The organism is Prodigiosinella aquatilis, from assembly GCA_030388725.1.
GTDB lineage: Bacteria > Pseudomonadota > Gammaproteobacteria > Enterobacterales > Enterobacteriaceae > Prodigiosinella > Prodigiosinella aquatilis.
The window spans coordinates 862,335-920,005 of sequence record CP128857.1 but is presented as its reverse complement, the minus strand read 5'-3'; the positions used below and the strand labels follow the sequence as shown (position 1 = coordinate 920,005).

Here is a 57,671-nt window from a genome sequence, read left to right as displayed (position 1 = left end):
GAATCTCTACCGAAGTGGATGCCCGTTTGTCATTTGACCGTGGGATGTGTGTTGCCAAAGCCCGCAAGCTCATTGGCATGTATGAAGAAAAAGATATTCACCGCTCGCGTATTTTGATCAAACTGGCGGCGACCTGGGAAGGGATTCGTGCCGCCGAAGAGCTGGAGAAGGAAGGTATTAACTGTAATCTGACTCTGCTTTTTTCCTTTGCCCAGGCTCGCGCCTGTGCTGAAGCTGGCGTTTACCTGATTTCTCCCTTTGTCGGACGTATCTATGACTGGTATCAAACCAGACAACCCGTTGCCGAATACGATGCCGAACAGGACCCAGGCGTACTGTCGGTACGTAAAATCTATACGTATTACAAGCAATACCGCTACCCGACTATCATCATGGGCGCCAGCTTCCGCAAGATAGAACAGATTCTGGCGCTGGCGGGCTGCGATCGTCTGACCATTTCCCCTGCACTACTGGAACAGTTGAAAAATAACGACGCACCGGTAGAACGCAAACTCAGGCCATCCACCGAGGGTTTCCATCACCCATTATCACTATCGGAAGCTGAATTCCGCTGGGAGCACAATCAGGATCCGATGGCGGTAGAGAAACTGTCTGAAGGTATACGCCTGTTTGCCGCCGATCAGCAGAAACTGGAAACGTTGCTGGCTGCAAAACTGTAATATCGGATGGCTCACCGCACACAGTAAGGGACACAAAAAAGGGGCGCCATCGCCCCTTATCGATGACTGAACTCTCAGCCTATCGTTCAGTAAACCAGCCTTGAATCTGGGCGTACTGTAATAACATAATAGTCTTACCATCTCTGATATGACCATCTTTGAGCAGAGCCATGGCCTCGGTAAAAAGTAGCTCAACAACTTCAATATCTTCATCATCCACGCCACCACCCCGCATTTCTCGCAGCGATTCATCGTATTCCGCTGCAAAAAAATGAATCAGTTCAGTCACCCCTCCGGGCGACATATACGCTTCAAACAACTTTTCCACTTTTCCTATCGCGTATCCAGTTTCTTCAATCGCTTCATTACGGATACAGGCCTCCGGCGACTGGTCATCCAGCAATCCGGCACAGACTTCCAGTAACATCCCGCTGTCGTTACCGTTAACATATGTCGGCATCCTGAATTGCCGTGTCAGCACAACAGTTCCTTTATCCCGGTTATACAACAGAATCGCCGCGCCATTCCCCCGGTCGTAAACTTCCCGCATCTGGCGAACTATCCCGCCATTTTTTCTTTTCAGATCAAATATATATTTATTCAGAACAAACCAGTGGTCGGATAAAATCTTCTTTTCAATAATTGTGATGGGTGACGACATAATTGAGCCCCGGCATACAAAGAATCCGCGAAAAATAATAAGCGTAGTAAAACAGGAATGCACGCGATACTACCAGGAATACAGGCGCGATTAACGCGCCAGCAGCGTATCGACAATCAGATAGAGGTTCAGTGAAACAACGATAAATACAATCAGTTTCCCCGTGTTTTGTATCAACCGACTGTTGACCAGATTACCCATTAATTCCCGGTTTCCGGTAAATACCAACAGTGGAATTAATGCCAAGGCGATCCCGAAACTCAGCAGAACCTGACTCAATACCAGCACTCGGGTGGGATCCATACCAGACAAAATCACAATAAATGACGGCAACATAGTAACAGAGCGGCGTAACCACAGCGGTATATGAAAATGCACAAAACCTTGCATCACCACCTGACCCGCCAGCGTTCCCACAACCGTTGATGACAGCCCTGCCATCACCAGACTCAAGCCGAATATGGTCGCGGCAGCATGCCCCAGCAATGGTTGCAACGTCAGGTAAGCCTGATCGAGATCGCTAATCCCAGTATTACCACTAAAATGAAATGCCGCAGCCGCCGTCGCCATCATCGCCAGATTCACAAATCCCGCAATGGTCATCGCTATGGAAACATCAACTTTAGTCGCGGTATAACGCTCTGCAGATGTATATTTCCCTTCCCGTTGAGTCAGGGATGAGTGCAGATAAATCACATGCGGCATGATAGTCGCACCCAATACCCCGGCAGCCAGCAATACCGCATCCGAGGTCGGAAAACTGGGAATAACCATTCCTTTGGTCAATGCCACTAACTCTGGACGTGAGAAAATCAATTCCACAATGTACGCTGCCGCAACAAACAGCAGCAGACCACCAATCACCATTTCCAGTGGTTTTTGTCCACGCTGTTGCAGCATGAGGATTAAGAAAGTCGCAATACCGGTGAGTACGGCCCCTTCCAGCAGGGACACGCCAAACAGCAATTTAAAGCCGATGGCTGCCCCGATAAATTCAGCCAGATCGGTTGCCATGGCAATGATCTCAGCCTGAACCCAATAAGCCCATACGGCAGGACGCGGGAAACGGTCACGGATATGCTCCGCCAGATTTTTCCCAGTGGCAATGCCCAACTTGGCTGAAAGTAATTGGATCAGCATCGCCATCAGGTTGGCCCAAACCACGACCCACAGCAATTGATAACCGTAAGAAGCACCCGACTGAATATTGGTGGCGAAGTTACCAGGGTCGATATAACCGATCGCTGCGATGAAAGCCGGCCCCATCAAAGAAAGTTTAACCTTTCTCGATTTGCGGCTGACTGATTCGACTACACGACTTCCCGGCATATGAGTGACCCTTCTAAAGCTGTTGTTTTACTACTTTTACATTAATGATAATGATTATCAAGTGCATTTAGAACAGCAATAATTATTACTCTAATAGGTAAAGATAATGATGCATTTACCCTATGAAAAACACCGGATTTAGCAAACGAATATTAACAAATTATAAACAAGAAAACGCAATTATTTAGAATTCAAGAATACTTATTATTTCATGCGAAAAACACCACATGAACACAATAAAAAACAGAAGGATTACAGGATGAAAGACAGGAAAATTTGAATGGAAATCTTCGAAGGGAGTGTTAGAAATTCCGTGTCATTCCAGTAATATATCATCAAAAAGGAATGACAAATGTCCCAGCCCTTTGATTTTGACAAAGCCCTGAAAGCGCTACAGTCCGGTCAGTCCCTGACCGGCAAAGATGGCATCTTAACCCCGTTAATCAAACAGTTAACTGAAGCAGCCCTGTCTGCGGAACTTGACTCCCATTTGGCTTCAGATGTGGAAGCCAACCGTAAAAACGGCTCTGGTAAAAAAACCATTAAAGCCCCGACCGGCAGCTTCGAACTGACGACTCCGCGCGATCGTAATGGCACTTTTGAGCCTCAACTGGTGAAAAAGCATCAGACCACACTGTCCGATGAGATCGAGCGCAAAATCATTCGTCTGTTTGCGCTGGGGATGAGTTACCAGGATATCAGCCGGGAGATTGAAGATTTATACGCATTCAGCGTGTCTACCGCCACCATCAGTGCCGTCACCGATAAAGTCATTCCTGAGTTAAAACAGTGGCAACAGCGCCCGCTGGAGAAAGTTTATCCTTTCGTCTGGCTGGACGCCATTCACTATAAAATCCGCGAGGATGGCCGTTACCAGAGCAAAGCCGTTTACACTGTGCTGGCGCTGAATCTGGAAGGCAAAAAAGAAGTTCTGGGTCTGTATCTGTCGGAAAGCGAAGGGGCAAACTTCTGGCTATCTGTATTAAGCGATCTGCAAAACCGTGGCGTTGAAGACATCCTGATAGCCTGCGTGGACGGACTGACTGGGTTCCCGGAGGCGATAAACAGCATTTATCCGCAGACAGAGGTGCAGTTGTGCGTTATTCACCAGATACGCAACTCGATTAAATACGTGGCCTCAAAGCACCATAAAGCCTTCATGGCCGACCTGAAGCCGGTGTATCGTGCGGTGTCAAAAGAAGCCGCAGAAACGGCACTGGATGAGCTGGAGGCCAAATGGGGTCAGCAATATCCGGTGGTGCTCCAGTCATGGCGGCGCAAGTGGGAAAACCTGTCAGCGTACTTCCGCTACCCGGCTAACATACGCAAAGTGATCTACACAACCAACGCGATAGAATCGGTGCACCGTCAGTTCAGGAAACTGACCAAAACCAAAGGCGCTTTTCCGAATGAAAACAGCCTGTTGAAACTGCTTTATCTGGGACTGATGAATGCACGGGAGAAATGGACAATGCCGATCCAGAACTGGAATTTGACATTGTCGCAGTTAGCCATTTATTTTGAAGGACGACTGAATAGTGTGATAACGCTATAGAGTTTTTAACGTGACACAGAATTCTGAACGCTCTCTCTTCGAAGACAACCGCCGCGAAGCCATTGTCTTCGGAGAAAAGGAAATATTATTCTTTGGCTTTAGACACAGCCACCATTGCCGGACGCAGTAGTCGACCATTCAACGTGTAACCTTTCTGCATCACCATCATGACGTGATTCGGCTGATGATCGGCAGATTCAAGCATAGTCATGGCCTGATGGATTTCCGGATTGAACGGTACATTGACCTCGTCAACCACATCAATACCAAACTTATGCACTGCCGCCAACAGAGATTTCAGCGTCAGTTCAACACCTTCAATCATGGCAGACAGTGCTTCATCAGACTTGTCGGCCATTTCCAGTGCGCGCTCCAGATTATCAATCACCGGTAACATTTCACCCGCAAACTTTTCCAATGCAAATTTGTGGGCCTTTTCAATGTCAATATCCGTACGGCGACGAATATTCTCAATCTCTGCGCGAGCACGCATCACGTTATCACGTTCACGCTGCTGCACATCGTTCAACTGTGCTTCCAGTTCGGCAATACGCTCATCACGCGGGTCAACCACTTCTGTCATCTCCGGCATGGCTTCCGCTTTCTGCCCTTCTGCCGTTTCCTTTTGATCCAAGACTTGCTCGTCAGGTGACTTCTGATCTTTACTACTCATGAAATTCTCCGCGGTTTTAGCATTGTTCTCGCTAGTTCGCTTATTATGGGGATCAAACGCGGGGTTTCAAGGGAACGATTCACATATTGCCTTAAAACACGGAGTGCCGGACACTTTGGTGAGGATAATCGATTCAATGAACAAACTATTTAACTGCATCGGCATTGTCGGTCATCCGCGCCATCCCACGGCACTGACCACTCATGACATGCTATATCACTGGTTGAGCGATAAAGGCTACTCCGTGCTGCTCGAACCACAGATTGCCCACGCCCTCAATCTGAAAGACGCCGTAACCGGTAATTTGGATGATATCGGGCGACAGGCAGATCTGGCCATCGTGATTGGGGGGGACGGCAATATGCTGGGAGCAGCACGAATACTTTCACGTTATGATGTTAGCGTGATCGGTGTTAACCGCGGTAACCTTGGTTTCCTCACTGATTTGGATCCCGACCATACTCAGCAACAGCTCAGTGATGTGCTGGCAGGTCATTATATTTGCGAAAGCCGCTTCATGCTGGAAGCACAGGTATGCCGCACAAAGCAGGCCAACAGTATTAGCACAGCGATCAACGAAGTCGTTCTTCATCCGGGGAAAGTCGCTCATATGATCGAGTTTGAAGTCTATATCGATGATAGCTTTGCCTTTTCTCAACGTTCAGATGGTCTGATCATTTCCACCCCTACCGGTTCCACCGCTTATTCCCTTTCTGGAGGCGGCCCTATTCTTACCCCTACGCTGGATGCCATTGCACTGGTTCCCATGTTCCCGCACACACTGTCGGCACGTCCGCTGGTAATTAACAGCAGCAGTACTATTCGGCTGAAGTTCTCCAAAATCACTAACGATCTGGAAATCAGCTGTGACAGCCAGATCTCGCTGCCAATACAGGAGGGCGAAGAGGTTTTCATCCGCCGCAGCAAACATCACCTCAACCTCATTCATCCCAAAGATTACAGCTATTTCAATACATTAAGTAGCAAACTCGGATGGTCTAAAAAATTGTTCTAAAAATGACCGCAAGCCACTTTACTGTATAAAAAACCAGTTTATACTGTACGTAATCACACTTGTTGTTACATACAGGAAACTACCATGCTGGCGCAACTCACTATCAGTAACTTCGCCATCGTGCGCGAACTGGAAATTGATTTTCAAGCCGGGATGAGCGTCATTACCGGCGAAACCGGTGCAGGTAAATCCATTGCGATTGATGCTCTCGGTCTCTGCCTCGGGAACCGTTCTGATGCCAGCATGGTTCGTCCGGAAGCGGCACGTGCAGATATCTGCGCCCGTTTTTCACTGGCTGACACCCCGGCGGCATTGGTCTGGCTGGAGCAAAACCAGCTTGATGACAGCAATGAATGCCTGCTGCGACGAGTTATCGGTGCCGACGGACGTTCCCGTGGTTTTATTAACGGTACCGCTGTTCCGCTTTCCCAACTACGGGAACTGGGCCAACATCTGATCCAACTACACGGTCAACATGCACACCAACTGTTGCTTAAACCAGAACATCAGCGCCATCTGCTGGATGCCTACGCCGATGAACCTCAATTACTTTCTGCCATGCAGCAAGTCTGGCAACAGTGGCACCAAAGCTGTCGTGAACTGGCCCAACACCAGCAGGCAACCATTGAACGGGAAGCACGCCGGGAACTTCTGCAATACCAACTGAAAGAACTGAATGACTTCGCTCCACAGGCCGGAGAATATGAACAGATTGATGCCGAGTACAAGCGTCTGTCCAACAGCGGACAGCTGCTCGCTCTTAGCCAACAAGCGCTACAACTGCTTAGTGAAGGTGAAGAACAAAACTTGCTCAGTATGTTGCACACCGCAAAACATCAGCTTTCTGAACTGATCAGCATGGATGAAAAACTCGCTGGAACACTGACATTACTGGAAGAAGCCGACATCCAAATCAGCGAGGTCAGTGATGAGTTGCGTCATTACAGCGACCAGATGGACCTTGATCCAATCAGATTGTACGAACTGGAACAGCGCATTTCCCGACAATTAACACTGGCCAGAAAGCATCACATTGCACCGGAAGATCTACCCACTTTTTATCAACAAATGCTTAATGAGCAACAGCAACTGGATCAGCAGGAAAGCGATCATGAAATGCTGAGTCGCACAGTGAGTGAGTACCATCAACAAGCCCTGCATTTGGCTGAACAATTACATATTCGCCGTAGCCACCATGCTAGTGAGCTAGCACAGTTGATCACAACCAATATGCATGCCCTGGCTATGCCGCACGGGCATTTCAGCATAAACGTCGAGTTTGCACCGGAATCTCTCGGCATCAATGGTGCAGACCATATTGAATTCCGCGTGACGACTAACCCAGGCCAGCCCCACCAATCACTGGTGAAAGTAGCATCTGGTGGCGAGCTTTCTCGTATTGCTCTGATCATTCAGGTCATTACAGCACAGAAAATGGATACTCCGGCGCTGATTTTCGACGAAGTCGATGTCGGTATTAGTGGCCCAACGGCGGCTATTGTCGGTAAGATGTTGCGTCAGTTGGGGGAATCCACTCAGGTTATGTGTGTTACCCACCTGCCACAAGTCGCAGGCTGCGGCCATCACCACTTTTTTGTCAGCAAACAAACTGACGGTTCGGAAACAGAAACCCTGATGCAGCCGTTGGATAAGCGGGCACGATTACAGGAACTCGCTCGCCTGCTGGGTGGCAGTGCCGTAACGAAAAATACGCTGGCAAACGCAAAAGAGTTGTTAGCCGCATAAAAACATTGAATGTGTTTTTTAACAGTGCACTGTAACGACCTACGGGGTGGTTGTTGAGATGGATGCCATAAAAAAGCCCAACTTTTTTGACTTCCCGAGGTCTTACATGGGTCTTGCAGGTTTTCAAGTCAGGCAAGGTCTATTATCATCTGCAACCTATGCCCTTAAGGAATGTAATCACTATGCGCTGTAAAACGCTAACTATCGTCGCCACGGTGGTTGTTGTTATGCTGACTGCCGGATGTTCCACGCTAGAAAAAGTGGTTTATCGGCCGGACATCAACCAGGGAAACTATCTGGCACCGGCTGATGTCGCCAAAATTCACACCGGTATGACCAAACAACAGGTTGTCTATATCTTGGGTACACCGATGCTGAAAGATCCGTTTGGTAGCAATACCTGGTATTATGTCTTCCGCCAACAACCTGGTCACGAAGCAGTAAAACAGCAAACCTTGACATTGACGTTTAACAGTGACGGCGTACTCACAAACCTGAATAACAAGCCTGCACTGTAACAATGCCCAGATATTGTCGGCGATAGAAAGTTATTCACTTAGTGGTGAACTGCGCCGACAAATAGACAGATAATAAGGTACTTGCGTGCCTTATTTTTTTGCGCGTTCTGCACGTTGACGACGTAGTTCTTTCGGGTCGGCAATCAAAGGTCGGTATATTTCAACACGATCGCCTTCACTGAGTACATCAGTTAACCTGACAGGTCGGCTATAGATGCCGACTTTGTTAATGCTCAAATCAATATCTGGCCGTAATTCTAACAATCCAGAAGCAACAACGGCCTGTTCAACTGTAGAGCCGTCCGCCAGGGTTAATGACCTCAGGTACTGACGATCCGGTAAGGCATAAACGACCTCCACGTGAAGTTCAGGCACGGTAAACCTCTTTGGCACGTTGCGTGAATGCCTGAACCATATTGTTTGCCAGTTCTTTAAAAATTTTTCCGAAGGCCAGTTCAATCAATGCATTCTTGAATTCAAAATCCAGATGCAACTCGACTTTACAGGCATCTACACTAAGTGGCGTAAAGTGCCAACCTCCATTTAGCTGACGAAATGGACCATCAACCAGTTGCATGGCAATGTTTTGATTGCTGGTTAACCTATTACGGGTGGTAAACGTTTTGCTAATACCGGCTTTTGATACATCAACAGCCGCGGTCATCTCCTCCGGTGTAGAGGACAAAACCCGACTCCCCGTGCACCCTGGCAAAAAATCAGAGTAAGAAGGGATATCATTGACCAGTTTATACATCTGCTCCGCACTGAATGGGACCAATGCCGATCGATTTATCTTGGGCATACAATTTTCCGTGAGTCATAAAACGCGCAAAATAATAGCATTGATACGCGGTCAGATAAAAATTATGCGAACGTTATCGCAAGATATCATCAACATTGCTTTAGACGCACCGCAGGGATTTCATTCCCCTTTACATCCAGTATAATGACGACACTATGACAAAGAAAAAAGCGTACAAACCCGGTTCCGCCACCATTGCGCAAAATAAGCGCGCTCGCCATGAATACTTCATCGAAGAAGAATTTGAGGCAGGGCTTACGCTGCAAGGTTGGGAAGTAAAATCACTGCGTGCAGGCAAAGCCAATATCAGCGATAGCTATGTCACATTCATGAATGGTGAAGCCTACCTTTTTGGTGCGACGATTACGCCACTCAACGTCGCGTCTTCACATGTTGTTTGTGATCCGACCCGCTCGCGTAAATTATTACTGAACAAACGCGAGTTAGATTCGCTGATAGGACGAGTCAGCCGTGAAGGCTACACCGTTGTTGCGCTGTCGATGTATTGGAAAAATGCCTGGAGCAAAGTCAAAATCGGCGTAGCGAAAGGTAAAAGAGACCACGACAAGCGTGACGATATTAAAGAACGTGAATGGAAATTAGACAAAGCCCGTATCATGAAGAACGCTAACCGCTAATCAGTGGCTTAGTAGCGGTAGATTCTGGTATACTGGCGAAAGTCTCCTGGGGCTGATCCTGGATTCGACGGGATTTGCAAAGCCCAAGGTGCATGCCGAGGGGCGGTTGGCCTCGTAAAAAGCCGCAAAAAAATAGTCGCAAACGACGAAACGTACGCACTAGCAGCTTAATAACCTGCTTAGAGCCCTCTCTCCCTAGCCTCCGCTCTTAGGACGGGGATCAAGAGAGGTCAAACCTAAAAGAGATCGCGTGGATGCCCTGCCTGGGGTTGAAGCGTTAAATACAATCAGGCTAGTTTGTTAGTGGCGTGTCTATCCGCAGCTGGCAGGCGAATGTAAAGATTAGACTAAGCATGTAGTGCCGACGGTAGAGTAATTCCGGACGGGGGTTCGAATCCCCCCAGCTCCACCAATTTAGACATCGGGTATTACCAGATAAGTCCGATGAAGTACGAAAAGCCCGCATGGCACAAGCCCTGCGGGCTTTTTTGTGTCCTCGATTTGTCCTGCGAAGTCCGAAGAGAACTAATTAAATCCGAACCTTTTAGGCACCTCGTAAAGCTTTATTGTTTTTGAGGTGCCTAAAACTATGGAAACCCAGCAATGGCAAGACAAACCAAACCTCTATCCGTTAAAGAAAGCGAATCCACCAAGCCCAAGGAAGGGGACTACGTTCTCTATGATGGTGATGGCCTTGAGCTACTCATCAAATTCAGCGGGAGTAAAATCTGGCAATTTCGCTATATTCGCCCTGTCACCAAGAAGCTCGCGAAGAAGAGCATAGGCCCCTACCCGTCAGTTACCCTTGCCGATGCCAGAAACCACCGTGCAGAGTCCCGCTCTCTCCTGGCAAAACAAATCGATCCACAGGAACATCAGCAAGAACAACTTCGCAGTTCGCTGGAAGCCAAAACCAATATTTTTCAACTCGTGGCTGAACGTTGGTGGAATGTGAAGAAAGCCAGTGTGACAGAGGACGATGCTGAAGATATCTGGCGCTCTCTTGAGAGAGATATCTTTCCTGCGATTGGCGACGTTAGCGTTACAGATATTAAAGCTCATACACTGGTTCAGGCCGTTCAAACTGTTCAGGCCAGAGGCGCGCTGGAAACGGTAAGGCGGTTATGCCAGCGGATCAACGAGGTGATGGTCTATGCCATGAATGTTGGTTTGATCGATGCGGCTCCCAGCGTCAATATCAGCAAGGCATTCGAGAAACCACAGAAAAAACATATGCCCAGCATCCGCCCGGATCAACTGCCGCAACTGATGCAAACGATGCGGCTGGCAAATATTGAGTTACCGACCCGCTGTCTGTTCATGTGGCAGCTTCTCACCCTCACCCGCCCTGCCGAAGCCTCTGATACACGCTGGCAAGAGATCGATCTGGACGCTAAAGAATGGCGCATTCCAGCCGAACGCATGAAAATGAAGCGGGTACATATCGTTCCGCTGTCAGAACAGGCATTAGCTATTCTGGAACTTATGCAGCCTTTAAGCAGCAATCGGGAATATGTGTTCCCCAGCCGCATTAAACCGTTACAGCCAATGAATAGCCAGACGGTCAACGCCGCGCTAAAACGCGCCGGATTGGGCGGCATTCTGGTATCACATGGCATGCGTTCTATTGCCAGCATCGCGCTTAATGAGCAAGGTTTTCCACCGGATGTAATAGAAGCGGCGCTGGCTCACGTGGACAAAAATGAGGTACGTCGCGCCTACAACCGTAGTGATTACCTTGAACAACGGCGGCCGATGATGCAATGGTGGGCTGACTTCGTGAAAGCAGCGGATAAGGCAGTGTGCTGGAAGGCGGAATCCGAGGACTGAAGGCGATGGGGTAATAATATGAAGCCGTGTTTTTTCTCCGATTTCACACCATAAGCAAGTGATTGTGTGAAATCGGAGACGTGCTATTTTTCTTTGCGGCGGGCTCGATCAAGGTACAAATTCAGTACATCTTCCGCAAACTCATCGTCAACAATGTAAAAGTAGCACTCCGGTACATTGAGCACACGGGCAAATTCGCAGACTAGTTCAAACGTGGGTTTATGCGTGCCATTTTCATAATGAGACAGACGCGAATAGGCCGTCGCCTCTTCGATACCAGCCAGTACACCAAGCTTCTCCTGCGTGAGATTCGCTCTTAATCTGGCTGCCTTCAAACGCTTAGGAATCATTCAGTTATTACCAGCAGTTGATGTATTGCGGTAATCTTTAGCATTCCTCAATATGAATTTTCTTTAGAGTTTATAAAGATGGTTGCGAACTTCGTGCCCGTTTGCCCTTTATCTGCCATTTGGTGTGCGTTGCCACTGGACAGTATTACCGGCATACAGCTTCAGAAGCGCCTCGGCAAAGTCATCGTCCACCGTGTAGAAATAGCTCTCCGGCACGTTCAATGCATGCGCAAAAGCACAAACCGTTTTAAACGAGGGCGTATGCGTTCCACTCTCATACTGTGAGAGACGAGAATAGGCCGTCTCTTCGCCAATGCCAGCCAATACGCCAAGCTGCTCTTGCGTCAGATTAGCCCGTAGCCTCGCATTTTTAAGACGTTCAGGGATCATAGGGATCTGCCACTGATGACTAAGTTGACAGCATCTTTAGCATTCATTAAGATTCATTATCTTTAGAGTTCCTAAAGAAGAAGTAAGCACATGTCTGAACCAGAAAAGGATTCTTCTCTGGCTCTATCTATAAGTCATAACTGTGGGTAACTTCCGATGATTAAACAAGACTGGCATCCGGCAGATATCATCGCTGGTTTAAGGAAAAGAGGTACAACAATGGCTGCGGTTTCCAGAGAGGCGGGACTCGCATCGTCCACTCTGGCGAATGCGTTGACGCGACATTGGCCTAAAGGAGAACGTTTAATCGCCGAAGCCTTGCATAAACGCCCCGAAGAGATCTGGCCTTCACGTTATAACAATGGGCAGCACAGGCAATACCGAAATGGAATCTCAGATTAGCGGATAACAATCGAGAATATTACCCTGCCGTTATGTTGCATATAACACTACGGCAGGCTCTTTGTTATATGTAATGAAAGAACTCACCTCATAGTAAATACAATCACCCCTACACAGAAAAAACTACGCAGTATTTGGGCGGGTCCGGCACAGAACGTAACGAATTTAGGCTTTTTAATTCATGCGCCTAGCATGGATTAAAAAGTGGCGTGAGGCGAGTCAATTCAATTTCGCAGAAATTGTTAATTTGCGTCGCCCGAACCCACTGGCGAGCGTTCACCCCAAGTGAACCGAGCAAGCCGGGGGGGGAGCCGCAAAAATTTTGCCGCCCCAGCGAGCAAAAAGGCATTCCCCAGAATGCCGGTTTTTGTGGGGGGGCTTACCCCGCACACCGTCGCCGCTAAGTCTCCGGCCACAAGCCGATCGCGCGTAGCGCGTGACGGTGTGCCGCCGTTGACCCTGGGGGTTTTGGCGTGGCGTCCAGCCGCGACATTACCCCTATGAGCCAGGGAATAAGGGCGTCCAGCCCGCATGAACTGGCGCATGCCGTCCGGGCTGGAAGGTATACCTTCCGGCACATGGTCGTAAAGCAGCCACGCTCTTTCGCCCCATGTTCTCGCCTCATCCATTCACCCCATACCATGAAGCGAGAACATGGGGCGACGTGATGGGGCAAGTAGCAGCCAGATGAGGTAGCGTAATTTTAAGTGATATGGTCACTTCATTGGGGCTTCGATAATTAATGATCTATTGTTTGGATAATTACCGTTGGCGTTGGAAAGTGCAATTCCGGAGAATGGTCTTTACGCTACCTGTAGTTTTTAGATCTTCTTGGCGAATACTCCCGGCGCCCCCTTGTGCCAAAAGAATGCGCCAATTAAATGTGCCGAGAATACCCAACGAAGGTATGATGATTTAAATATCCCGACCTTTCCTCAATACGTTATTGAGATTGCCGGAGTCTGGCGAATTTACCGACATCGCTAAATGAAAATGCAACCGACAGCAACATTTCTCAAGCACGCTTTCTGTAATCTATAGATTCCCATGTTGCCACGACCGTTAAAGCAACGCACAGACCAACCGGTGTGGTCGACCTCCAGCCCATCGTGTTACCTATTCGTGTGTGAGCAACAAGGCGTTAGGTCTGAGTGGTATAATCCATGACGGCACGCGAAAACGATTACTCCGGAGCGCTATTAGGCGGTGCTGGAAATTCTGCAACAGAAAGATACCGAACTGGCATTGATTTGGGGAAAGAGATCAAAAACCCGGAAATATCAAAAAGTGCATGGAACTAAAACGGGTGTTCTTACAGAGGTATTGGCAACGGCGTGGGCTGAGATCGATATTGAGAGCAAGGAATGGCGAAAAGGATGAAAGCAAAGCGAGATCACATCGTTCAATTGTCTATATAGGCGCTAGAGACACTACACAGTCTATAAGTGGTAATCGTGAGCTTGTTTTCCCAAGCCGCAATAATCCGAAGAAACCGATGAGCAGCCAAACGGCTAACACTGCGTTAAAGCCCATCGGTTATGGCGGAAAATTGGTTGCGCATGGCTTGCGATCTATCGCCAGTACTGCTATGAATGAGGTTGAGTTTAATGCGTATGTGATTGCGGTTGTATTAGCACACAGTGGCAAAAATGAAGTTAGAGAAGCTTATAATAGTTCCATATATATCGAACAGAGAAGGATTTTAATGGAATGGTGGGGCGGACGAACAAAAGCATGCCTAATGAAATAATTAGACAATTAGTATATTTTAACGCATGGAGGTACTAAGTGTTTCAAAAATTAAGAATAAGAAACTTCAAAGCATGGAAAGATACAGGTAACATCCGAATGGCCCCGATTACTTTATTTTTTGGTGCTAACAGCTCAGGTAAATCCAGTATTGGCCAATTATTGATGATGTTAAAACAAACGGTTGAATCACCTGACCGCAAAACTGCACTTTATCCTGGCGGAAAATCCACAGCCGTGCAATTAGGCTCATATCATGAAATGGTTTTCCAAAGGGATATAAAAAATTGTATAGATTTCGAATATCAGTGGAATTTAACTGATATATTAAAAACAAAAGACCCCATCAGCGGAAGTATATTTAACGGAGATAATATTTGTTTTAAATCAAATATTATCTTTAATGAAGCCTCAAATACGTTAAATTTAAATAGTTTTGAATATAAAGTATATAATAAAGCTGACTTATCTTTTTCAATTGGTTTGAAAGTTAACGAAAATGGGAAAGGTGATTTTAAGGTTGAGACAGAAAATTATAACTTAGTAAGACAGAAGGGCCGAGTTTGGTCTATAAAAGCAGCAGTGCGCTTTTACGGATTTCCAGAAGAAGTTGTAGCTTATTATCAAAATGCAGATTTTGTACAAGAGTTAAATCTAAGACACGAAAAATTATTCCGCTCTCTTTGTTATTTAGGCCCTCTCCGTATAAAGCCTGAAAGGTTGTATTCTTGGGCAGGAATTGAGCCTGAAAGTGTTGGATATCAAGGCGAAAGTACAATAGCAGCTATTCTGGCTGCAAGAAAAAGAAAAATAAGTCTTGGCTATAAAAAAACGACAAAACCATTTGAGGAAATTATCGCATCAAAGCTTAAGCAAATGGGACTTATTGACGCATTCCGTGTAGAGCCCATATCTGAACACCGTCAAGAATATGAAGTAAAAGTTCGTACTCGGGGATCACAGTATTGGGTCGATCTACCTGACGTTGGATTCGGTATTTCACAAGTCTTACCTGTTTTAGTACAATGTTTTTATGCGCCTAAAGGTTCAATAATTTTAATGGAACAGCCTGAAATACATCTTCACCCTCTAGCACAATCAACTTTAGCAGATGTGATGATTGATGTTATAAAATCACGTGAAAATGGAGAAGATAGAGAAATACAAGTTATTATTGAAACACACTCTGAGCATTTTTTAAGAAGGTTACAACGAAGAATCGCTGAAGATGTTATTGATAGCCAGATGGTTTCAGCATATTTTGCCAATGTCTCCGTCACTCCTTCAAAATTAGAACCGCTACAAATAGATGTTTTTGGAAATATTAGTAATTGGCCTAATGATTTTTTTGGTGATGAAATGAGCGATATTACGGCTCAATCAAAGGCTGCGATAAAAAAACGTATTTCACAGGTTAAAAATAAATGAAAAAGCAATTACCAAAAAAATTCTTAGTTGATACGAACGTACCTAAAACTGCAAATCTTGCATCGTCACTTAGCACCACTCCAGAAGACTTACTTCAATGTGCCCTTAATTGCGTAGAATTAATAGAATCAATAGTTAAAGAGAAAAATGGATTAGTTCTTGATTATGCTGGCGAAATATTCAATGAATATCGAGGACAACTCAAAATGAAGGGGCAACCGGGTGTTGGCGATAAATTTATGAAATGGGTGCATGATAATCAATGGTCTTTCCCAAAAAAAGATCTGGTTACTATCACCAAGAATGGGGATTCATATACGGAATTTCCTGAGCATAAAGGCCTAAAAGACTTTGATATTTCTGACCGTAAGTTTATTGCTGTTTCAGTTACTCATGACGACACTCCCCCAATATATGAAGCAACTGATTGTAAATGGTGGGGGTGGAAAGAAGCATTAAATGAAGTTAGGGTAAGAGTAATATTCTTAGATGAAAAATACATACAAGAAACTTACGATAGAAAATTTGGTAATGAGTGATAATTTTATTAAATTCCCGCAAACCCTTCATTTAATTGCGGGGCATAATTTCAATTTCCGAAAAGATAAAGCATTTTCAAGCTTCGAGGTAAAAGAATTTTTGCAAAATGAAGTAGTACTCGAAGAAAAAATTGATGGTGCTAACCTTGGTATTTCTTTTGATAAGGATGGCAAATTGCTGCTACAAAATCGAGGAAATTATCTCAACAAGCCATTTTCAGGACAATGGATAGAATTAAACAATTGGCTTGACAAAAAACTTGATAGCATTTTTGATGTAATTGAAGACAAATATATTTTATTTGGCGAATGGTGTTATGCAAAACATTCCATCTTTTATACAAAGCTACCAGATTTTTATATCGCCTTTGATATTTATGATAAAATAAATAATGAATTCCTTTCAACAAAAAGAAGAAACACCTTATTAATATCAATGGGTATTTCCAGCGCACCATTTATTGATAAAGGTGTTTTCACAATAAATGAAATAATCAATAAGATACAAAAATCCAATTATTCGAGCAACACTTCAGAAGGTATATATATAAGATTAGAAAATGAAGACACTTTAATTCGTCGAGCTAAGCTTGTAAGACCTGACTTTACTCAAAATATTGAAGAGCATTGGGCATCAAAAAAAATAATTAAAAATATTATAGAAAATAATTAACGATTTAAAATTCATTCTGACTTTATAAAAATTAATCACCAAAATCATCATAGTTATGATTAATAACTTTCTGATCAACGAAAAATAAAAAACACGTCCCTCTTAGTAAATTTTATCATACCTAAACCCCGACTCACGCAGTGTCCCCTGACTGCCCACTGTGACTACGTAAACGCCGTTAAATCGTAAGCGTCCGGCGAACTCGTATTGTTAACAAAACTCTGCTGCCACATGCTTCCCTCATTCAATACAACGAATCGGAGGTGAAATATGGCAAAACGGTATTCTCACAGTGAGCGGCAACAGCATCTCGATGCCTGGCAACAGAGTGGATTAACCAAACAGCACTATTGTCAACAACACGATTTGAACCCCGCCACCTTTTATTATTGGCTCAAACATCATCTCAATGACGCTACCGTGACCGTTCCCGCCGCCTTCATTCCAGCTCGCCGGGTTCTGCCTGAGAATAATGACGCCGACACCGTGACGCTCAACCTCCCCAACGGCTGTTCGGTCAGGTGCCTTCCCGCTCAGTTGCGGGCCGTGATGCAGGCCTTGCCCCTATGCTAACGCCGCAGCATATCTGGCTGGCGCGCGAGCCCGTCGATATGCGTCAGGGGATTGATACCCTGACACAATATATTACCGACCACCTGCACTAACCCTGCCAGAGGGGCAGTTAGAAAACTCTAATCAGGAGTGCCTCAGATAACGGGGAATGGACAGTACCCAGCCGCTAGGTACCTAACTATCGGGTACCTAAATCATAGAGGCACCTATGGCTCGTCTGACAAAACCGCTCACCGATACAGAGATAAAAACCGCCAAGCCTAAAGAAGTAATTACACGCTACATAATGGTGATGGCCTGCAACTGCTGATCCAAACCAACGGTAAGAAAGTCTGGCAATACCGCTATTTTCGCCCTTTCATCCAAAAACGCGCAAAACTTACTTTTGGCCCTTATCCCGAAATCACTCTGGCCGATGCCCAGCGCAATTATTTGGCACCAAAACAGGCATTAAGCCCAGCCTGGGTATCTTTGCTTGGCAGACCAGGCATCGGTTTGTCAGCAATAAGCGTTACGCCGGTGTCAACATATCCAGAAGCTTTCTTGCCGTGTTTGGCATAAGCAACGGCTGCATCAACCCCCATCGCGGCCATAGTTAAGGGATATTGCTGCGCCGTGGCGGCAATCTTTCCTTCACGTACGTTATTTACGCCAGCACATCCGCCATCAACAGATAAAATCATGGCACTTTTTTCTTTACCAGCCTCCTGTAGTGCTTGATAAGCACCGGCTGCGGCCGGTTCATTAACAGTATAGACAAGATTAATATCAGGATGCGCTTTCAGACAGTCAGCCATGACATCATGTCCTTGTTTTTCCGCCCCCTGTGTATAACCTGAGCACAAGATCTCAGGTGCGCCAGACAATTCACTGGAGTCGGCTCCCGCTGCTTGTAATCCTAAACCCTTCATAAAGCCGTTGTGTCGCCTTGCCCCCACTAAATGCCCAGCCGATAAATCCAGCATGGCTATCTTTAATGGTTGACCAGGAAAGGTTAAGGGCATGGCCGCCTGAGCATATTGGCCAATCAATTCGCCAGCTTTATAGTTGTCTGTGGCAAATAGTGCATCAACAGCACTGGTGGGATCCGTCGGTGAATCGAGCGCAATGATCTGTACACCTTGTGCTCGCGCCTGCTCAAGGGCTGGCACAACAGCTTTAGCATCACTTGGGGTGATAAGCAGGGTGGTGGCCCCAGCAGCCACCATGGATTGAATCGCAATGATCTGCGAAGCGTAATCTTGATCTTCTTTACCCGCAGCGGTTAGCAGTTTCACACCGTGAACTGTCGCGCCAAGCATGGCTCCTTCTTTCATTTTCAAAAAGAATGGGTTGGTATCTGTTTTAGTAATTAAACCGATGGTGATATTAGCATTGCTGCTGGCAAATACTGATGGACTCAACATTGCCGCCGCCACGGCAAAAGCGCAGAAAATTTTCATTAAAATACCTTAGCGAATCGCAATTGTCGTGCCGTTGAGATTTCCTGCACGGGAGATATCAAACTCAGAAATCCCCTGCAATAATATATGCGCCTGCTGCTTTAAGCTTTCGGCGGCGGCGGCACTCTGTTCAACCAGAGCGGCATTTTGCTGCGTGGCCTCGTCCATCTGCACTACCGCTTTGTTAACTTGATCAATTCCGGTGTGCTGTTCGCTCGAAGCCAGGGTAATTTCAGCCATCAGGCTATTGACACCTTTAACCGCGTTAACCACTTCTTGCATGGTACTGCCAGCCTCATCAACCAGCTTGGAACCGATATTAACCCGGTCGACAGACTCGCCGATCAGATCTTTAATTTCTTTCGCGGCAGTAGCACTGCGTTGTGCCAGGGTACGCACTTCGCCAGCGACCACGGCAAAACCACGGCCTTGCTCACCGGCACGCGCTGCTTCAACGGCAGCGTTAAGCGCCAAAATGTTAGTTTGGAAGGCGATGCTTTCAATCACATTAATGATTTGAGTGACTTTGCCTGAACTGCTGGCAATCTCATGCATAGTGCTAACGACGCGCTCAACAACGTTGCCACCACGTTGCGCCACTTGTGAAGCGTCATTTGCCATTAGATTACCCTGGTGTGCATTGTCAGCATTGTGTTTAACGGTGGCAGTCAGTTGCTCCATGCTGGCAGAGGTCTGTTCTAGTGAGGAGGCCTGTGCTTCAGTACGACGGCTCAGATCCTCATTACCCATGGTAATTTCGGTTGAAGCGGTGACGATACTTTCCGCAGAAACAGCGACCTGGCTGACTAACTGATACAGTTTCTCCTGCATCTCTCCAATCGCTGCCAGCACGCTTCCCTGTGGCGCGGTTTTTGCCCCTTTAACCTGACTGAGATCGCCACTGGCAATACGCTGTACCACTTGACCTAAAACTGCCGGCTCTTCTCCCAGAGCGCGAACCAGAGCACGGATAATAATCCACCCTAAAATAACCGCCAGACTCAAAGCAACCAGGCTGATAATAATAAAAATCAAGCGGGTTTGCTGATAAGCACGTTGAGCGGTATCCAGGCTCTCTTTGGCTTGTTGTTTACTGTACTTCAGATATTGATCGGCAATATTCAGTAAGGTAATTAATTGAGGCCGTAGTTCACGGTTCATACGGTCAATCGCTTCGGCCTTTTTCTCATCAAGCGCCAGTTCTACAATGTGTTGAGCAATGGGCTGATAAGCCTCTTCAGCTTTGAATATCGCCGCCACAAAATTGCGATCTTTGTCTGTTACATCAGAGTGTTGTGCAATTGCTGCTTGTAGCTGGGCTATCGCTGCGGCTGTTCTCTCTTCAGCGGCTGTAACCTGTTTTTTACCCGCTTCGATATCAGCGGCCTCACTGACCAGCACCAGCCCATAAATATTCAGTGAACTGTCTTTGACGCCGCTAAGGATCAAATTGACCAAAGACTCACGCGCAGAGACTTGCTGGACATGGGTCTTGAATCTGTCGTTAGCTTTGCTCAGGGAATCCACCGAAAGGATGGCGACAACCAGGACAATGGCAACTAAAATCCCAAACCCCAGAGTAAGCTGGGTACGTACTGTTGCATTTTTAAATTGCATGAATTTCACTCCCAAGTATTGCGGTTTAAAAAGGTAAATCAATTACCGTAAAATGATTGTAATAAATCTTAAAAAATCAAATACTTGGTTTTATTTTGGCTAAAGTTCCCTGATTGAATAATCGGGGATGAAAATCGCTTAAAGGATAGCCAGGCTGACCGTCTCGGACGATGAAAGCTCTATAAGTGAATTAACGGCGCGCAGGAGAAAAACTTGATGGCTATAACCACAATGTATGGATAGCGAGTTAAACAATGTGATGAGGTCGAACTATTTGTAGTAATGCTGGGCGGAGGAACGTTTTTTAACTGTCTGTATCGACTGGACCACCGGCAAGACAGATAACATCAACACTTGCCATCAGAACCGATGCAAAAAAGTATTACTATCATCAATCAATAAGTTGGGAATCATTACCATACATGACGATGGGCAGTAACAAGTTCTGTTGGTAATATGCTTAATTCAGTGGATTTAATCCCGGTATCAGCAGGAAAGCGCTCAAACAGATGGGAGAAACATTACGTAGTATGAATATCACCCAGGCAATGGGTGATGGGTAATGTACTACGGAAAGTTTTATCCCGAGTCCGCACGAGCGTTGATCAGACGAGAGTTTCGTCTGGCAATGAGCCCGTAACAAATACAGTGAATATCACCTCAGTATTAGTGACACGCCTCATCTTCTAGTTAACCCCGATAGTTAAGCATGCAACGATAAACCCAGGCGGGAGGTATATTTTTTAAAACACGCGTGCGCTCCCAGATAAAGTAACGGGATAGGTCCTGCTGGGTCAGCGACGTGTATTGAAACTGAATAAAAACGCCATCAGGAGCAAGTGACTCCCGAACGGCGGTGAGAACAGCATCACGGACGCTCACCGGGAGCGACAGCAATGGCAGGCCGGAAAAAATCACGTCATATTTCCCAGCAAGATACTCAGCGGAACAAGGACGGACTTTCAAACGGGGATCATCAATCGTTCGCAACTTTACCAACAGAGAGGGACTGATTTCAAACGCATCCAGTCTGGCCTGTGGCTGCATACGAGACAGCAAAATGCGAGTCAAGACGCCATCTCCAGCACCTAATTCAGCGATAGCCATAGCAGAAGACCAGTTGGCGCCCTCAGCCATGGTATTACACAGAGTGACAGAAGATGGGGTCAAACTGCCCACGCTGCGAGGATGTTTAATGAACTGGTGAACAAAGTGTGCTTTAGAACGCATCAGGTTAAAAGTAGTCGCCAACATACATTTTCCTTTCCACGGTTTTTTGTCATACACCAAGCCTACTGCCAATTTCTTAACGTTTCCTTAAAGCTATATTTGATTTATATCCTGGTCAGGTAAAGAGCCAGTCACTGAAAGGGGAAACGTATTTGCACACAGAGTCCCTGACCTCCCACTCCTGAGCCGAGTAATACGCTTGCACGGTGACATTCAGCAATGCGCTTTACTATGGATAATCCCAGCCCACTTCCTGCGATGTCCTGATTATGAGCACGATAAAATCGCTCAAGCACTAGTGCTCGCTCATTTTTCGGAATACCCGGACCAGTATCGCAGACGGACAGCACAACCGCCCCCGCATCCCGATAAACAGCAAAGTCGACTTGACCATGCTGAGGCGTGTAACGGAGCGCATTGCTGACCAGATTACTGAGCAAAATATGCAAAGCCTCAGGATCCCCCGTTACGGTAATTTTCTCATCGGTAATTAGCCCAAGATCTATTGCCTTGGTTTCGGAACTCAGTAAGTTTTCAATAATTACAGTCCGGCACAGTGATAGCAAATCAACGGAACACTGCGATGCCAGAGCATCGGGTTCAAGCCTTGCCAGGGCCAATAACTGTTGTACAAGGTGAGAAAATCGCTCAACGCCATTCTGAAGTTCAGCCAAAGCCAGCTGGCGTTCCTGTTCGTTACCAGCTTGCTGCGCCAGTTGATTCTGAATACCTATTGCCATTGCCGGTGTCCGCAATTCATGAGCAGCATCGGCGATAAAATTTTTCTGCATAGTAAAGGCCTGGTCCAGCCGTTGTAACAGGTCATTAATCCTGTATACCAGTGGCTCAACCTCTTCCGGCAATGACTCGGGAACAATCGGTGTCAGGCTGTTGACATCGCGTCTACCCAGTTCCTCTCCGATTTTCCCCAAGGGTTTTAACCCATAGCTAATACCAAACCACAAAAACAGTGCTAATAATGGAAGCAATGAGAGAACCGGCCAGAACAGGTGAATCGACAAACCCGCCAAGGCTTCCCATCGTGCGTTCTGTGCCTGGGCTACGCGAATGACCTGGTTGCCTCGACGCTCAACAAAGGTATGCCATGTTTGTCCCAGAAAAACGATATTCTGCAACCCTTCACCCTTTGGGGCAGGAGGTGTCAATGAAGGGGCCGTTGAAAACACCATTTTGCCCTGGCTCCATACCTGTAGCAGGACTTTGTCTTCATCAACTTTTTTCTTATGTTTTACTTTGCTAAGGAAAGCAACTTGCGCATCTCCGGAGATGCTGGTGTGTTCTGCAATGTAGCGCATTTGATCATTCAGCAGATCATTTAGCTCGCTGGAAGCGCCCCAGTACGTACCAATACTAGCCAACACACCGGCAAAAAATGTTGCCGGGAGTAACCATAACAGCAACCGACGGCGAAGGGATTTCATGAACCACAGATGGAGCCGACGAATCCAGACTTTCATTTTCCTTCACCAATGCGATAACCCACTCCACGTATGGTGCGGATCACCTCAGGGCTGAGCCTTTTACGCAGATTGGAAATATGCACTTCGATCACATTGCTGCTTAACTCCTCCCCCCACCCATACAGGCGATCTTCCAACTGCTCGCGAGACAAGACCGCATAAGGTTCACGCATCAGTTCATGTAAGATCGCAAATTCTCTGACGGATAAACTGACTTGCTGATCATGAAACCATATCAGATGACGCACGGGATCAAGTCTTATCGCGCCTACAACCAGTTCGGTCTTTGCCCTGCCTGACTGGCGACGACATACCGCATTAATACGTGCTAGCAGCTCCTCCAGAGCGAACGGCTTCACAATGTAATCGTCAGCGCCGTTATTGAGCCCATTGACCCTGTCACTCAACGCATCTCGGGCGGTAATGATGATCGCAGGGAGCACTTCGTTATGAAGCCGTAGCGTTTTGAGCACTGACATTCCATCCTGCTTTGGCAGTCCAAGGTCAAGCAGCAAGAGTGCATAAGGGGTTGTTTCCAATGCCAGGACGGCTGCTCTGCCGTCTTGAACCCAGTCTACTGTGTAGCCACTCTTTTTCAGACCCTGTTGTAACCCTTTACCCACCATAGGATCATCTTCTACCAGAAGTAATCGCATACGTTGTCTATCCTTCTTTATTGAGCGAAACCGCTAATGCTCAACCAGATGCTCATCGCGAAAAGGGTCTGCTGCTATTGGTTCTCTCCTGACTATTTATTGATCTGCCTCCGTTTGCGCCAGACCAGAAGAGCAGCGGTAGCCACGCCGGCAACCAGAAAAACACCCGGTAAGATGATGAGTATTTCCATAATCAAATTACTGTGATGGGGTAGTTTCGGGATAGCGGTAATCATGCCCCCAAGTTTGGTCATGATATAAACCCATACCAGTGCACCTAGCCAATTATATAGCTGGAAACGAGAATGGCTTAATGTGGACATTCCGGCGAGTAGAGGGAGCAGCGTTCTGACAAATCCCAGAAATCGACCAAACAGCAATGCAGGTAATCCATATCGGCTGAACAAGGTATGTGCCCGCTGATGATATCGGGATGGACTATATGCTAACCACCCCTGTACCCGCGGCATACTGTGCAACCATTTTCCTTGCAGATAACTCAGCCAGTAACCCATTGCCGAGGCGATAACAAGTAACGGGAATGTCGGAAAGAAAGGAAGTACACCTCTGGATATCAGTGCACCAGAGAGTATTAAAAGAGTATCGCCGGGTAAAAATGACAATGGTAAAAAACCATTTTCCAGAAGTATGGCAATAAACAGTATGATACTGATACCCCACATCATCCCTGGATGGCTTAATGCTGTAACATCATTAGCCAGCAGGGCATGCAGAATATGATTCAGTGTCTCACTCATAAGATTCTCCCCGCGAGAAAAGTATCATTGCGGTGTAAATCTTTTTGGGAGCCAAAAGAAAAGTTTTGCGCTGATGGCCTCGCATAATGTTGTCAACACGTCTCCCCACCATTTCCACAATGTAAATGCAATCCCATACGCCAGTACCGAAACAACGGCAGCGCCGACCATATCCAGTGGGAAATGTACACCTAGAAATACCCGAGCCCAGGCAGCAAACAGCGCCAGAGTCATAACAATACTGCCGGTCATCCTTGCGCGAGACATGAATAATGATAAACCTGCACTGATAAGCAAGGTTGCATGATCACTGGGGAAGGAATTATCTGGTGTATGGTGAATCCAGGTATAGCCGAGTGAGATCATAAAAGGGCGAGGATGGAAATAAAATAATCCACTCAGGGCACCAAGACCTAAAGCAATCTCAATAGTCAATGCACAAAACAAAGCCTGCCGACGCCCTGTTTCCCCAGTAAAGAACCATAGCCAAAGTAGTAGCACTGGAATAAAAAAAATCGTACCGTTGGCGCAAAATCGTGCAAAGGTGATGATCCCTTCAGGGGTACCGGGTTGAGCATTAATAGACAAAAACCAGGTACGATTTAGTGTTTCAAGCATAGTGCAGTGCATATCCGTTCAGTTTACGTTGAACCGATTATCGCGACATTACCTTAAGATATGCTTAAACGAGATAAACCAATTGAACCCACAGTGTTACCCGTTCGCACTCGATGAAATTGCGTAGCGGGCCGGAAACCACCGGGAAGTGATCCTTATAGGCACAGACACTCGCCGCCAGATACACATGCAGGCTCATCAGGCCTCGCCGGATCAATTCCGATAGAAACGTGGACATCCTGTCAAAGTCGTCTCACTGCCCCACGTTGGGTAAGTCGCATCCGCAAAGAAACAGCAAACAGAGTGAGTAGATGTCTGCCGGACCATCATCTTCGCGTACTAACAGAAATGAATACGATGAGTGTAGCCGTCCCGGGTGATATGGCGCTGATAATCGCCGGGGGTGGCATTTATTAATTGTTTGAACTCGCGCAAAAAATGGGACTGATCGCTATAACCCAAATCCAGTGCCAACGTGGAAAATGATCCTTCTCTGGCACAATTGATGGCATTAATTGCTGACTGGAAACGCATGATGCGGCAGAAATATTTAGGGGTCATCCCGGTATCTTGTCGAAACAAGCGCTGAATACTACGGCTAGTATAACCAGTTGTTCTCTCTAGCTCATCAAGACGAATATTGCCTTTTTTCTGCTGAATGGACTGAATAATGAACTGGGTTACCAGGGATGGCCTGCGCATACAGTTTGGCGCGAATCGATCACGAAAGAGCGCGATCTGTTGCTCAAAATGAGTGCTTCCAATAATTTTTTCGAAGGTTTCCCTTGCATCCGGTGCCACATCAAGCAAGTTAAATTCCCGGTCAGGCAGATCTTTTGCTGTAAGATCAAGAGAATCCGGCATCACGCCTGGCATAAAACGCACACCAAAATAGTGGTGTCCACGTTTAAGCTCCACCGACTTTGCTTTAAGTGTCGTGCCGCAAACTCGCGCCAGAGGATGAGTATTGTGGCAATCAAACAGAATATCGGTACAACCATCCGGGACAGCCAGCGTCAAGGCGGCAGTTTCCGCCACCTGAAAGCTGTAGAAGTGTGACAGGCCCGTATTACTTATATTGCTCATATCTCGCGCATAGTAGCGCTGGCTGGCACTGACCACAAAATAGGGCTGCTCAGGGCGGACATCATGATCAGATACGCGATGAAATAAAGATAACATAATGGCTTCCTGATGTTCACAAACGTGACGCACATATTTTAGCCAAAGCAAACCGTATGCCATTTTATTTAAATGACATACCCTTTCCATGCATCCCATCACAAATCACCACAAACCATCACAAATTATTAACAATTTCCGTACCAAGAAGCGATGTCGCAAATATCCAATACATCCACCAGACGCTGGGTTACTAATGGCAGCGACAATTTACCTCAACCTGGAATGCTGCCATGCATATAGATGAAACCGCGACCTATTACACCGCCACAAAAAAGTACCACCTCAACTTCCCGCAAATAGAACAGGATGTTGATGTCGACGTAGTGATTATTGGCGGCGGATTTTCAGGTATCCATACCGCGTTAGAGCTGGCAGAACAAGGGGTCACCGACACAGTGGTGCTGGAAGCGCGCTACCTCGGTTTTGGCGGTAGCGGACGCAATGGTGGACAAGTGATGGCTGGTATCGGCCATGATCTCGATGCGATTAAAAAAGATGTTGGCGAAGAAGGGGTGAAAACCATTATCGAGCTCAGCGAACTGGGCCCGAAAATTATGCGCGAGCGTATTGAGCGCTACCAGATTGATGCCGACTTCCACAGCGGTTACGCCTACCTCGGTTTTAACCAACGCCAGGCAAAGACCCTGCGCGAATGGGAAAAATTATTTAAATCTCTCGGTAGTGGCGATGAAATCCGTTACGTCGAAGGCGATGGACTAAAAGATATTATCGGCTCCGACACCTATCATGCCGGACTTCTGCATATGGGCGGAGGTCACGTCCATTCTCTGAATTTGCTGCTGGGTGAAGCCAAAGCATTAAGCGAAATCTATGGCGTAAAGATTTTTGAGCACAGTCCGGTCGTTGAGGTCACTTACGGCAAAAAAATCCGTGTGCGCACCGCCAAAGGCACCGTTACAGCGAACAAACTGGTATGGGCCTGCGACAGTTTCCTTAATAAACTGGAGCCTGAATTACACCCCACCACCATAAACACTTATGCGTTTCAGTTAATGACTGAACCACTATCAGATGAATTGATTAACCGGATTAGCCCGATTCGCGGCGCTTACAGCGATATCCGGCCGGTAATTGACTATTACCGGGTGACCAAAGAGAACCGTTTGTTATTCGGCGCCGCCACGCCGCTTCTTGATTACATTCCGAAAGATCTAAAGGAGTGGAACCGTAAACGGATGCTGAATATTTTCCCTTATCTCGACCAGGTGAAAATCGATTTGGCCTGGGGCGGGCCGATGGCCAGCACTCGAAACCTGTTCCCGCAGATCGGCACCCTGCGCGATAAAGACAATGCGTTCTTTGTCCAGGGATATTGTGGGTTTGGTGTCACTCCCAGCCAGATTATTTGCAAAATCCTCGCCGAAGGCATTCTCGGTGGAAGTGAACGCTACCGATTAATCAGTTCGATACCACGCCAGACCATTTACGGCAAAGATAACTTCCGTTCATTGCTTTGTACCTTGGGAAAGGCTTTGCACCAGACCTCGGGGTACTGGAAGGGACGCCGCTAGGCTTCCGATCGTCGTATATTCTTACTTCACATGACATAAGGTAATGCTATGAGCCTGACAGCCATTAAACACGATCTCACCCTACAGGATTTAGATTCCTGGGGAAAATTCAGCGCCATCGGTGCCGAAGACCTCGGCGGTGATGTAGACGCTTTCGGTCGGATGACCCTGGGGGCACCCACCGATCCCGTAAGCGCCGGTTATTTCGGCACGCCGCATGGGACATATCGCCTGCGCTATCCTTTCACCGAGCAGGCTACCTTGCTGTCGGGTGAAATCATCATGACCAACGAAGACACTGGCGACGTTTTCCATTTTAAATCCGGCGATAGCTGGTTGATTACGCAAGGCACAACGACGAAATGGCAGGTGGTGAGTCAAAGCTTTGTGAAGCACTATCTGGCGATAGTGACTGACTGATTGTAACCTTCCACCCTCCTGACACCGCCGACACTTGTGCCAGCGGTGCTCATTTCCATCGTTTCTTTAATAGTGCGACGGCTTACGCTGGCAACAGCGTGATTTGTTACCAGAGATATACGCCACGTCACCAACAACACCAGATCAACAACACGAAGATAGCGCGTGATACTTAAGAGAGCATCAATTGCACCATTAACAGGCATTCCCCCACCAGACATTTCACCTACAACACGCTTTTTCGCTCCGGTTGCCACTCATCAAAACAGATTAGAGTGGCCAAGCCTGGTTCGGCATATCATGAATGCATATAGAGCGTCGTCACTAATTCGGTCCGGTTTGCTACCGAGGTTTTAGCAAAGATATTCCGCATATGGGTCTTTACCGTAGATAACGAGATTCCCAGACTTAACGCGATACGCTTATTGCTGGCCCCATCGCGCAACATTCCGACAATTTGACGTTCTTTTTCGGTTAACGGCAGTTGCGGCGGCAGCTCCTGAGAATAGAGATTCTCTGCGGCCAATTGAATTAGAGGCAATATGTCCTGTAACCGCCCCAGTTCCTTGTCGGTAAATAGGCTGTCGCGCAGAAGCGAAAAACCAGCCACAATACGCCCCTGCCGACGGATAAATACTTCGGTAATATCGCGAATCGCATTAGGCCGCATAAATCCCTGGTAATAATCCTGTGCCATCTTCTGGCTCAACTGATTGATACCTATCACGTTGACATCGGCATGGAGAAAATTGGCGGGGCGTAATGGGTCAATTTTTTGAAAACTTTCGACATATTGACGATGAATGCCGACTGACATGTTATGCAGGACGAATTGCTGTAGCATGAGCTGGTTATCAACCCGATAGAATGCGCTAGCCGTAACCGGCACTAATCTTGAGACGGTTTCCAGACAGGTCTGTATGACAGTATTGCTACTCATCAGCGCCGAAGACATTATTTTTACCTTAATACATTCCACCCACTTACCGTGGTTCAATGAACGCCATTACCTACAGAAAGTTCAGCCATATCCTGCATAGCAAACACATTTAGAATATGCAATGCAAAAAATATACCAGGTAGTTAATCCCCCCGCTGATCCCCATTAAACCTTACAACGATCGAATTAATCCCTCGGCTATCGATCCGGCCATCGTCCTTTAGAACGATAGCTGGACGGTTCAGTTTGTTTTTATATTGAAACAAGCACGAAACAAGGTGGCAACATGCTGCCGTCGCCTTATGTCGGACACATACCGACTTTTACATTTCACAGCAGGGGGAGTGATATATGCCTTTTTCAAGCAAACTCACCACCTATCTTGGACAGGGTGTAATCGGTTTTCCGACCACACTGGCCAGTTCGGTAGGCGTGATAATGGCAAGCCCGGTGATCCTCACGGTAACCAGTGGTTTTGGTATGGGCGGCAATATGTTCGCTCTGGCAATGGTGATCGGTTTTATCATGATGCAAGCACAGCTCACCACGTTTTCAGAAGCGGCGTCCATGCTGCCCACTTCAGGCTCGGTCTATGATTACATTTCCTGTGGTATGGGCCGTTTTTTTGCCATTACCGGCGCGCTTTCCGCCTACCTTATCGTGCATGTTTTCGCAGGTACGGCGGAAACAATACTTTCTGGCATTATGGCGTTGGTTAATTTTGAACACCTCAACACTCTGATGGAAAAAAACAACACGTCGTGGATGGTGGGTGTCGGGCTGGTGGTCATTTTCGGCGTGCTCAACGCCGTCGGTATCGAAGCCTTTGGCAAAGCGGAAGTCGTGCTCACTTTCGGCATGTGGTCCACGCTAATGGTATTCAGTATCGCCGGATTGGTTCAGACACATGCTGTGTCACTGGCCAGTTGGTTCGGCTCGCCGCTGACCTGGGGTGACCCAACGATGGTGTTCAGTCTGATTGGTATGGCGATGTTTATGTTTGTCGGTTGCGAACTGGTAACCCCCATGGCGCCGGATATTAAAAACTCCGCTAAAACCATCCCTCGCGCCATGTCCCTCGGGTTGTGCGGCGTCGCCTGCTGTATGTTCCTGTATGGTGCAGCGTTAAGTCATCAGGTGCGAAATATTCCGTTGGACGCCGCAGGCACTGTTCACCTCCTCGATACGCCAATGGCGATCCCCGCATTTGCCGATCAGGTGATGGGACAATTTGGCAAATACTGGATAGGTATCGGGCTACTGCTGGCTGGCGCGGCCACCATTAATACGCTGATTGCCGCCGTTCCGCGGATTCTATACGGGATGGCACTAGACGGCGCTTTACCACGTATCTTCGCGTATCTCCATCCGCGGTTTAAAACACCGGTGGTAGGGATTGTGGTCGCGGTACTGATTCCTTGTACTCATGCCTTCATGATAAAGGGCAATCTGGACAAGATCATGCCGTTAGTCCTGGCCGCTGTCTGTGCCTGGGGCTTCGCCTATTTGTTGGTAACGTTGTCGGTGGTGATGTTACGGATTAAACGTCCGGATTTCCCTCGCGCCTATCGGTCCCCCTGGTTCCCATTACCACAAATCGTTTCCAGCGTAGGTATTCTCCTTGCCATCGCCTATATCACCCCACCGGGAATGAACCCCCGGGATATTTACATACCTTTTGCCATCATGCTGGGACTGACAGCACTGTACGCCCTGTTTTGGACACTGGTGGTCCAGCGTGTGAATCCGTTTCAGCCGGTCCCGCTTGAAGAGGTGTTGTCCAAGGAATTCAGTAAGACAGACTTTATTGAGGATGAATTCGATGAATTTCGCTCCTTTTCGTGAGTATTGGGCGGGTGTTTGTGGGGCTGACCGCTTACCAGCCGGCTACCTCGCCGGTGCGACGTTGCGCCGGCTTCAGGACAACCTGGCACCTCATCAGATGGAACCTTCGCCACCAGCAAATTTGCAGCTTACGTTGCCCGATGGCGGTTTTGTGCATATCCGCGAACAAGTGCAACGACTTTTTATGGCCCACATCGTCAGCTGCCCCTTTAGCAGTAGCGGCACTTTCCCCCTCGACGGCGCATTTATACTGACGGTCATGCATACCGGAGTGGTGCGCCGGAATGCGGTGCGTTTCCAGACAAAATCCACCGCCGTCGAAGCCCATATGCTGGCAACCAGCCTGCAAGAGGATAAGCGGCTAACGGACCTCTTGCTGGGCCTTGATTTTCGACGTTGTGAAATATCGGTAGCTGAGCGGCGCTGGACATTGTCCATTGAACACTTCGCGGCATCGGAAGTCATCGGACGCCTGCCGGCAGGGAGGCGCTATCTCAAATTGATACCGGCACAACGTAAAACATTATTGATGGCAATCATGTTGTTCAGACGACATCTATCGACGTTCCAACCGCAGAAATAGGATCACATTATGCCAGAACACAACTTGTCGCCGGTGACAATCATCACCGGCGGCGGTACAGGGATCGGTGCGGCCTGCGCACGTCGTCTGAGCGCCGAGGGTGCCCGCGTCATCCTGATCGGTCGCCGCATCGAGCCTATCGCATCATTGGCGCAAGAGATTGGCGCGATCGCGTTGGCTGGTGATGTATCGAATGCCGCCAGTTGGCAGTTATTGAGCAAGGAAATCGCCACCAATGGGCAGATCGTTGATCGCGTGATCTGCTGCGCGGGCGGGATGGGCATGGGGAAAATCACCGATATGTCCGATGCCGATTGGCAGCAGTCGTTAGAAAGCAACCTGACCAGCGCCTTCGCGACCGCCAGAGCCTGTCTGCCCGAGTTGATAAAAACCCGGGGCAACATTGTTTTTGTCGCGTCCATTGCTTCACTGGCGGCAGGACCGGATGTCTGCGGCTATGTAACAGCCAAACATGCATTACTGGGACTGATGCGCTCCGTAGCACGGGATTATGGTCCTCTGGGCGTTCGTGCCAATGCCGTATGCCCCGGATGGGTCAGAACACCAATGGCGGACGAGGAGATGCTTCCGTTGATGGACGCTCACCAATTGACGCTGGAGCAGGCATATCACTATGTCTGCCGTGACGTCCCATTACGGCGACCGGCTACAGCAGATGAAATTGCGGCTATCTGCCAGTTTGTCAGTTCGCCAGCCGCGTCTATTTTAACCGGCGCCACACTGGTGGCAGACGGCGGATCCACCATTGTCGATGTACCCACATTGGCTTTTAACTCATTATAAACAAAGGTATCTCCATGACGACGGAACCCGTTTTTATTCAAGTAGGCGATCTGGCAACCGGCTTCGCCCCTCACAGTAATGTTCTCGAAACTACCGATGCATTGGTCAATCAATGTTACCAGCTGCATTTCGACGCGCTGGAATCGGTGGAGTGTCGCTTCATCAGTGCTCAGGAATTAATCTGGGGTGGTCACAGTGCAATACAATACCGTGCTACCAATATCCGTAACGGTATATTTTTTATCGATTTTTTACATCCGGAAAAAGCTTCTACAACCGTCAGTCTGGTGCTTGATATCAACGGAGGAGGATTCACTCTGGTTGAGGGCCTGTTACCTGATGAGCAGCAAATTCATCTAGACCCGTTTACCCGGGTGGGAAAAGGGTTGGAATTGACGGCAGTGAAGGTGGACTACTATCACGGCACGTTAGATAAACCGTACCGTCAGGAGGATGTACCTCATACCGCTACCGATGAATTAATTGGTTTGCGCAACCTGTACGTGTATAGCGAGACCGAACGTTACGAACACATTTATCTCAATGGCTCATTTTATGCGTGGCAATGTCTGGATGGCGTGGAAAAAGGTCTGGCAGATGTAGATCGTTGTCATTATATCAAAATCGCCAAGCAGCTTTATCTGTTCATCTGGCGTGAAAAAATCATTCCTACGCTAGGGGTGTTGATGATTGATTTACAGCAGATGATCACCGACGGCAAGATCCTGGGTTATAGCGATGAACATTTCAGCACATTAAGCAATTTTCCGGTCGGGGCACATGCACAGATAATTAATCGCACGCATTACCCCGCCGCATAAGGATAACGAGATGTCTCATAACGTACTATTAGACAGACCTTTTCAGCCACGGCCTTTGCCGGACAGGTCTTGTTGGTGACCGGAGGCACCCAGGGGATCGGCTTGTCAATCAGCCAGGCTTTTGCCCGGCTGGGGGCACAAGTGGTGATTGCCGATTTGCAAGCGGAGCGGGCCGAACCGAGCCGGGAAAGACCATCACGAACAGGTTACTTTATCCCTTAATCTGTTCGTAACTCACAATCCGGTTTTTTCATGCGGGCCGATGCGCTACAGTGCTATCACGTTGTTTCTTTCCAGGTTGTATGGATATCTGATGCGTCATCTGATAGCTATTTTGCCGTTTCTTGTTCTGTTGTCTGCCTGTAGCAGTAATAAATCGACTTCCCCCTCTTCCGCCGAGATGTCCGAACACCCGCCAGCGAATACATCGGGTGGTTTTTTGCTCGACCCATCACATACTGGCAATTTATCGACAGGCGATTTTGCTTTCAATCCGGATATGGATCGCTTTGTCGATAAAATGGTACGAGAGCATGGTTTCGACCGCCAGCAATTGCACGATGTGCTGGCGCAGACTCGACGCCTGGACTGGGTAATCCGGCTGATGGATAGGCAGGCGCCACGGCCATCGACAGAACCGCCATTGAATATTCCGAATGGTGCCTGGCTCCGCTACAGCAAACAGTTCCTTACGCCGAAGAATGTGCAGAATGGCGTCATATTCTGGAACCAATATCAAGATGCGCTGAACCGCGCCTGGCAAATATATGGTGTGCCGCCCGAAATCATCGTCGGCATTATCGGAGTGGAAACCCGTTGGGGTCGTGTGATGGGGAAAACCCGCATCATCGACGCATTGGCCACCCTGACCTTCGCTTACCCGCGCCGTGCCGACTACTTTAGAACCGAACTGGAGTATTTTCTGCTGATGGCCCGGGAAGACGGATTTGACCCGCTATCCTTGCGCGGTTCCTTTGCTGGTGCCATGGGCTATGGGCAGTTTATGCCTTCAGCTTTCAGAAAGTATGCGGTGGATTTCAATGGCGATGGTATTGCGAATCTGTGGGATCCCATCGATGCGATTGGCAGCGTCGCCAATTACTTCCATGCCCATGGCTGGATCAAAGGTGGCAACGTGGCCGTACCGGCGAATGGTCAGGCATTGGCGCTTGATACCGGCTTCGATACCCACTATCCGGTTTCTGCACTGCTGAACGCGGGGTTAAGGCCGATAAGGCCACTGGGGAATGTGCAGGAAGTCAGTCTACTGCGTCTGGATATGGGCAACCGTTATCAATACTGGTACGGATTGCCCAACTTCTACACCATCACGCGTTATAACCATAGTATCCACTACGCGATGGCGGTATGGCAGCTTGGGGAAGAAGTGAAAAAAATGCAATGAGAAACCAGCTTCTCTTTTCCACGTTCAGGTGTTTGCCTGTCTGACTCGTCGTTTCTGTCTTCCGAACATATAATCCCCGTGAAAACGGGGATCTCCGCTAAAGCCGACACATTGACGTCAAAACCGACAGGAATGGCGCGCTGAAGATAGCGTTAGCCGCTGGCCGTAACATGGTCACGCCGTCCCGCTATGCTTGGCCGCATATTCCGGACTGTTAATCCACTGGTGGTCAGACTCCCAACTAAAACGCCATTGCCGTGTCGGACCCGCCATGACATTCAGATAGTAGCTGTCATAACCAGCAATGGTCGCTACCGGGTGATACCCTTTCGGCACCATCACGACATCTTTATCGTAAACCGCCATGCTTTCATCCAGTGAGCGATCATCGGTGTACACCCGTTGCAGGCAAAATCCCTGAGGTGGATTGAGCCGATGGTAATAGGTTTCTTCCAGATAGGTTTCATGGGGAGGATCATCACGATCGTGTTTGTGGCTGGGATACGAGCTGGTGCAACCTTCGTCGGTATAGACTTCCACTACCAGCAGACTGTCTGCGGCTTTATTCTCCGGCAGAATGTTGTGCACGTAACGGCGGTTGTTGCCATAGCCACGCGGTTCGGCGTCAATATCCTGTGGAGCGATCAAGCGCGTGGGATAAGTACCCTGTCCCGGCGCCGAACACACCGCGAGTTCCAGCGATGTGTGTGCCACAACCGTGATGGCTTCACCGGATGAGACATACACGGCATACGGTTTTTTACGCTCAAACGGGCCCATCCGTTCACCGATATGCTCAAAGCTCGCTTTCGGTGTCGTCACTGTGGCCTTGCCACCCAGTAACACCAGGCAGCGTTCATTATCAGATGCCGCCAGCGACAACATTATACCGGCTTCCAGTTGGTAGACTTCAAAACCCACATATTCCCAACCGGCCTTCTCCGGGGTGATACGCTGTATGCAACCCTGTTCGTCCGGAATATGGTAGCGGGATAACAGCTGAGACATGGCAATCCTCCTTGACTGAGAGCATCCACGCGGTGTGAATGCTTCAGTAAGACACGATGATTAAATCAGCCCGGCCTGTTGAGCCAGGCGTTGCAGATTGTTAAATCCCAGGGTGGCATAAGTCAGCGGATCAGCCACCGCCGGATCCTGCTCAGCTTCCACTACCAGCCACCCCTGATAGTGATGCGCCTCCAGGATACGGAATACCGCCGGGTAATCGACACAACCGTCCCCCGGCACGGTAAATACCCCACCAAGCACCGCATCCAGAAAGCTGGTTTTACGGTTTTTGACATCCCGTAGCACATCAGGGCGAATATCTTTGCAGTGAACGTGATTGATGCGCGTTGCCCAGCGTTCAGCAACTACCACGGGATCGTCTCCGGCAAACGTCAGGTGGCCGGTATCCAGCAACAAACCGACTTCCGGTCCGGTATATTCCATCAATTTGTCCACGTCATCTGCACTTTCAATCACGGTTCCCATATGGTGATGGTAGGCGATCTGCACACCTTGACGTTGGGTATAACGGGCAAACTCGCTCAGTTTGTCTCCATATTCCCGCCACCGCTCCACCGGGAAACGGGGACGCAGATGTACCGGCTTTTGCTGGTCGCCATGAATCGCCCCCGTCACTTCGGCAAACACCATGACGTCAGCGCCCAGAGAGCGCAACAGATTGAGATGATCCTGCACCGCTTCGATCTCCTCCTCCACCGTGTGGGTGAGCAGTTGCCCGGAATACCAACCGGAAACCAGAGCGAGATCGTGTTTTTCCAGAATCGGCCCCAATACACCGGGCTGGCGAGGGAATTTGTTCCCCAGTTCAAAACCAGCGAAACCCGCCTGCCTGCCTTCACTCAGACAGGTTTCCAGCGGCGTTTCCGCACCCAGTGAGGGCAGATCGTCATTGGTCCAGGTCAGTGGGTTAATACCAAGTTGAACGGCCATACTATTTTCCCTTAATTTACTGGTAAAGAGGTTTGGGTTACCCACGCTGGCGCCACAGGGCGATCAGTTGTAGATAGTTGTGTTTAATGTGCTGAACCAGCAGATCGTCGCCAATCTCACCTTTCAGCCAACTCTGCGCGGGCTGGGCGAATAAGGTGCGTCCGACGGCAAATCCTTTGACAATGGGGAAACCCACCGCCGCATTGAAGCCCTGCCGCAAGCTGTCCAGCGGCGCGTCCAACCCCAGAATGACCACGCCACGGCAGTGCGGATCACGCAGCTCAAGAAGGTGGGTCAGCTGTTCCCATCCGGTCGCTGACAACGGTGGCAACTTCCACCAGTCCGGCTGCACACCCAGGTTGTAGAAACGCTGAATAACCCGCAGATAGAGATCGTCGCTACGCGGCATATCCGCCGGTAAAATGACCTCCAGCAACAGTTCATGGCCGGACTGGCAGCAGGCCTGATACACTTCCATCACCTTCTGTTCCTGCTCCAGACGCAAATGGCAATCATCGTCCGGGTGGAAAAACACCAGGCACTTCACCACATGCTCCAACGGCCAGGTGATCAGCTGTGAGCCGATATTGCCGTGTTCCAGCACCAGCGGGCGTGAACCTGGCAGTTCAATCGGCCGTCCAATCCACCATCCTTTACCGGTAATGCTATTGAGCGCATCCTGCCCAAAGGTGCCGTCACACAGCAATCCGGCCTTCCCCTCCAGCCCGGCTTGCTGCGCGGCTGCGATACTGGCCTGCAAAATCAATTGCTTAAGTAACGAAATCCGCTGAATGTCGGCACCGCAGCCAAGCGCCACATCTTCCAGTTGGCTACGGTGATCAAAAGCGATAACACATAACTCTTCCCACACCTTGCGCCGGGTGGTGACACGATGCAGATGGTTCAGTTGAGGGTCGAGATCCGGACGCGGCACTGCGGCGGCGCGGGACAAATAGTTATCCAGCTCGATGCGGCTCGGCATGGCGGGCGCGCAACCGTGACGGGATACCACCAGTGCGCCGCAGGCATTGGCGTAAGTGCAGGCTTTTTCCCATCCTTCACCGCCAAGATAACCACGCAACAATCCGGACATAAAGGCATCACCCGCGCCGAGTACATTGAGCACCTCGACCCGCACCCCTTTTATCGTCAGGCCATTATCCAGATGATCCGGAATTGAGCCACTGAATACCGAACATCCCAGCGAGCCGCGTTTACACACCAGTTCGGCCTGCGTTACCACCCGTACCTGATGCAACGCCGCCAGTGTATCGGTGCTGCCACCGGCAATATGGAACTCCTCTTCCGTGCCAACAATCACGTCAAACAGATTCAGCACCTGTTGTAGCTGCGCCGTGACCGGTGTCGATTCAATAAACCGCGTTTCACCATCCCCCAGCGAGGTCAATCCCCACAGCACTGGGCGGTAGTCGATATCCAACACCGTTTTGACCCCATTGCGCCGCGCATAGCGTAGCGCCGTTAATACCGCTTCACGGGTACGGGGGTGAGAAAGGTGCGTGCCAGTCACCGCCAGACAACGGGAAGCGGCAATGTATTCCTCACTGAAATCCTCCGGTGTAATGGCCATGTCCGCACAGTTATCCCGATAGAAAATCAGCGGGAAGGTTTCACGATCTTTAATCCCCAACACCACCAGTGCGGTCAGTCGCTCTTTATCAGTAATCAAATGGCTGGTATCGCAGCCGACCTGTTGTAACTCCTCGCGCAGAAAGCGCCCCATATGCTCGTCGCCCACCCGTGCCAACATGGATGATCGTAATCCCTGCCGTGCCGTACCATAGGCGACATTGCCGGAGGAACCGCCCAGATATTTGGCAAAGCTACCCATATCTTCCAGACGGGCACCAATCTGTTGTCCGTAGAGATCGACGGCTACCCGCCCCATACAAATCACATCTAAGGTTTTTTCCATACTCATAGCGACGAGATCCTGTTAATAAAGAAGGAATGTAAATTCAGTTAGTTGCCGGAATATCAGCTCACCTCAACCCAGCGCGATACCTGATGTGATAAGACGATGGCATCCAGAATCCGCGACACTTTCCACCCTTCTTCAAAATCCGGCCATAGCGGCAAATCGGCGGCAATGCCGTCGACCAGATCACGAACTTCTACCGTTTTCTGATCATTGAAACCAATACCATGTCCGGCACTGGCACAGAATGCGGCGTAATCAGGATGCAGTGGCCCAGTCAGCAACGTGCGGAATCCCTGGCGATTGGCCGGATCATCCTGTCGGTACAGCTTCAGCTCCGCCATTCTCTCCTGAGTGAAGCTCAGCGCACCTTTTGTACCGGTGACGACGTAGGTCAACCCCATTTTGCGGCCACAGGCGACACGGGAGGTTTCAATTACGCCGTGCGCACCGTTGGCAAACCGCACCATCGCATGGGCCTGATCTTCGTTTTCCACCCGCACCGGTGTAGACGCCCCTGCCCCGGACGGACGCTGCGGTATCACGGTCTGCAAATCACCACACACACTGGCGATATCCCCCACCAGGTACTGCGCCATGTTGACAATGTGCGCCCCCAGGTCACCCAGCGCGCCGAGTCCAGCGGTTTCGTTGAAACAGTGCCAATCGGCGGGTGTCGACGGATCCGCCAGATAATCTTCGTTATGTGTCCCGTAGAAATGGGTAACCTCGCCTATCTCGCCATGAGTGATGATCTCTTTCGCCAGTTTGGCCGTGGGGTTTTTCATGTAGTTGAACCCCATCAGCGTTTTCACCCCGGCCAGATGCGCGGCATCTACCATATCCCGTGCATCTGCGGCATTCAGCGCCAGCGGTTTTTCGGCGTAGACATGCTTGCCATGCCGGATGGTAGCCATCGCCATCTCTTTATGTAAAAAGTTGGGAGAACAGATATCCACCACGTCGATATCCGGATCCGCCACTAATTCACACCAGTCGCCGGTTGAACGTAAAAAACCAAACTCCTGCGCCCGCCGGGCGGCCAGTTCAGGTGATATTTCCGCTACCATCGCTTTGACCAAACGGCCTTTGAGCGGAAATACTGTTGGTGCCTGCGTATAAGCAATCGCATGTGCACGTCCGATATAGCCCGTTCCGATTAATCCAATACGAACTTCTTTCATATCAACCTCGTTCGGAGCAATGCTGTTCACCCCAATTACATAGCGCCACGCCGACTTTTCGCGTAAGTATCAAAGGCCACCGCCAGTATGATGATCAGCCCGGTAATGATTTGCTGGTAGTAAGCCGAAACGTTCATCAGCACCAACCCGTTAATCAGGATGCCCATGATGATGGAACCAATGACGGTGCCGCTAATGCGTCCGTATCCGCCCATCAGTGAGGTTCCGCCAATGACCACCGAGGCAATCACGCGTAGTTCGAACGATATTCCTGCCACCGCTTCTGCGCTTCCCAACCGGGCGCTGAGAATAAACCCCGCCAGACCGGACAGGCAGCCAATCACCACATACACACTGACCAGTACCCGGCGCACATTCACACCAGCCAGACGCGCCGCTTCGGTATTACCGCCGATAGCGTAGACAAACCGTCCCCAGCGGGTTTTATGCAGCGCCAGATAACCGATAATGGCCACCAGGGCAAAAATCCAGATCGGAATAGAGATGCCCAGCAACTCTCCCCGCCCCCACCAGCGATATCCGGCATCAAAACCGGCCACCGGCGCACCGTTATTGATGACCAGCGTCAATCCGCGCCAGATGGTCATTCCTCCCAACGTGACAATAAACGGCGGTAAGCGCAGACGAGTTACGCCCAATCCTTGCAGAAATCCGATGACAGTTCCCATCCCCAGGCAAATACCCAGACCAATAAGCCAGCTCATGCCATACCAGGCATTGGGATCGACAGTGGTTAAGTTGTTACCTTTGATAAAGGTGGCGGCAGCCATGGCGCATACCGCCAGAATGGAACCAACCGACAGATCTATCCCGGCGGTCAGAATAACGAAGGTCATACCTACGGCCATGATGCCGTAGATAGAAACTTCGGTAAGAATATTGGTAATGTTGCGTTCAGTCAGAAAATGGCTGTTCTGCAATTGAAAGAAAATCAGCAACAGAATCATGAAAATCAACACACCAAAACGCTCGAAGAACGCGATGGGGTCAATTTTTCTCCGGCTTTCGACCGGTAGCTGGGTTTTGGAAAGCGGCAACATGAGTAACCTCCGTTATGCTGCGTGTAATGCGTTGTGGCAGATAGCCATCATGGTCATCAGTTTCTCTTCCGTAGCGTCGTCGCCGTGTATTTCTCCGGTCACACGCCCTTCACTGAGCGTGATGATCCGATCTGAAATCGCCATGATTTCCGGCAGATCAGAAGATATAACAATGACCGCCACGCCCTGCTTCGCCATATCGAACAACACCTGATGCACTTCGGATTTGGTACCAACATCAATACCGCGCGTCGGCTCATCTACGATCAACACTTTGGGATTCAGTGCCATACAGCGCGCCAGAATGACCTTTTGCTGATTGCCACCAGAGAGCTTGCGCACCTCCTGCTGGCTGTCGACCATCTTGATATGCAGTGCCTGACGATAGGATTCGATGAGTTGGTCCTCTTTGCGGGTATCAACGAACCAGCGCCAATGCAGTAATGACGAGAGGCTGGACAGCGAAATGTTGTCCCGAATGGACAACCCCAGCACCGCCCCCTCTTTTTTACGGTCTTCCGGCACCAGCGCGATGCCTTGTTCCAATGCGTGCATGGGGTCGGTGGGATGATAAGGCTGACCATCCAACATAAATTCACCCGTGGAAAATCCATCCGCGCCAAACAGACAGCGGGCGATTTCGGTACGCCCGGCGCCGACCAATCCAGCGATACCCAACACTTCACCTGCATGAACCTGGAAACTGATGTCTTTTAACGTGATGCCATGAGAATCAAGCGACGATTTTTCCCGGCTCAGTCCCATGACCTGTAGGCGGACCGGCTTATCCTTATGGCTCGTCTCGGCTAGCGGGCGCCGGTCAAACACCACATCACGGCCCACCATCATGCGAATAATTTCCTCAACGTTGGTGTCGGCAACATCACCCGAGCCGGTATAACGGCCATCTTGAAACACCGTAAAACGCTCACAAAGCTGGAAGACTTCGTGCAGACGATGCGTCACATAAATCACACTGACGCCCCGGTTTTTCAGCTCCCGAACCACCCGGTGCAGGCTTGCCACTTCACTGTCACTGAGCGCCGCCGACGGCTCATCCATCACAATCAGCCGCGCATTGAGCGTCAGCGCCCGGGCAATTTCCACCATCTGCTGCTGCGCGACACTCAACCTCGCGACCTCGGTGGTGGGGGCGATATTCAGTTGCAGATAATCCAATATCAATTTCGCTTCCTGATTGACCGCCGCGTTTTCTACAAACAGATTGCCACGCAGTATTTCCCGGCCAAGGAACATGTTTTCTGCCACCGTCATATTCGGTAACAGATTGAATTCCTGATAAATGGTAATGATGCCGGCTTTTTGCCGATCAACCGGCGAATCCTGTGCCGACAGCACTCGACCGCCAAACCAGATATCGCCGCTGGTCTGTGGTTGTGCCCCTGAGAGGGCCTTCAACAGCGTCGATTTACCGGCGCCGTTTTCCCCCAGCAGGGCGTGTATTTCCCCCGGCAGCACGGTCAGTTGAACTTTGCTCAACGCCCATACACCGGAAAAACTCTTGGCCAGATCAGTGATTTTCAGTAAAGGTTCAGTCATGAATCGCAATCCTCCGGCACGGGCCGCCGGAAAGCAGCCCGTATTTGATTGATTTATTTGCTGATTTCCCCAATACGCTCCGCATCCTTCAAGTTATCTTTGGTAATGATGATCGGTGGGTAGTCGGCGCCGGTGATGGGCGTTTTGTTACGGATATTGTCAGTCAATTGCGTCAGAGCAGTCGTCACGGCGTATCCTGGACGTTGGTCGGCGGTTACCGCCATCCAGCCATCACGAATACGAGCCAATGCTTCTGGCACGGCATCAAACCCGGTCACCATCACGTCACCCGGTTTTAGTCCCTCCTCCTGCAACGCTTCGATAGCACCCAGTGCCATGTCATCATTAGCTGACAAAATCACCTGCGGACGTTTAGGCAGCGCCGGCAGTGCACTTTCCACAATGCTCATCCCTTGTGAGCGCATCCAGTTACCGCTCTGGTCAACGACGATATGGTATTTGCTGCCACCGGCCTTCAGGCTGTCGCGAATACCATTAGTCCGTTCAATGTTGGAGGAAGAACCCGGTTGTCCGGTCAACAGAATGATGTCGGCGCCATTCGGGAATCGGGATTTGACGAAATTGGCAATCGCCTGCCCGCCTTTGTAGTTATTGGCACCGAAATGCGGCACTTTTTGCTTGGTGTTTATCGAGCGGTCCAGCGTCACGACCGGCAGGTGCGCATCCTGAATTTCTTTTACGGAACCGGCTACCGCGTTCACGTCATTGGGTGATACCACAAAGCCCTGTGCACCGCGGGTAATCGCATTTTCCAGATCAGAGGACTGTTTCGGTGAGCTGCCCTGACCATCCAGCACTTGCAAGTTAATGCCGAGATCTTTGGCGACTTTCTCGGCGGTGCGTTGCATATGCACCTCAAACGGCATGGCAAGGTTGGGGGTACTAAAAACAATCTGTTCATTCTTTGCCTGAGCCAACCCCGCAATACTGAGTGCGATGAGGGTGACGGTGACGTTGATTATCTTTTTCATTGTTTTTTTCTCTACTGGGTTAGGGATCGTAGGGTTTTATTAGCAGGTAAGGTTACAACGTGATTTCTTTGCCCTGAGCCAGAGACTCAAGCGCTTTGTCAGCCAGATACAACGCCCGCTCACCATCCGTACCGGTACACTCCGGCTGAGTGCGGCCATTGAGGACATCAACGAAATGGCACCATTCTGCGGCATAGGCATCACGGTAGCGTTGCAGGAAAAAATGTTCGGGTTTGGCAGCCAGACAGCCTTCGTCTGTCCACTGTTCCACCACGTTTTCACGAATATTGCCCGCGCTCAGCACACCTTTGGCGCCATGCAATTCAAGGCGCTGGTCATAGCCGTAACCGGAGCGGCGACTGTTGACGATGGTAGCCATCGCACCTGAAGCAAATTTCAGCACCACAAAGGCGGTGTCGATATCACCCTCTTTGCCGATGGCCGGATCCACCAGATTGCTGCCCTGAGCAAACACCGATACCGGCTTCTCACCCATGATGAAACAGGCCATGTCAAAATCATGAATCGTCATGTCACGGAACATCCCACCAGACACGCGCACATATTCAGCCGGGGGTGGCAGCGGATCGCGGGAAATAATCAACAGGGATTCGGCCTTGCCGATACGGCCCTCTTCGGCCAGCGTTTTCACCCGGCGAAACTGTGGGTCGTAACGGCGGTTAAAGCCGACAAACAGCGGCACCTGCTGTTGTTCCACTACCGTCAGACAGTCACGGACGCGGGTGATATCCAGATGTACCGGCTTTTCACAGAAGATGGCCTTACCGCTTTTGGCGGCCAGCTCAATCAGATCGGCATGAGTGTCGGTAGCCGAGGCGATCAGCACCGCATGTACGTCAGGGTCATTCATGACGTCTTCAACAGTCTGAATACGGGCGTGATATTTCTCCGACAATGCCTGAGCATTCAGCGGATTGGGATCAACCACAGCATAAAGGGCAGTTTCTTTGTGTGCCGAAATGTTCACGGCATGAACCTGGCCAATGCGGCCGGCGCCCAATAAAGCAATGTTAAACATAGAGGCTCCCTTGATACCTGAGTATCTTTTACATGGTTTGGGTGTAGAGCTGGGAGGCGACATCCCGCATAACGCCTCCCCTTTCTTTGTATCGCTGGTTTTGATGTCTAAAATTAAAGCAAATAAAACATTTATTTCAATTTTATAAAAACTGGAAATTATGTTTTTGCGTAGCAGTTAACATTTCCATGACATGATGCGTTATTTTTGTTATCAAAATCACAAATACAGCAGGAAAGACTTAGTACGGGGAAACATGATGAGAAAGACAGAAGAAGAGAATATCAGTAGATTGAGCGACAAAATGAAATGTATATTTCAAAAAAGTCATACTGCCCATTCAGATTGGCAGTATGACGCAGAGGAGAATGCTTAATACTGACGGGCATCCATTAACTGAAGCTGTATCTGCCGGGCAGCCGACTCAATAGCCGGATCATCTGCCACTTGCGCAGTACCGGTACGCCACCAGGACTCATAGCCGTGGGTCATGGTTTTCGGCAACACCTTGATATCCAGCAACACCGGTCCCGGATGCTGGCGAGACGCTTCCAGCGCCTGCAAAAGTGATGCTTCATCTTGTACTTTCCACGCCTTGCAGCCATAGCTCTCGGCATTTTTCGCAAAATCAACCGACACCAACGGGCCACTCAGTTGACCTGACTCACTACAGCGGTGCCGGTTTTCGGTACAGAAACTGCCCATTCCCTGGCTCATCTGCAAGTTGTTGATACAGCCAAACCCGGCGTTATCAAACAACAGTATGGTGATTTTTATGCCCTCCTGTACTGCTGTTTGCAGTTCCGAGTGCAGCATCAGGTATGAGCCGTCCCCCACCATCGCATAGACGGGCTGACGGGGTGCGGCGAGCCGGGCACCCATCGCCGCGGCAATTTCATAACCCATGCAGGAGTAACCATATTCCAGGTGATAGCTGTCCGGTGTCCGCACCTGCCACAGACGCTGCAAATCCCCCGGTAACGACCCGGCCGCCCCGACTACAATCGCGTCTGCTTCCAACGCCTGATTCAGCAGCCCCAGTACCCGGGTTTGTGTCAGATGTGTCCCGAGCGTCGTGCGGTATTCATCCAGTTTATCGCCAGGCTGATCAGCAATCTCCGGCACCAGATCGCCGTCATCCTGAATAGCGGACAACCGCTGTCGTTCATTGTCCCACGCCGCACGCGCCATGGTGATCGCCTCACCATACTGGCTGTGATATGACTCCGCCGCCAGACGCTGGGATAGCATCTGCAAACCGACCCGCGCATCGGCAATCAATGCGGTAGCATCCAGTTTCAGCGCATCAAACTCCGCGACGTTAAGCAGCAGAAATTCGACATTCGGGTGTTGAAACAATCGCTTGGAACCGGTGGTAAAATCCGTTAACCGCGTTCCGACACCGATAATCAGGTCAGCGTCCTGCGCTAACCGGTTCGCCGCCAGGCCACCGGTCACGCCGATACCACCGCAGTTGAGTGGGTGCGAAGACACCACCGCACCTTTCCCCGCCTGCGTTTCACCGAAAGGAATATGACACTGCTCAGCAAATTGCAAAAATGCCGCGTGGGCTTCAGCGTAACGGACTCCACCGCCGCAGATCAGCATCGGCCGCTGCTTGCGGCGAATCAACGCCACCGCGTCTTCAAGCCGGGTCGCATCCGGCGGACGACGTTCGATATGGTGTACCCGTTTGTGAAAAAACGCGGCGGGATAATCCCACACCTCGGCCTGTACATCCTGCGGTAAACACAGGGTCACCGCACCAGTATCTGCCGGATCGGTCAATACCCGCATGGCATTGATCAGCGCACTCATCAGTTGTTCCGGACGATTAATCCGATCCCAGTACCGTGATACCGGTTTGAAACAGTCATTCGTACTGATTGAAAGGTCGTGATATTGCTCGATCTGCTGCAATACCGGATCAGGCTGGCGACAGGCAAACAGATCCCCCGGTAACAGTAACACCGGAATCCGGTTCGCGGTGGCGGTGGCCGCCGCCGTGATCATATTGGCGGCACCCGGCCCTACCGATGACGTCACCGCGTAAATTTTCTTGCGCTTGTGCTGTCTGGCAAAACCGACGGCGATATGCGCCATTCCCTGTTCGTTACATCCCTGATGAACCAGTAGATGTCCGGCATCTTGCTCCAGTGCCTGACCGATGCCCAGCACATTCCCATGCCCGAAAATGGTCATCACACCGTGCACAAATGGGGATTCCTCACCATCCACGCTGACATACTGCTGGGAGAGAAACCTGACCAGCGCCTGCGCCATCGTCATTCGTAGCGTATCCATCATACGGCTCCTGCAAATTCAGCGGCCTGTCAGACAGGCCCTAAAGTGGAATCAATCACTCCAGCGTTGGCATTACAAAACTGCTGGTATGCTGCTCAAGGCGTACACTGGCCGGCCAACGACTGGTGACGGTTTTCATCCGGGTGTAAAAACGCACACCGTCGCTACCGTGCACATTAAGCGGCCCGAATATGGAGCGTTTCCAGCCACCGAAACTGTGGAACGCCATCGGCACCGGAATCGGTACATTGACACCCACCATTCCAGCTTGCACATCCTCACAGAACTGCCGCGCCGTTTCGCCATCGCGGGTGAAAATCGCCGTACCATTACCGTATTCATGGCGGTTAATCAGCGTCAGCGCCGTCTGATAGTCCGGTACTCTTACCACAGCCAGTACCGGCCCAAAAATCTCTTCACGGTAAATTTTCATTTCTGGTGTGACGTTGTCAAACAGCGTTGGGCCAATAAAGTAACCCTGTTCATGATCGGGAACGCTCAGTGTGCGCCCGTCAACCCGCAGCGTTGCCCCCTGGTCCACGCCGCTCTGAATGTAACCCGCGATTTTGTCTTTATGCTGCGCCGTGATAACCGGTCCCATTTCATTTTCCGGCTCTTCGGTTATCCCCGGTCCGACACGCATCGCACCAATCTGTTGTTCCAGACGCTGGCACAGCGCATCGGCTGTATCATCACCTACCGCCACCACCACCGACAGCGCCATACAGCGCTCGCCTGCCGCACCGAAACCGGCGCCCATAATGGCGCTGGCAGCCATATTCATATCCGCATCTGGCATCAGGATGCAGTGGTTTTTAGCGCCACCCAGCGCCTGACAACGTTTACCCTGTGCGGACGCGGTACGATAAATGTATTCCGCCACCGGTGTTGATCCCACAAAGCTTACTGCCTGAACACGCGGGTCTGTCAGCAACACATCCACTGCTTCTTTATCCCCTTGAACCACGTTGAATACACCATCCGGCAGACCAGCCTCCTTCAGTAACTGAGCCAACATCAGTGAAAGCGACGGGTCTTTCTCGGAAGGTTTGAGCACAAACGTATTACCGGTGGCCAACGCGATGGGGAACATCCACATGGGAACCATAGCCGGGAAATTGAATGGTGTAATACCGACACAGACACCCAGCGGCTGCATCAGCGAATGGCTGTCAACGCCGGTTCCTACGTTGGCGGAATGCTCCCCTTTTTGCAGGTGCGGAATACCGCAGGCAAACTCCACCACTTCCAACCCACGGGTCAATTCTCCCACGGCATCAGAATAGACCTTGCCATGTTCTTCCGATATCAACCAGGCCAGAGTATCCATGTTTTCTTCCAACAACGCTTTGAAACGGAACATGACGCGCGCACGCCGTAACGGGGAGTGTCTGGACCACGCCGGGAATGCCGCCGCCGCTACACTGATCGCCTGTTTCACGTCGTTCGCGTTGCTCATGGCGACCTGACGAATCTGCTCACCCGTCGCCGGGTTATATACGGCCGCATAACGTTGACTGCTACCGGAGGTCACTGCCCCCTGAATAAAACTAGATATGGTTTCCATGTTGACACCTCTATGGGGTTTAAGGGTGATAAGTGGCAGGTACGGGATTACTGTATATGAAATAAATATTCTATTTTAAGTTGAAATAAAATAAATATTAATTATTGTGATCCAAGACGAGTTTTTATGTAACCGGAATGCTGCGGTTTTTAATGAGATACGCCAGCGTTTTTGGTTTGAATGTCGTCATCCTGGATTGAACTGTATGTTCTATTTTTGTGGGCAAACATGAAAAAGACGTTTGAAATGACAGCATAAGTCACTAGAATCAATAAGTAAGGACCTATTTGGGATAGGCTCCTTCTGGGGAGAAAAATTATGTCTGTGGCGACCAGCCTGAGAGAGTTACAAGAGCAGATCCGCGACCGTTACGATACGCTGAGTAAGCGTCTACAGCAGGTGTCACGCTATGTGCTTGATAATACCAACAGCGTGGCATTTGACACGGTGGCCGTGATTGCCGAACAGGCGGACGTTCCTCCCTCGACGCTGATCCGTTTTGCCAATGCCTTTGATTTCAGCGGGTTCAACGAAATGAAACAGTTGTTCCGCATGAATCTGGTGGAAGAAACGGCCAGCTATACCGACCGGGCGCGCCTGTTCCGCGAAATGGAAACGGAAACGGTGCCGGAAACCCCGCTCGACATTCTGCATGAATTTGCCCGTTCAAACGCGCAGGCTATGCAGCAACTGGCAGCACGTATACCACCGGAAGATTTGCAGAAAGCGGTCGATTTACTGGCGCATGCCGATACCATTTACATTGTCGGATTACGGCGTTCCTTCAGCGTAGCCTCCTATCTGGCCTACGCGCTGAGCCATCTGGAGAGTCGCCCGATATTGGTTAATGGGCTCGGTGGCATGTTTCGCGAGCAGCTCAGCAGGATTAGCGACAAGGACATCGTAGTTTCCATCAGCTTTTCCCCCTATGCGCAGGAAACCATGATGGCCAGCGAAATGGCCGCTACCGCTGGCGCACGCCAGATTGTGATTACTGACAGCCAGATAAGTCCGTTGGCAACACTCAGTGATGTGTGCTTCGTGATAAAAGAAGCGCAAGTGGATGCGTTCCGTTCCCAGTCTGCCACGCTGTGCCTGGTACAATCGTTAATGGTGTCGCTGGCATATCAACAAGGCAACGGCGGCAGACAAACGCCAGGGAAGCAACAGCGAACCTGATCAACCGGAGAGCCGAGAATCATAAGGCCGCATCAATGAGGGGGCACGAGTAAAGCGATTCCTTCGGAGAACCGCCTCCTTTCTCGTCTTCGGGTAAATAATAACTTACCACCTGCTGATTTTTAACGCGGCTCACTATGCGGGTTATCCACACGCGGCAGCGTTAATGGCGGATTAACGGGTAAACGTCCCTGAGTCCAATACGCCAATCCGTACCCCGACAGCGCGATACCCGATACCAGCCATGGAATGAGGAACACTGCCCTGGAAGAAGTGCCACTGAGGACATCCAGATTGCTCGTTACCATAATCAATGCGGCCAGCATGAAAATAACTGACATCATCGGCGCCCACAGGCGACTCCAGGCAGAAACCGGATGCTGCTTCTCACGACGAAAAAACTGAATTACCGCCACGGAAACCCCGGCTTGCAGAAGCAAGATCGCCATTGTTGCCATCGCCGAACCCCAGGCAAAGATATTCATCATAGGATCCAGTCTGGACAGCACCATGAGCAGTAACAATATCAGCACAAACGCTGTCTGTGTCAGGCTGGCAACATAAGGTGTGCCTTTAGCTCCCCTGATTTTTGCCATTTTCGACCAGAGAAAACCATCACGACTGATACTGAACAGATATCGGGCAATATTATTGTGAAACGCCTGCGTGGCCGCGAATAAGCTGGTAATCAACAGCAATGACATGACCTGTTCAGACCAGGGACCCAACAGATTCCGGGAAATATCAAAGATAAATCGCCCCGGATTATTTATTGCCTGTGCACGGATCTGGTCGACACCATAAGCCTGTACCAGGGACCAACTGGTCAGGGTAAAGAATAATGTGATCAGAACCACGGCCAGCAGTGTGGCGCGGGGAATGGTTTTTCCGGGGTTCCGGCACTCTTCACCATAAATCGCAGTGGATTCGAAGCCGATAAATCCAGCAATACTGAAAATCAGTGCAATACCGATACTGCCTTGATTGATCACTTCCGGTGTGAAGGACGCGACATTCAGCTGGCTCACACTGTGCGTACCCAGGATAGCCACATCCAGCAGTAAGACGATACCGACCTCCATCAACATCAGAATCCCCAATACCTTACCGCCGATCTCAACACTTTCGATGCCCAGAAAACACACTAATAGCAGCATGGCGGCACTATAGGCCCACCATGGCAGGTCAATTCCCAGATGGTCATGCACATACATACCACTGAAAAATCCGAACAGGGCAATAACCGCAATCTGAATGGAAAAATAGGCCAGCAGAACCACCATCAGGGCACTCATACCCGTATACCGTCCCAATCCCAGGGAAATGTAACTGTAAAACGCCCCAGCATTGGTCACATAACGGCTCATGGCAATATAACCAAAAGAAAATACCAGCAGAATAATGCCAGCCAGCACATAGATGGCGGGGATACCAGCACCGTTACCGGACGCAATGGCCACCGGTAATCCACCAATGACACCGGTCAGAGGCGAGGCGGCCGCTACCACGAAGAACACCAGCGACCATAATCCCAAACTATTCTTTTTTAAATGATTTTCTTTCATCATGGACTCCTGCGACGAGAGACGATAGAAAAAACCGCAGGCTATTGTTACCCGGCGTTATAAACAGGCCCGGTACAATGCTTCGATCTCTTCCTGTGTAGCAACACGTGGATTTTGCTGGATGCTGATATCCATGGTCTGCACGCAGTTTTCCGCCATCCACGGTATATCTTTTTCATCCACACCCAAGTCACGCAACGTGAAGATCATGTTTACTTCCTGAAGCAGGTGTTTCACCTGTTCGATACTCTGTTTGGCTTGATCGATCTCGCTCAGATACACACAGTCGTCGTCCATCGCCCGGGCAATCGCCGCGAAACCGGGAATATTACTACGCCAGGAAAAACGCATCAGTTCAGGGTAAAGTGCCGCCAGCCCTTGTCCGTGGGTAATGTTGTACAGACCGCTCAACGGATGTTCCATCGCATGCGGCAGCCCGCAGGCTGACAGACCAATTGACATCCCACCCAACGTGTTAGCCCAGCACACCTTTTCCCAGGCATCCCGATCATTGACATCGTGGTACACGCGAGGCAACGCTCGCGCCAACAGGCTGATCGCCTTCAGACTCATGATTTCCGTCATCGGCTGGGCGTAGCGGCCCACCAGAGCCTCAATATTATGAGATAAAGCATCAAACCCGGTTGACGCCACCATGGACGGAGACTGGGTCACCATCAGTTCAGGGTCTATAATGGCACTGTGTGCAAACAAGGACGGTGTCATAAGCACCTGTTTTGCATGCGTATACGGATTGGTAAAAACCGCCGCACAATTCCCCTCACTTCCGGTTCCCGCAGTAGTGGTCATCAGTATCAAAGGCAATCCTTTACCTTCTGGTGCAGACTGATGCAGATAATCCGCGATCGTGCCCTGATGCGTAGACATGAACGCGATACCCTTGGCGGAATCCATGACACTGCCGCCACCGACCCCGAGGACCACATCGCACCCTTGTTCACGAGCCAGACGACTGCCTGCATCAATGGTGGTGGTAAGCGGGTTGGCTTCCACCTGGTCAAACAATACCGACATCACATCGACAGCATCCAACAACCCGACAACACGCTCCAACAGCCCGGTTTTACGGCAACTGCTTTGACCGGTAACCAGTAATGCCCTACGACCTATTCCAGCCACCGTATTGCCGACCCGCTTCGCTTCGCCCCAACCAAAAATGAGGTTAACCGGCTGAACATAGTTAAATTTCATTGATATCATCCCCATCGTCATGAATATCGGTGGACTCACATCGTCACGGCATGTTCTGTCACCAGATTGACCACATGCTCAACCGAGGCCTCAAAGGATTTCAGCCCGTATTCCAGTTCTTCATCGCTGATGATTAATGGGGGCAGAAAGCGGAATACCGCCAGATTGTTGAAGGTGAAGTTCACCTGAACCCGCCATGTTTCTACCATCTGGCCGGCAATCGACGCCGCGTAATATTCGCCAAAGTCTGCCTGCTGACTGACCGGGATCTTCCCGAATTCCACACCGATCATCAGCCCTTTACCGCGAACCTCTTTAATGACCTGTGGGTAACGGACTTGAACCTCACGCAGACGCCGCATCATCAGTTCGCCCTTACGTTCTGCCATGCCACAGAGATCGTTTTCGAGGATAAATTGCAGCGCACCCAACGCGGCGGCGGCACTCAATGTGTTTTCCTGATAGGTAGCGGTGTGGTGATAGCAGGTTTCAATGCTGCCATACGCCGCTTCATACAATGCTTCCGTGCACAGATATCCGCCGAAGGGCACCAGACCGCCAGATAATCCTTTGGCAAAAACAATGCAATCCGGCACTACATCCTCATGTTCACAACACCAGAACTTACCTGTTCGGGCGGCACCACACTGGATTTCATCCAGTACCAACAGCGTGTCATAACGATCACACAGCTCACGGGCGGTGCGTAAATAACCTTCGGGAGGCACGATAATGCCGCCTTCACCCTGAATCGGCTCAACCACAAACGCTTTATATTTCCCGGTAGCAAGTGCCTGTTCCAGTTCACGCGCTGAACCGTAGGTAATGTGGTCAATATTTGGTAAGGTTGGGTACTGTCCGTCACGCCATTTGTCTTTCCCACCCAGCGATACCGCGCCAGACGTTTTGCCGTGGAATGCCCCCAGCGTTGCCAGTAAATGCGTTTTCTCCGGCTTGTGGCGCGTCCCCAACTTCACCAGTTTGATCATGCCTTCAATCGCCTCGGCCCCACCGGTTGCCGTGCCCACTTTGGTCAGTTTGCCTTGTGGTGAAAGCAGCGCCAGGTTATGCGCCAATGCGGCGGTCACACGATGATAGGAAATCGCCCCCATCATAAACTCTTTGTTATCAAAGCATTTTTGTAGACATGACCAGACGAATTCATTATTGTTCCCAACGGAAACAACCCCCACGGCGCCAATCATATCAAGGTGATTGTCACCATTTTCATCAATGAATGAGCAGCCCTCCGCCTTCACAAAATACTTGGCATGTCCATCCAGTGAACGTAGACGGTTAAGATGCATTAATTGCAGAGCCTTCGTGGTCTTACCGTCCAGCGCTAGCGCTTCATCAATGGTGTAAAAACCCGGAATTATCGTGTTATTGGTCATGGGAACCTCACATCAGCATGGTTGATTATTCATTAGTCCTGAAGCGTTTATAACCGGATGCAGAAGCGGGGAAATAGAATAAATCGGTACTGGGGATGGTGCATAAATGTCCATTTGTGGCGCATTTATGCACTAAAAAAGCGCAGAATGATCAGTGCTGACAAATACGGGACTGATAATGAGTGGCTTGAATACCAGAGAGATATTCTCTAGGCGAACACAATGCAAACTGTTTGAACTCACGTAAAAAATGGGACTGGTCGGCGTATCCCAATTGTTGTGCCAATGCCGCCATATTCTGTTTTTCTCCTTGATTCAACAGGGAAAGTGCACGTTGAAAACGAATAGTGCTGCAAAAGGCCTTCGTCGACATACCGCAGTGAGAACTGAACAGCCGGTGGATATAACGTGCCGAATACAACGTTTTTTGCTCCAGTTGTTCAATTCGGATCACGCCATTGTGCGCCATAATAATATCAATCAGTTGCAGCAGCAGTTGTGATGATGAACGGCTCAGATGTTGGCCAAAGTGATGGCAGAACAGCGCAATCTGATAATCAAAATCATGGCTGCTGACCAGACGCTCAAACAATGAATACGCTCCCGGTATCGCATCCTGAAAAGAAATTTCCTTTCCAGCCAGATCAATGGCGGAAAGGTCCAGAAAATCCGGCATCACCCCAGGCATAAATCGCACCCCGAAATAGCGCTCTCCCGGACATAACTCGACAGGCCGTGCCGCAAGAGTGCTGCCACAAACCCGTCCATGAGGATAAAGATCGCTACAGTTAAACAGGATATCAATGCTGCCGTCCGGCACCACCAGTGTGGCCTTTTGCCCCTTTGCGATAGAGAAACTGTAAAAGTGCGCTATCGGAGAATTACTCAGGCTTTTCTTCAGGTAGGTTTCCGCCGCATTCATCACAAACCACGGTTGCAATGGTTTAATTATTACACCTTGTGTATTGGTAGCCATCATCAATTCCTGTCACCAAGGATGAGTTCCAGGATTAAGCAATTTCTACGCCATACACGGCTGCTCTCTTGTCTCTCGTTAACACCAAAGAATGTCTATTCATACGGGCAAGCGCCGATAACACCATTAAAAATAGCCATCAGGAATAAGTTAGCCTTGCACCGGCAGGAAATTAGCGGTTTCATTTAGCAAAATTGACTGAACACGAGCGATAAAAACGCTTCGTAACAGGAATATTCATATGAATAAGATTCGGGTTGGTGTGGTGTTTGGCGGAAAATCCGCCGAGCATGAAGTGTCACTGCAATCGGCAAAAAATATCGTCGATGCCATCGATAAAACCAGATTTGACGTCACACTGCTGGGCATTGATAAGCAGGGAGAGTGGCACATTAATGATGCATCCAATTATTTACTGAATGCGGAAAATCCGGCATTGATTGCCCTCAACCGCTCAAATCAGAATGTCGCGCTGATACCGGGCCAGACTCATCATCAGTTGATTGAGACGCACAGTGCCAACGCATTGTCACAACTGGATGTGATTTTTCCGATTGTCCACGGCACACTTGGCGAAGACGGATCCCTGCAAGGCTTGCTGCGCATGGCCAATATCCCGTTTGTCGGCAGTAACGTGCTGGGCTCCGCCGTCAGCATGGATAAAGATGTCACCAAGCGTCTGCTGCGCGATGCCGGTTTGCAGGTTGCGCCGTTTGTAACGCTCACCCGCGCTAATCGTAGTCAGCATAATTTCGCCACCGTGACCGCCCGGCTTGGGCTGCCACTGTTTGTTAAACCGGCTAATCAGGGTTCTTCGGTGGGCGTCAGCAAAGCAAGAAACGAGGCCGAATTCCGTCAGGCCGTTGAACTGGCATTCCGTTATGACCATAAGGTGCTGGTGGAGTCCGCTATTGCCGGACGCGAAATCGAATGCGCCGTCCTGGGTAACGATTCACCACAAGCCAGCGTGTGTGGGGAAATTGAGCTCCATGACGAGTTTTACTCATACGATACCAAGTACATCAACGAAAATGGCGCGGCAGTGACGATACCGGCCAAGCTGTCACCGGAAACCCATGACCGTATCCGTGCCGTGGCATTAACCGCTTTCCAGACACTGGAATGTCAAGGCATGGCCCGGGTGGATGTGTTTCTGACCAACGATGAAGACATCATCGTCAACGAAGTGAACACCTTGCCCGGTTTTACCAATATCAGTATGTATCCCAAGCTGTGGGAAGCGAGCGGCATTGACTACACGTCGCTGATTACTATCCTGATCGAGCTGGCGCTGGAGCGTCACACGCAGGACAGTAACCTGCAAAGCTCGGTACGTTAACCGGTTCGGCCCGGCACAATCGTGTCAGGGCCAATACCCACCAGGATCAGATATGGGTTAACGCACTAAATGCCTCTGTGGTCATCGAAGGCTGGAAATCAGTGATGTCGTAACTGGCCACCGCCTGAAACGGATCCTGCCGCAGGAACGCATCTAATGCCGCCCGTTCCATACTTTTCGCCAGAATCACCCCACCAACACGAGGATTTTTACGTCCGGACGCAATAAAAAGACCCTGTTCATACCCTTGTTTCAGCCAGCTGATATGTGCCGCCAACAAGGCTTCCACCTGATCCAGGCTGGTTTTATAGGTCAGATTGATAATATACATGGTTGTTTATCCTTATAAGGATTCATTTGAGGGATAGAACTCATTGTATGTTAAGACTATTTGTTGTTGCACTCATTCTCAGAAAGCGTGCTTTTTCCAACATCGCCAGTCAGCCGCATCCAGTTGCCATAAGCAAAACTTGCCTTTCCTTCGTCATCCAGACCACACTCTTCCAGGAAACGTCGCGCTTCGCGGCCCAACCGATATTGATACGGGAAGTCAGTAGAAAACAGCAGGCGATCCGTACCCACGATAGCGGCAGCTCGCTCCAGAAAATGAGGGAGGAACATACCGCTTGCCGTAACATAAAGATTGCTACGCAGGTATGTCGCGATGGGGTGAGCCAGACCCGCCACGTGATCCATGGCAGCAAGGCGCTCCGCATAAAATAACACCAACTCTCCCCAATGGCCCAGAATGACCTGAAGACCAGGCATACGATCGAAATGCCCGGCAAGAACAAGACGGATAAACTGAATGCCCGCATCATAATGCCAGCCAAGCCCATATGTTGAGAATGCGGCATTTACCTCCTGGCTGAATCCCGAATAATATCTATCTCTTACAACCGGATCCGGGACTCGTGGATGGAGAAATATCGGCGCATTCAATGTTTCAGCGCAGCGAAAAATCGGCAAAAAAACCGGATCGTCTATGTTGCCAGCGCCGGTTCCTCCACACAACATCCCCCCTTTGAATCCAAGTGTCCGGATACACCGTTCAAGTTCCAGTGCCGCTTCGTCAGGCATCGTGACGGGCAATGTTGCCAGTGCTTGGAACCGATCTGGATGTCGCGTGACCACCTCTGCTATCGCGTCATTAATACGCCTCGCCATCTCGAGGCTTTCATGTCCCAAATCGTGAAGTGCCGGCGTGGTGAGTGATAGAACCTGAACATCTACTCCGCTTTCGTCCATGAGGGAGAGCCGCTCATCGGCGAGATCAAGGAGGCGTCTCCCTATTGGACCCGAATGGAGAACAATACTGGGGTCTGACGCCTCGAGACCAATCTCATTCCAGGCTTGGTGAACCTCTGTAGTAAGAAAATGTTCTTCAATACCTACCAATTTCATCATAATTGCCATTTCACCAAGGGATAGTGCGACCAAGATAATCGAGATATTCCAGGCCCGGTTTACTCTGTTTCAAGAGAAGGACATTGACCAGGCTGGGAATACTGTC

General features: G+C 49.7%; 57 protein-coding genes, 1 other RNA gene and 3 pseudogenes (2 of these 61 cut by a window edge). 26 read left to right on the top strand and 35 right to left on the bottom strand.

Annotated elements, in window-relative coordinates:
- A protein-coding gene (gene tal, locus PCO85_04395; GenBank protein WJV54690.1) for a transaldolase crosses the window boundary here: on the top strand, positions 1-680 show its 3' portion. It extends 271 nt beyond the left edge of the window; the window shows 680 of its 951 coding nt (coding positions 272-951); its start codon lies off the left edge, out of view; its stop codon occupies positions 678-680.
- Positions 681-759: 79 nt separating this feature from the next.
- On the opposite strand, the gene nudK is transcribed toward tal, so the two are convergent.
- Positions 760-1,341, bottom strand: coding sequence for a GDP-mannose pyrophosphatase NudK (gene nudK, locus PCO85_04390; protein ID WJV54689.1), 582 nt, complete (start codon positions 1,339-1,341; stop codon positions 760-762).
- A gap of 90 nt (positions 1,342-1,431) precedes the next feature.
- Positions 1,432-2,670, bottom strand: a complete 1,239-nt coding sequence (locus PCO85_04385; protein WJV54688.1) for an Nramp family divalent metal transporter — start codon at positions 2,668-2,670, stop codon at positions 1,432-1,434.
- 352 nt (positions 2,671-3,022) lie between these two features.
- On the opposite strand from PCO85_04385, the gene PCO85_04380 reads away from it, so the two are divergent.
- Positions 3,023-4,225, top strand: coding sequence for an IS256 family transposase (locus tag PCO85_04380; GenBank protein ID WJV54687.1), 1,203 nt, complete (start codon positions 3,023-3,025; stop codon positions 4,223-4,225).
- Positions 4,226-4,310: 85 nt separating this feature from the next.
- Here the strand turns inward: PCO85_04380 and grpE are convergent, their stop codons facing one another.
- Entirely contained in the window at positions 4,311-4,898 is a 588-nt protein-coding gene (grpE, locus tag PCO85_04375; GenBank protein WJV54686.1) for a nucleotide exchange factor GrpE, read from the bottom strand.
- Between the two features lie 136 nt (positions 4,899-5,034).
- Here grpE and nadK point away from each other — a divergent pair, with 136 nt between their 5' ends.
- The 3 genes from nadK to bamE all read left to right on the top strand — a co-directional run bounded on the left by nadK (position 5,035) and on the right by bamE (position 8,177).
- Positions 5,035-5,913 carry an NAD(+) kinase gene (nadK, locus tag PCO85_04370; GenBank protein WJV54685.1) on the top strand — a complete coding sequence of 293 codons (879 nt, stop codon included), beginning with the start codon at positions 5,035-5,037 and terminating at the stop codon, positions 5,911-5,913.
- Positions 5,914-5,997: 84 nt separating this feature from the next.
- Complete coding sequence (gene recN, locus PCO85_04365) at positions 5,998-7,659, top strand: DNA repair protein RecN (GenBank protein ID WJV54684.1); 1,662 nt, start codon at positions 5,998-6,000, stop codon at positions 7,657-7,659.
- Positions 7,660-7,841: 182 nt separating this feature from the next.
- A complete protein-coding gene (bamE, locus tag PCO85_04360; protein WJV54683.1) occupies positions 7,842-8,177 on the top strand; it encodes an outer membrane protein assembly factor BamE in 336 nt (111 codons plus the stop codon).
- Between the two features lie 90 nt (positions 8,178-8,267).
- Here the strand turns inward: bamE and PCO85_04355 are convergent, their stop codons facing one another.
- Both PCO85_04355 and PCO85_04350 read right to left on the bottom strand, forming a co-directional pair.
- Positions 8,268-8,552 (bottom strand): RnfH family protein, encoded by a 285-nt coding sequence (locus PCO85_04355; protein WJV54682.1) that lies wholly within the window; start codon positions 8,550-8,552, stop codon positions 8,268-8,270.
- Positions 8,545-8,979 carry a type II toxin-antitoxin system RatA family toxin gene (locus tag PCO85_04350; GenBank protein ID WJV54681.1) on the bottom strand — a complete coding sequence of 145 codons (435 nt, stop codon included), beginning with the start codon at positions 8,977-8,979 and terminating at the stop codon, positions 8,545-8,547. Before PCO85_04350 ends, PCO85_04355 begins: the two co-directional genes overlap by 8 nt.
- 155 nt (positions 8,980-9,134) lie before the next feature.
- On the opposite strand from PCO85_04350, the gene smpB reads away from it, so the two are divergent.
- The 3 genes and pseudogenes from smpB to PCO85_04335 all read left to right on the top strand — a co-directional run bounded on the left by smpB (position 9,135) and on the right by PCO85_04335 (position 11,461).
- On the top strand, positions 9,135-9,617 hold the full coding sequence (smpB, locus tag PCO85_04345) for an SsrA-binding protein SmpB (GenBank protein ID WJV54680.1): 483 nt from the start codon (positions 9,135-9,137) through the stop codon (positions 9,615-9,617).
- Between the two features lie 48 nt (positions 9,618-9,665).
- Positions 9,666-10,029: a transfer-messenger RNA gene (ssrA, locus tag PCO85_04340) on the top strand.
- Between the two features lie 191 nt (positions 10,030-10,220).
- A pseudogene (locus tag PCO85_04335) lies at positions 10,221-11,461 on the top strand (integrase domain-containing protein).
- Between the two features lie 69 nt (positions 11,462-11,530).
- On the opposite strand, the gene PCO85_04330 reads toward PCO85_04335, so the two are convergent.
- Entirely contained in the window at positions 11,531-11,797 is a 267-nt protein-coding gene (locus tag PCO85_04330) for a helix-turn-helix transcriptional regulator (GenBank protein ID WJV54679.1), read from the bottom strand.
- A 108-nt stretch (positions 11,798-11,905) separates the two neighbouring features.
- Positions 11,906-12,187, bottom strand: a complete 282-nt coding sequence (locus PCO85_04325) for a helix-turn-helix transcriptional regulator (GenBank protein ID WJV54678.1) — start codon at positions 12,185-12,187, stop codon at positions 11,906-11,908.
- 156 nt (positions 12,188-12,343) lie between these two features.
- On the opposite strand from PCO85_04325, the gene PCO85_04320 reads away from it, so the two are divergent.
- The 8 genes and pseudogenes from PCO85_04320 (at position 12,344) to PCO85_04285 (ending at position 17,926) form a co-directional block, all read left to right on the top strand.
- Complete coding sequence (locus PCO85_04320; protein ID WJV54677.1) at positions 12,344-12,589, top strand: helix-turn-helix transcriptional regulator; 246 nt, start codon at positions 12,344-12,346, stop codon at positions 12,587-12,589.
- Between the two features lie 1,326 nt (positions 12,590-13,915).
- Positions 13,916-14,339 (top strand): annotated as a pseudogene (locus PCO85_04315) (tyrosine-type recombinase/integrase).
- 38 nt (positions 14,340-14,377) lie between these two features.
- Entirely contained in the window at positions 14,378-15,766 is a 1,389-nt protein-coding gene (locus PCO85_04310; GenBank protein ID WJV54676.1) for a DUF3696 domain-containing protein, read from the top strand.
- Entirely contained in the window at positions 15,763-16,305 is a 543-nt protein-coding gene (locus PCO85_04305) for a hypothetical protein (protein WJV54675.1), read from the top strand. The genes PCO85_04310 and PCO85_04305 overlap by 4 nt, the downstream gene beginning before the upstream one ends.
- Positions 16,298-16,978 (top strand): RNA ligase family protein, encoded by a 681-nt coding sequence (locus PCO85_04300; protein ID WJV54674.1) that lies wholly within the window; start codon positions 16,298-16,300, stop codon positions 16,976-16,978. Before PCO85_04305 ends, PCO85_04300 begins: the two co-directional genes overlap by 8 nt.
- Positions 16,979-17,248: 270 nt before the next feature.
- Positions 17,249-17,551: a hypothetical protein gene (locus PCO85_04295; protein ID WJV54673.1), complete on the top strand. Its 303-nt coding sequence runs from the start codon at positions 17,249-17,251 to the stop codon at positions 17,549-17,551.
- Positions 17,545-17,643: an IS66 family insertion sequence element accessory protein TnpB gene (gene tnpB, locus PCO85_04290; protein WJV54672.1), complete on the top strand. Its 99-nt coding sequence runs from the start codon at positions 17,545-17,547 to the stop codon at positions 17,641-17,643. Before PCO85_04295 ends, tnpB begins: the two co-directional genes overlap by 7 nt.
- 217 nt (positions 17,644-17,860) lie before the next feature.
- Positions 17,861-17,926: pseudogene (locus tag PCO85_04285) on the top strand (hypothetical protein).
- 53 nt (positions 17,927-17,979) lie between these two features.
- Here PCO85_04285 and PCO85_04280 read toward each other — a convergent pair.
- The 9 genes from PCO85_04280 to PCO85_04240 form a co-directional block, all read right to left on the bottom strand.
- Complete coding sequence (locus tag PCO85_04280; protein ID WJV54671.1) at positions 17,980-18,993, bottom strand: substrate-binding domain-containing protein; 1,014 nt, start codon at positions 18,991-18,993, stop codon at positions 17,980-17,982.
- Positions 18,994-19,002: 9 nt separating this feature from the next.
- Positions 19,003-20,610: a methyl-accepting chemotaxis protein gene (locus PCO85_04275; protein WJV54670.1), complete on the bottom strand. Its 1,608-nt coding sequence runs from the start codon at positions 20,608-20,610 to the stop codon at positions 19,003-19,005.
- A 690-nt stretch (positions 20,611-21,300) separates the two neighbouring features.
- Positions 21,301-21,864 carry a methyltransferase domain-containing protein gene (locus tag PCO85_04270; protein ID WJV54669.1) on the bottom strand — a complete coding sequence of 188 codons (564 nt, stop codon included), beginning with the start codon at positions 21,862-21,864 and terminating at the stop codon, positions 21,301-21,303.
- A 107-nt stretch (positions 21,865-21,971) separates the two neighbouring features.
- Positions 21,972-23,318: an ATP-binding protein gene (locus PCO85_04265; protein ID WJV54668.1), complete on the bottom strand. Its 1,347-nt coding sequence runs from the start codon at positions 23,316-23,318 to the stop codon at positions 21,972-21,974.
- Positions 23,315-23,977 (bottom strand): response regulator, encoded by a 663-nt coding sequence (locus PCO85_04260; GenBank protein WJV54667.1) that lies wholly within the window; start codon positions 23,975-23,977, stop codon positions 23,315-23,317. The genes PCO85_04265 and PCO85_04260 overlap by 4 nt, the downstream gene beginning before the upstream one ends.
- Positions 23,978-24,069: 92 nt before the next feature.
- On the bottom strand, positions 24,070-24,735 hold the full coding sequence (locus PCO85_04255; GenBank protein WJV54666.1) for a DedA family protein: 666 nt from the start codon (positions 24,733-24,735) through the stop codon (positions 24,070-24,072).
- Positions 24,736-24,759: 24 nt separating this feature from the next.
- Positions 24,760-25,353: an undecaprenyl-diphosphatase gene (locus PCO85_04250; protein WJV54665.1), complete on the bottom strand. Its 594-nt coding sequence runs from the start codon at positions 25,351-25,353 to the stop codon at positions 24,760-24,762.
- Between the two features lie 64 nt (positions 25,354-25,417).
- Positions 25,418-25,552, bottom strand: a complete 135-nt coding sequence (locus PCO85_04245; protein WJV54664.1) for a hypothetical protein — start codon at positions 25,550-25,552, stop codon at positions 25,418-25,420.
- Positions 25,553-25,692: 140 nt separating this feature from the next.
- Positions 25,693-26,535, bottom strand: coding sequence for an AraC family transcriptional regulator (locus PCO85_04240; GenBank protein WJV54663.1), 843 nt, complete (start codon positions 26,533-26,535; stop codon positions 25,693-25,695).
- Positions 26,536-26,768: 233 nt separating this feature from the next.
- Here PCO85_04240 and PCO85_04235 point away from each other — a divergent pair, with 233 nt between their 5' ends.
- On the top strand, positions 26,769-28,070 hold the full coding sequence (locus PCO85_04235; GenBank protein ID WJV54662.1) for an FAD-binding oxidoreductase: 1,302 nt from the start codon (positions 26,769-26,771) through the stop codon (positions 28,068-28,070).
- A 48-nt stretch (positions 28,071-28,118) separates the two neighbouring features.
- A complete protein-coding gene (locus tag PCO85_04230) occupies positions 28,119-28,490 on the top strand; it encodes a cupin domain-containing protein (protein WJV54661.1) in 372 nt (123 codons plus the stop codon).
- On the opposite strand, the gene PCO85_04225 is transcribed toward PCO85_04230, so the two are convergent.
- Both PCO85_04225 and PCO85_04220 read right to left on the bottom strand, forming a co-directional pair.
- Positions 28,466-28,696 (bottom strand): hypothetical protein, encoded by a 231-nt coding sequence (locus tag PCO85_04225; GenBank protein WJV54660.1) that lies wholly within the window; start codon positions 28,694-28,696, stop codon positions 28,466-28,468. The two genes, PCO85_04230 and PCO85_04225, sit on opposite strands and share 25 nt — an antisense overlap.
- Positions 28,697-28,788: 92 nt before the next feature.
- Entirely contained in the window at positions 28,789-29,445 is a 657-nt protein-coding gene (locus tag PCO85_04220) for a LuxR C-terminal-related transcriptional regulator (GenBank protein ID WJV54659.1), read from the bottom strand.
- 336 nt (positions 29,446-29,781) lie between these two features.
- Here PCO85_04220 and PCO85_04215 point away from each other — a divergent pair, with 336 nt between their 5' ends.
- The 6 genes from PCO85_04215 to mltB all read left to right on the top strand — a co-directional run bounded on the left by PCO85_04215 (position 29,782) and on the right by mltB (position 34,888).
- Positions 29,782-31,275 carry an APC family permease gene (locus PCO85_04215; protein ID WJV54658.1) on the top strand — a complete coding sequence of 498 codons (1,494 nt, stop codon included), beginning with the start codon at positions 29,782-29,784 and terminating at the stop codon, positions 31,273-31,275.
- Positions 31,253-31,858: a DUF3156 family protein gene (locus tag PCO85_04210; protein WJV54657.1), complete on the top strand. Its 606-nt coding sequence runs from the start codon at positions 31,253-31,255 to the stop codon at positions 31,856-31,858. The genes PCO85_04215 and PCO85_04210 overlap by 23 nt, the downstream gene beginning before the upstream one ends.
- Before the next feature lie 24 nt (positions 31,859-31,882).
- Entirely contained in the window at positions 31,883-32,662 is a 780-nt protein-coding gene (locus PCO85_04205) for an SDR family oxidoreductase (GenBank protein ID WJV55991.1), read from the top strand.
- Positions 32,663-32,676: 14 nt separating this feature from the next.
- On the top strand, positions 32,677-33,483 hold the full coding sequence (locus tag PCO85_04200) for a MoaF C-terminal domain-containing protein (GenBank protein ID WJV54656.1): 807 nt from the start codon (positions 32,677-32,679) through the stop codon (positions 33,481-33,483).
- A 75-nt stretch (positions 33,484-33,558) separates the two neighbouring features.
- Positions 33,559-33,705, top strand: coding sequence for an SDR family NAD(P)-dependent oxidoreductase (locus PCO85_04195; protein ID WJV54655.1), 147 nt, complete (start codon positions 33,559-33,561; stop codon positions 33,703-33,705).
- A 91-nt stretch (positions 33,706-33,796) separates the two neighbouring features.
- Entirely contained in the window at positions 33,797-34,888 is a 1,092-nt protein-coding gene (mltB, locus tag PCO85_04190) for a lytic murein transglycosylase B (GenBank protein WJV54654.1), read from the top strand.
- A gap of 174 nt (positions 34,889-35,062) precedes the next feature.
- On the opposite strand, the gene iolB is transcribed toward mltB, so the two are convergent.
- The 10 genes from iolB to PCO85_04140 form a co-directional block, all read right to left on the bottom strand.
- Entirely contained in the window at positions 35,063-35,896 is an 834-nt protein-coding gene (iolB, locus tag PCO85_04185; protein WJV54653.1) for a 5-deoxy-glucuronate isomerase, read from the bottom strand.
- Between the two features lie 60 nt (positions 35,897-35,956).
- Positions 35,957-36,847, bottom strand: coding sequence for a myo-inosose-2 dehydratase (gene iolE, locus PCO85_04180; protein WJV54652.1), 891 nt, complete (start codon positions 36,845-36,847; stop codon positions 35,957-35,959).
- Positions 36,848-36,884: 37 nt separating this feature from the next.
- Positions 36,885-38,783 carry a 5-dehydro-2-deoxygluconokinase gene (gene iolC / locus PCO85_04175; GenBank protein WJV55990.1) on the bottom strand — a complete coding sequence of 633 codons (1,899 nt, stop codon included), beginning with the start codon at positions 38,781-38,783 and terminating at the stop codon, positions 36,885-36,887.
- Positions 38,784-38,845: 62 nt separating this feature from the next.
- On the bottom strand, positions 38,846-39,970 hold the full coding sequence (locus PCO85_04170) for a Gfo/Idh/MocA family oxidoreductase (protein WJV54651.1): 1,125 nt from the start codon (positions 39,968-39,970) through the stop codon (positions 38,846-38,848).
- Between the two features lie 35 nt (positions 39,971-40,005).
- Positions 40,006-41,031, bottom strand: a complete 1,026-nt coding sequence (locus tag PCO85_04165; GenBank protein WJV54650.1) for an ABC transporter permease — start codon at positions 41,029-41,031, stop codon at positions 40,006-40,008.
- A 12-nt stretch (positions 41,032-41,043) separates the two neighbouring features.
- Entirely contained in the window at positions 41,044-42,591 is a 1,548-nt protein-coding gene (locus PCO85_04160; GenBank protein ID WJV54649.1) for a sugar ABC transporter ATP-binding protein, read from the bottom strand.
- 53 nt (positions 42,592-42,644) lie between these two features.
- Positions 42,645-43,583, bottom strand: a complete 939-nt coding sequence (locus PCO85_04155; GenBank protein WJV54648.1) for a substrate-binding domain-containing protein — start codon at positions 43,581-43,583, stop codon at positions 42,645-42,647.
- A 52-nt stretch (positions 43,584-43,635) separates the two neighbouring features.
- On the bottom strand, positions 43,636-44,622 hold the full coding sequence (gene iolG / locus PCO85_04150) for an inositol 2-dehydrogenase (GenBank protein ID WJV54647.1): 987 nt from the start codon (positions 44,620-44,622) through the stop codon (positions 43,636-43,638).
- A gap of 372 nt (positions 44,623-44,994) precedes the next feature.
- A complete protein-coding gene (gene iolD, locus PCO85_04145; GenBank protein WJV55989.1) occupies positions 44,995-46,926 on the bottom strand; it encodes a 3D-(3,5/4)-trihydroxycyclohexane-1,2-dione acylhydrolase (decyclizing) in 1,932 nt (643 codons plus the stop codon).
- A 55-nt stretch (positions 46,927-46,981) separates the two neighbouring features.
- Positions 46,982-48,493: a CoA-acylating methylmalonate-semialdehyde dehydrogenase gene (locus PCO85_04140; GenBank protein ID WJV54646.1), complete on the bottom strand. Its 1,512-nt coding sequence runs from the start codon at positions 48,491-48,493 to the stop codon at positions 46,982-46,984.
- 318 nt (positions 48,494-48,811) lie between these two features.
- Between PCO85_04140 and PCO85_04135 the strand changes: the two genes are divergently transcribed.
- Positions 48,812-49,672, top strand: coding sequence for a MurR/RpiR family transcriptional regulator (locus PCO85_04135; GenBank protein WJV54645.1), 861 nt, complete (start codon positions 48,812-48,814; stop codon positions 49,670-49,672).
- A gap of 122 nt (positions 49,673-49,794) precedes the next feature.
- On the opposite strand, the gene PCO85_04130 is transcribed toward PCO85_04135, so the two are convergent.
- The 4 genes from PCO85_04130 to PCO85_04115 form a co-directional block, all read right to left on the bottom strand.
- Positions 49,795-51,237, bottom strand: coding sequence for an APC family permease (locus PCO85_04130; protein ID WJV55988.1), 1,443 nt, complete (start codon positions 51,235-51,237; stop codon positions 49,795-49,797).
- Between the two features lie 57 nt (positions 51,238-51,294).
- The gene (locus PCO85_04125; GenBank protein WJV54644.1) at positions 51,295-52,449 is read right to left on the bottom strand and encodes an iron-containing alcohol dehydrogenase; all 1,155 of its coding nucleotides are present in this window, start codon (positions 52,447-52,449) and stop codon (positions 51,295-51,297) included.
- Between the two features lie 35 nt (positions 52,450-52,484).
- Positions 52,485-53,843 carry an aminotransferase class III-fold pyridoxal phosphate-dependent enzyme gene (locus PCO85_04120; protein ID WJV54643.1) on the bottom strand — a complete coding sequence of 453 codons (1,359 nt, stop codon included), beginning with the start codon at positions 53,841-53,843 and terminating at the stop codon, positions 52,485-52,487.
- A 151-nt stretch (positions 53,844-53,994) separates the two neighbouring features.
- Entirely contained in the window at positions 53,995-54,822 is an 828-nt protein-coding gene (locus PCO85_04115) for a helix-turn-helix domain-containing protein (GenBank protein WJV54642.1), read from the bottom strand.
- A gap of 238 nt (positions 54,823-55,060) precedes the next feature.
- Between PCO85_04115 and ddlA the strand changes: the two genes are divergently transcribed.
- Complete coding sequence (gene ddlA, locus PCO85_04110; protein WJV54641.1) at positions 55,061-56,158, top strand: D-alanine--D-alanine ligase; 1,098 nt, start codon at positions 55,061-55,063, stop codon at positions 56,156-56,158.
- 46 nt (positions 56,159-56,204) lie between these two features.
- Here the strand turns inward: ddlA and PCO85_04105 are convergent, their stop codons facing one another.
- The 3 genes in view from PCO85_04105 to PCO85_04095 are tightly spaced (at most 56 nt apart) and all read right to left on the bottom strand, a layout consistent with a single transcriptional unit that may run on beyond the window.
- Positions 56,205-56,489, bottom strand: a complete 285-nt coding sequence (locus PCO85_04105; GenBank protein WJV54640.1) for a YciI family protein — start codon at positions 56,487-56,489, stop codon at positions 56,205-56,207.
- A 56-nt stretch (positions 56,490-56,545) separates the two neighbouring features.
- Positions 56,546-57,562 carry an amidohydrolase family protein gene (locus PCO85_04100; protein ID WJV55987.1) on the bottom strand — a complete coding sequence of 339 codons (1,017 nt, stop codon included), beginning with the start codon at positions 57,560-57,562 and terminating at the stop codon, positions 56,546-56,548.
- Positions 57,563-57,575: 13 nt separating this feature from the next.
- Positions 57,576-57,671, bottom strand: partial view of an SDR family NAD(P)-dependent oxidoreductase gene (locus tag PCO85_04095; protein ID WJV54639.1) — the final stretch only. The gene runs 615 nt beyond the window's last position; 96 of the gene's 711 nt are visible here — the last part of the coding sequence; the start codon falls outside the window, past its right edge — the gene reads right to left on this strand; the stop codon is at positions 57,576-57,578.

Coding starts and splice junctions, on each gene's coding strand:
- nudK (WJV54689.1), bottom strand. CDS start 1,341: ATGTCGTCACCCATCACAATTATTGAAAAGAAGATTTTATCCGACCAC.
- PCO85_04385 (WJV54688.1), bottom strand. CDS start 2,670: ATGCCGGGAAGTCGTGTAGTCGAATCAGTCAGCCGCAAATCGAGAAAG.
- PCO85_04380 (WJV54687.1), top strand. CDS start 3,023: ATGTCCCAGCCCTTTGATTTTGACAAAGCCCTGAAAGCGCTACAGTCC.
- grpE (WJV54686.1), bottom strand. CDS start 4,898: ATGAGTAGTAAAGATCAGAAGTCACCTGACGAGCAAGTCTTGGATCAA.
- nadK (WJV54685.1), top strand. CDS start 5,035: ATGAACAAACTATTTAACTGCATCGGCATTGTCGGTCATCCGCGCCAT.
- recN (WJV54684.1), top strand. CDS start 5,998: ATGCTGGCGCAACTCACTATCAGTAACTTCGCCATCGTGCGCGAACTG.
- bamE (WJV54683.1), top strand. CDS start 7,842: ATGCGCTGTAAAACGCTAACTATCGTCGCCACGGTGGTTGTTGTTATG.
- PCO85_04350 (WJV54681.1), bottom strand. CDS start 8,979: ATGCCCAAGATAAATCGATCGGCATTGGTCCCATTCAGTGCGGAGCAG.
- smpB (WJV54680.1), top strand. CDS start 9,135: ATGACAAAGAAAAAAGCGTACAAACCCGGTTCCGCCACCATTGCGCAA.
- PCO85_04330 (WJV54679.1), bottom strand. CDS start 11,797: ATGATTCCTAAGCGTTTGAAGGCAGCCAGATTAAGAGCGAATCTCACG.
- PCO85_04325 (WJV54678.1), bottom strand. CDS start 12,187: ATGATCCCTGAACGTCTTAAAAATGCGAGGCTACGGGCTAATCTGACG.
- PCO85_04320 (WJV54677.1), top strand. CDS start 12,344: ATGATTAAACAAGACTGGCATCCGGCAGATATCATCGCTGGTTTAAGG.
- PCO85_04305 (WJV54675.1), top strand. CDS start 15,763: ATGAAAAAGCAATTACCAAAAAAATTCTTAGTTGATACGAACGTACCT.
- PCO85_04300 (WJV54674.1), top strand. CDS start 16,298: ATGAGTGATAATTTTATTAAATTCCCGCAAACCCTTCATTTAATTGCG.
- PCO85_04295 (WJV54673.1), top strand. CDS start 17,249: ATGGCAAAACGGTATTCTCACAGTGAGCGGCAACAGCATCTCGATGCC.
- tnpB (WJV54672.1), top strand. CDS start 17,545: ATGCTAACGCCGCAGCATATCTGGCTGGCGCGCGAGCCCGTCGATATG.
- PCO85_04280 (WJV54671.1), bottom strand. CDS start 18,993: ATGAAAATTTTCTGCGCTTTTGCCGTGGCGGCGGCAATGTTGAGTCCA.
- PCO85_04275 (WJV54670.1), bottom strand. CDS start 20,610: ATGCAATTTAAAAATGCAACAGTACGTACCCAGCTTACTCTGGGGTTT.
- PCO85_04270 (WJV54669.1), bottom strand. CDS start 21,864: ATGTTGGCGACTACTTTTAACCTGATGCGTTCTAAAGCACACTTTGTT.
- PCO85_04265 (WJV54668.1), bottom strand. CDS start 23,318: ATGAAAGTCTGGATTCGTCGGCTCCATCTGTGGTTCATGAAATCCCTT.
- PCO85_04260 (WJV54667.1), bottom strand. CDS start 23,977: ATGCGATTACTTCTGGTAGAAGATGATCCTATGGTGGGTAAAGGGTTA.
- PCO85_04255 (WJV54666.1), bottom strand. CDS start 24,735: ATGAGTGAGACACTGAATCATATTCTGCATGCCCTGCTGGCTAATGAT.
- PCO85_04250 (WJV54665.1), bottom strand. CDS start 25,353: ATGCTTGAAACACTAAATCGTACCTGGTTTTTGTCTATTAATGCTCAA.
- PCO85_04245 (WJV54664.1), bottom strand. CDS start 25,552: ATGAGCCTGCATGTGTATCTGGCGGCGAGTGTCTGTGCCTATAAGGAT.
- PCO85_04240 (WJV54663.1), bottom strand. CDS start 26,535: ATGTTATCTTTATTTCATCGCGTATCTGATCATGATGTCCGCCCTGAG.
- PCO85_04235 (WJV54662.1), top strand. CDS start 26,769: ATGCATATAGATGAAACCGCGACCTATTACACCGCCACAAAAAAGTAC.
- PCO85_04230 (WJV54661.1), top strand. CDS start 28,119: ATGAGCCTGACAGCCATTAAACACGATCTCACCCTACAGGATTTAGAT.
- PCO85_04225 (WJV54660.1), bottom strand. CDS start 28,696: ATGCCTGTTAATGGTGCAATTGATGCTCTCTTAAGTATCACGCGCTAT.
- PCO85_04220 (WJV54659.1), bottom strand. CDS start 29,445: ATGTCTTCGGCGCTGATGAGTAGCAATACTGTCATACAGACCTGTCTG.
- PCO85_04215 (WJV54658.1), top strand. CDS start 29,782: ATGCCTTTTTCAAGCAAACTCACCACCTATCTTGGACAGGGTGTAATC.
- PCO85_04210 (WJV54657.1), top strand. CDS start 31,253: ATGAATTTCGCTCCTTTTCGTGAGTATTGGGCGGGTGTTTGTGGGGCT.
- PCO85_04200 (WJV54656.1), top strand. CDS start 32,677: ATGACGACGGAACCCGTTTTTATTCAAGTAGGCGATCTGGCAACCGGC.
- mltB (WJV54654.1), top strand. CDS start 33,797: ATGCGTCATCTGATAGCTATTTTGCCGTTTCTTGTTCTGTTGTCTGCC.
- iolB (WJV54653.1), bottom strand. CDS start 35,896: ATGTCTCAGCTGTTATCCCGCTACCATATTCCGGACGAACAGGGTTGC.
- iolE (WJV54652.1), bottom strand. CDS start 36,847: ATGGCCGTTCAACTTGGTATTAACCCACTGACCTGGACCAATGACGAT.
- iolC (WJV55990.1), bottom strand. CDS start 38,783: ATGGAAAAAACCTTAGATGTGATTTGTATGGGGCGGGTAGCCGTCGAT.
- PCO85_04170 (WJV54651.1), bottom strand. CDS start 39,970: ATGAAAGAAGTTCGTATTGGATTAATCGGAACGGGCTATATCGGACGT.
- PCO85_04165 (WJV54650.1), bottom strand. CDS start 41,031: ATGTTGCCGCTTTCCAAAACCCAGCTACCGGTCGAAAGCCGGAGAAAA.
- PCO85_04160 (WJV54649.1), bottom strand. CDS start 42,591: ATGACTGAACCTTTACTGAAAATCACTGATCTGGCCAAGAGTTTTTCC.
- PCO85_04155 (WJV54648.1), bottom strand. CDS start 43,583: ATGAAAAAGATAATCAACGTCACCGTCACCCTCATCGCACTCAGTATT.
- iolG (WJV54647.1), bottom strand. CDS start 44,622: ATGTTTAACATTGCTTTATTGGGCGCCGGCCGCATTGGCCAGGTTCAT.
- iolD (WJV55989.1), bottom strand. CDS start 46,926: ATGGATACGCTACGAATGACGATGGCGCAGGCGCTGGTCAGGTTTCTC.
- PCO85_04140 (WJV54646.1), bottom strand. CDS start 48,493: ATGGAAACCATATCTAGTTTTATTCAGGGGGCAGTGACCTCCGGTAGC.
- PCO85_04135 (WJV54645.1), top strand. CDS start 48,812: ATGTCTGTGGCGACCAGCCTGAGAGAGTTACAAGAGCAGATCCGCGAC.
- PCO85_04130 (WJV55988.1), bottom strand. CDS start 51,237: ATGAAAGAAAATCATTTAAAAAAGAATAGTTTGGGATTATGGTCGCTG.
- PCO85_04125 (WJV54644.1), bottom strand. CDS start 52,449: ATGAAATTTAACTATGTTCAGCCGGTTAACCTCATTTTTGGTTGGGGC.
- PCO85_04120 (WJV54643.1), bottom strand. CDS start 53,843: ATGACCAATAACACGATAATTCCGGGTTTTTACACCATTGATGAAGCG.
- PCO85_04115 (WJV54642.1), bottom strand. CDS start 54,822: ATGATGGCTACCAATACACAAGGTGTAATAATTAAACCATTGCAACCG.
- ddlA (WJV54641.1), top strand. CDS start 55,061: ATGAATAAGATTCGGGTTGGTGTGGTGTTTGGCGGAAAATCCGCCGAG.
- PCO85_04105 (WJV54640.1), bottom strand. CDS start 56,489: ATGTATATTATCAATCTGACCTATAAAACCAGCCTGGATCAGGTGGAA.
- PCO85_04100 (WJV55987.1), bottom strand. CDS start 57,562: ATGAAATTGGTAGGTATTGAAGAACATTTTCTTACTACAGAGGTTCAC.